This is a genomic window from Albimonas pacifica, from assembly GCF_900113695.1.
Classification (GTDB): Bacteria; Pseudomonadota; Alphaproteobacteria; order Rhodobacterales; family Rhodobacteraceae; genus Albimonas; species Albimonas pacifica.
On sequence record NZ_FOQH01000007.1, the window covers coordinates 112,155 to 169,825 of the forward strand.

At 75.3% G+C, this 57,671-nt stretch carries 42 protein-coding genes (1 of these 42 only partly in view); 28 read left to right on the forward strand and 14 right to left on the reverse strand.

Translation table 11 applies throughout. The features are described from left to right. Positions 1-334 precede the first annotated feature (334 nt). The gene (locus BM064_RS15925; protein ID WP_092861061.1) at positions 335-2,140 is read left to right on the forward strand and encodes an ABC transporter ATP-binding protein; all 1,806 of its coding nucleotides are present in this window, start codon (positions 335-337) and stop codon (positions 2,138-2,140) included. Between the two features lie 16 nt (positions 2,141-2,156). Here the strand turns inward: BM064_RS15925 and BM064_RS15930 are convergent, their stop codons facing one another. Together BM064_RS15930 and BM064_RS15935 are read right to left on the reverse strand one after the other, a co-directional pair. Then, entirely contained in the window at positions 2,157-5,075 is a 2,919-nt protein-coding gene (locus BM064_RS15930) for a hypothetical protein (RefSeq protein WP_092861063.1), read from the reverse strand. A gap of 78 nt (positions 5,076-5,153) precedes the next feature. Next, complete coding sequence (locus BM064_RS15935) at positions 5,154-6,758, reverse strand: hypothetical protein (RefSeq protein ID WP_092861065.1); 1,605 nt, start codon at positions 6,756-6,758, stop codon at positions 5,154-5,156. Between the two features lie 342 nt (positions 6,759-7,100). Between BM064_RS15935 and BM064_RS15940 the strand changes: the two genes are divergently transcribed. Then, a complete protein-coding gene (locus BM064_RS15940; RefSeq protein WP_092861067.1) occupies positions 7,101-7,877 on the forward strand; it encodes a sulfotransferase family 2 domain-containing protein in 777 nt (258 codons plus the stop codon). On the opposite strand, the gene BM064_RS15945 is transcribed toward BM064_RS15940, so the two are convergent. The 4 genes from BM064_RS15945 to BM064_RS15960 all read right to left on the reverse strand — a co-directional run bounded on the left by BM064_RS15945 (position 7,867) and on the right by BM064_RS15960 (position 13,733). After that, entirely contained in the window at positions 7,867-9,903 is a 2,037-nt protein-coding gene (locus tag BM064_RS15945; RefSeq protein WP_092861069.1) for a GDSL-type esterase/lipase family protein, read from the reverse strand. The genes BM064_RS15940 and BM064_RS15945 overlap by 11 nt on opposite strands. 385 nt (positions 9,904-10,288) lie before the next feature. Next, positions 10,289-11,539, reverse strand: a complete 1,251-nt coding sequence (locus tag BM064_RS15950) for a glycosyltransferase (protein ID WP_092861071.1) — start codon at positions 11,537-11,539, stop codon at positions 10,289-10,291. After that, the gene (locus BM064_RS15955) at positions 11,536-12,573 is read right to left on the reverse strand and encodes an NAD-dependent epimerase/dehydratase family protein (protein WP_092861073.1); all 1,038 of its coding nucleotides are present in this window, start codon (positions 12,571-12,573) and stop codon (positions 11,536-11,538) included. The genes BM064_RS15950 and BM064_RS15955 overlap by 4 nt, the downstream gene beginning before the upstream one ends. Next, positions 12,570-13,733, reverse strand: coding sequence for a Gfo/Idh/MocA family protein (locus BM064_RS15960; protein WP_092861075.1), 1,164 nt, complete (start codon positions 13,731-13,733; stop codon positions 12,570-12,572). The genes BM064_RS15955 and BM064_RS15960 overlap by 4 nt, the downstream gene beginning before the upstream one ends. Before the next feature lie 211 nt (positions 13,734-13,944). Here BM064_RS15960 and BM064_RS15965 point away from each other — a divergent pair, with 211 nt between their 5' ends. Next, entirely contained in the window at positions 13,945-14,922 is a 978-nt protein-coding gene (locus BM064_RS15965; protein WP_092861077.1) for a sulfotransferase domain-containing protein, read from the forward strand. An 8-nt stretch (positions 14,923-14,930) separates the two neighbouring features. On the opposite strand, the gene BM064_RS15970 is transcribed toward BM064_RS15965, so the two are convergent. The 3 genes from BM064_RS15970 to BM064_RS15980 all read right to left on the reverse strand — a co-directional run bounded on the left by BM064_RS15970 (position 14,931) and on the right by BM064_RS15980 (position 18,019). Next, positions 14,931-16,127, reverse strand: a complete 1,197-nt coding sequence (locus tag BM064_RS15970) for a glycosyltransferase family 4 protein (protein ID WP_092861079.1) — start codon at positions 16,125-16,127, stop codon at positions 14,931-14,933. Positions 16,128-16,203: 76 nt separating this feature from the next. Beyond that, on the reverse strand, positions 16,204-17,244 hold the full coding sequence (locus BM064_RS15975; protein ID WP_092861081.1) for a glycosyltransferase family 2 protein: 1,041 nt from the start codon (positions 17,242-17,244) through the stop codon (positions 16,204-16,206). Between the two features lies 1 nt (position 17,245). Next, the gene (locus BM064_RS15980; RefSeq protein WP_092861083.1) at positions 17,246-18,019 is read right to left on the reverse strand and encodes a WecB/TagA/CpsF family glycosyltransferase; all 774 of its coding nucleotides are present in this window, start codon (positions 18,017-18,019) and stop codon (positions 17,246-17,248) included. Positions 18,020-18,219: 200 nt separating this feature from the next. Between BM064_RS15980 and BM064_RS15985 the strand changes: the two genes are divergently transcribed. Next, positions 18,220-18,960 carry a hypothetical protein gene (locus BM064_RS15985; protein ID WP_177236284.1) on the forward strand — a complete coding sequence of 247 codons (741 nt, stop codon included), beginning with the start codon at positions 18,220-18,222 and terminating at the stop codon, positions 18,958-18,960. Positions 18,961-19,209: 249 nt separating this feature from the next. On the opposite strand, the gene BM064_RS15990 is transcribed toward BM064_RS15985, so the two are convergent. Next, positions 19,210-19,797 (reverse strand): PA14 domain-containing protein, encoded by a 588-nt coding sequence (locus tag BM064_RS15990; RefSeq protein ID WP_177236285.1) that lies wholly within the window; start codon positions 19,795-19,797, stop codon positions 19,210-19,212. A 129-nt stretch (positions 19,798-19,926) separates the two neighbouring features. Here BM064_RS15990 and parA point away from each other — a divergent pair, with 129 nt between their 5' ends. The 4 genes from parA (at position 19,927) to BM064_RS16010 (ending at position 22,429) form a co-directional block, all read left to right on the forward strand. Then, positions 19,927-20,544 (forward strand): ParA family partition ATPase, encoded by a 618-nt coding sequence (gene parA, locus BM064_RS15995; RefSeq protein ID WP_092861085.1) that lies wholly within the window; start codon positions 19,927-19,929, stop codon positions 20,542-20,544. Continuing rightward, the gene (locus tag BM064_RS16000; protein ID WP_092861087.1) at positions 20,541-21,143 is read left to right on the forward strand and encodes a GNAT family N-acetyltransferase; all 603 of its coding nucleotides are present in this window, start codon (positions 20,541-20,543) and stop codon (positions 21,141-21,143) included. The genes parA and BM064_RS16000 overlap by 4 nt, the downstream gene beginning before the upstream one ends. Continuing rightward, a complete protein-coding gene (locus tag BM064_RS16005) occupies positions 21,140-21,775 on the forward strand; it encodes a GntR family transcriptional regulator (RefSeq protein ID WP_092861089.1) in 636 nt (211 codons plus the stop codon). Before BM064_RS16000 ends, BM064_RS16005 begins: the two co-directional genes overlap by 4 nt. 186 nt (positions 21,776-21,961) lie before the next feature. Further along, a complete protein-coding gene (locus BM064_RS16010) occupies positions 21,962-22,429 on the forward strand; it encodes a hypothetical protein (RefSeq protein WP_092861091.1) in 468 nt (155 codons plus the stop codon). A 30-nt stretch (positions 22,430-22,459) separates the two neighbouring features. Here BM064_RS16010 and BM064_RS16015 read toward each other — a convergent pair whose 3' ends face one another. Continuing rightward, positions 22,460-23,533: a nucleotidyltransferase family protein gene (locus BM064_RS16015; protein WP_092861093.1), complete on the reverse strand. Its 1,074-nt coding sequence runs from the start codon at positions 23,531-23,533 to the stop codon at positions 22,460-22,462. Between the two features lie 204 nt (positions 23,534-23,737). Here BM064_RS16015 and BM064_RS16020 point away from each other — a divergent pair, with 204 nt between their 5' ends. From BM064_RS16020 to BM064_RS16070, 12 genes are all read left to right on the forward strand, one after another. After that, positions 23,738-24,673 (forward strand): histone deacetylase family protein, encoded by a 936-nt coding sequence (locus tag BM064_RS16020; RefSeq protein ID WP_177236286.1) that lies wholly within the window; start codon positions 23,738-23,740, stop codon positions 24,671-24,673. Further along, positions 24,670-24,912, forward strand: coding sequence for an exodeoxyribonuclease VII small subunit (locus BM064_RS27515; RefSeq protein WP_177236287.1), 243 nt, complete (start codon positions 24,670-24,672; stop codon positions 24,910-24,912). Before BM064_RS16020 ends, BM064_RS27515 begins: the two co-directional genes overlap by 4 nt. A 2-nt stretch (positions 24,913-24,914) precedes the next feature. Next, entirely contained in the window at positions 24,915-25,841 is a 927-nt protein-coding gene (locus BM064_RS16025) for a polyprenyl synthetase family protein (RefSeq protein ID WP_092861095.1), read from the forward strand. Further along, positions 25,838-26,269, forward strand: coding sequence for an NUDIX hydrolase (locus BM064_RS16030; RefSeq protein ID WP_092861097.1), 432 nt, complete (start codon positions 25,838-25,840; stop codon positions 26,267-26,269). Before BM064_RS16025 ends, BM064_RS16030 begins: the two co-directional genes overlap by 4 nt. Before the next feature lie 168 nt (positions 26,270-26,437). Then, complete coding sequence (dxs, locus tag BM064_RS16035; RefSeq protein ID WP_092861099.1) at positions 26,438-28,378, forward strand: 1-deoxy-D-xylulose-5-phosphate synthase; 1,941 nt, start codon at positions 26,438-26,440, stop codon at positions 28,376-28,378. A gap of 228 nt (positions 28,379-28,606) precedes the next feature. Beyond that, a complete protein-coding gene (locus BM064_RS16040) occupies positions 28,607-29,692 on the forward strand; it encodes a DUF2332 domain-containing protein (RefSeq protein ID WP_092861101.1) in 1,086 nt (361 codons plus the stop codon). Positions 29,693-29,789: 97 nt separating this feature from the next. Then, positions 29,790-31,076 (forward strand): YfiM family lipoprotein, encoded by a 1,287-nt coding sequence (locus BM064_RS16045; RefSeq protein ID WP_092861103.1) that lies wholly within the window; start codon positions 29,790-29,792, stop codon positions 31,074-31,076. Between the two features lie 503 nt (positions 31,077-31,579). Then, positions 31,580-33,409, forward strand: a complete 1,830-nt coding sequence (gene typA, locus BM064_RS16050; protein WP_092861105.1) for a translational GTPase TypA — start codon at positions 31,580-31,582, stop codon at positions 33,407-33,409. 227 nt (positions 33,410-33,636) lie between these two features. Continuing rightward, on the forward strand, positions 33,637-34,017 hold the full coding sequence (locus BM064_RS16055; RefSeq protein WP_092861107.1) for a helix-turn-helix domain-containing protein: 381 nt from the start codon (positions 33,637-33,639) through the stop codon (positions 34,015-34,017). Positions 34,018-34,464: 447 nt separating this feature from the next. Next, entirely contained in the window at positions 34,465-35,283 is an 819-nt protein-coding gene (gene hisN, locus BM064_RS16060) for a histidinol-phosphatase (RefSeq protein WP_092861109.1), read from the forward strand. A 103-nt stretch (positions 35,284-35,386) separates the two neighbouring features. Further along, a complete protein-coding gene (locus BM064_RS16065; RefSeq protein ID WP_092861111.1) occupies positions 35,387-36,145 on the forward strand; it encodes a TlyA family RNA methyltransferase in 759 nt (252 codons plus the stop codon). Then, positions 36,142-37,401 carry a class I SAM-dependent RNA methyltransferase gene (locus BM064_RS16070; protein WP_092861113.1) on the forward strand — a complete coding sequence of 420 codons (1,260 nt, stop codon included), beginning with the start codon at positions 36,142-36,144 and terminating at the stop codon, positions 37,399-37,401. Before BM064_RS16065 ends, BM064_RS16070 begins: the two co-directional genes overlap by 4 nt. Positions 37,402-37,565: 164 nt before the next feature. Here BM064_RS16070 and BM064_RS16075 read toward each other — a convergent pair whose 3' ends face one another. Further along, on the reverse strand, positions 37,566-38,267 hold the full coding sequence (locus BM064_RS16075; protein WP_092861115.1) for a haloacid dehalogenase type II: 702 nt from the start codon (positions 38,265-38,267) through the stop codon (positions 37,566-37,568). A 306-nt stretch (positions 38,268-38,573) separates the two neighbouring features. On the opposite strand from BM064_RS16075, the gene leuB reads away from it, so the two are divergent. Beyond that, the gene (leuB, locus tag BM064_RS16080; RefSeq protein ID WP_092861117.1) at positions 38,574-39,677 is read left to right on the forward strand and encodes a 3-isopropylmalate dehydrogenase; all 1,104 of its coding nucleotides are present in this window, start codon (positions 38,574-38,576) and stop codon (positions 39,675-39,677) included. A 371-nt stretch (positions 39,678-40,048) separates the two neighbouring features. Here the strand turns inward: leuB and BM064_RS16085 are convergent, their stop codons facing one another. Beyond that, positions 40,049-40,543 (reverse strand): DUF1203 domain-containing protein, encoded by a 495-nt coding sequence (locus tag BM064_RS16085; RefSeq protein ID WP_092861119.1) that lies wholly within the window; start codon positions 40,541-40,543, stop codon positions 40,049-40,051. Positions 40,544-40,787: 244 nt separating this feature from the next. On the opposite strand from BM064_RS16085, the gene purD reads away from it, so the two are divergent. Beyond that, a complete protein-coding gene (gene purD / locus BM064_RS16090; RefSeq protein WP_092861121.1) occupies positions 40,788-42,065 on the forward strand; it encodes a phosphoribosylamine--glycine ligase in 1,278 nt (425 codons plus the stop codon). Positions 42,066-42,118: 53 nt separating this feature from the next. Here the strand turns inward: purD and BM064_RS16095 are convergent, their stop codons facing one another. Then, positions 42,119-42,991, reverse strand: a complete 873-nt coding sequence (locus BM064_RS16095; RefSeq protein ID WP_342741373.1) for a branched-chain amino acid aminotransferase — start codon at positions 42,989-42,991, stop codon at positions 42,119-42,121. Between the two features lie 324 nt (positions 42,992-43,315). On the opposite strand from BM064_RS16095, the gene accD reads away from it, so the two are divergent. The 6 genes from accD to BM064_RS16125 form a co-directional block, all read left to right on the forward strand. After that, a complete protein-coding gene (gene accD, locus BM064_RS16100) occupies positions 43,316-44,275 on the forward strand; it encodes an acetyl-CoA carboxylase, carboxyltransferase subunit beta (RefSeq protein ID WP_092861123.1) in 960 nt (319 codons plus the stop codon). Positions 44,276-44,409: 134 nt separating this feature from the next. Beyond that, complete coding sequence (locus BM064_RS16105) at positions 44,410-45,687, forward strand: bifunctional folylpolyglutamate synthase/dihydrofolate synthase (protein ID WP_092861530.1); 1,278 nt, start codon at positions 44,410-44,412, stop codon at positions 45,685-45,687. 265 nt (positions 45,688-45,952) lie between these two features. Beyond that, a complete protein-coding gene (locus BM064_RS16110) occupies positions 45,953-53,431 on the forward strand; it encodes a type I polyketide synthase (protein ID WP_092861125.1) in 7,479 nt (2,492 codons plus the stop codon). Positions 53,432-53,584: 153 nt separating this feature from the next. Then, positions 53,585-54,952: an aminotransferase class I/II-fold pyridoxal phosphate-dependent enzyme gene (locus tag BM064_RS16115; protein WP_092861127.1), complete on the forward strand. Its 1,368-nt coding sequence runs from the start codon at positions 53,585-53,587 to the stop codon at positions 54,950-54,952. Between the two features lie 17 nt (positions 54,953-54,969). Beyond that, positions 54,970-56,754, forward strand: coding sequence for a capsular polysaccharide export protein, LipB/KpsS family (locus BM064_RS16120; RefSeq protein ID WP_092861129.1), 1,785 nt, complete (start codon positions 54,970-54,972; stop codon positions 56,752-56,754). Between the two features lie 189 nt (positions 56,755-56,943). Beyond that, positions 56,944-57,671, forward strand: the 5' end (the start) of a protein-coding gene (locus tag BM064_RS16125) for a YjbH domain-containing protein (protein ID WP_092861131.1). 1,738 nt of this gene lie beyond the right edge of the window; only the first 728 of its 2,466 coding nucleotides appear in the window; it begins with the start codon at positions 56,944-56,946; the stop codon falls past the right edge of the window.

Consider the following 57,671-nt stretch of genomic DNA (forward strand, 5'->3'; position numbering starts at 1 on the left):
ACATGCCGTTGGGTCAAGGCCACGGGCGCAGGCGTCGCCCGCGGGGCGTCCGCGCAAGATCCGACGACCACCGCAAGGCGAACCGGGGTCCTTGACCCGCCATTTACACCGACACGGGCCGCCAATATTCTGTTAACCAACTGAAAATACGGTGTCGCGGGCCGCGTTCGTCGAATGTGTCGCGTTGAACGGAGAGTCGGCCCCTCTCCACTATGCCGCGCGCATTCGGACGTTCCGAGTCGATCCGCCGTTTCACAGCCGCTCCTTGCGGGAGGCCTCCGCCGTCGGCTCCGACGGTCCTGCGCCGCCCGCCCAACGCCTCGATTGGACGCTCATGCTCAAGGCCTGGCGCAAGACCATGGACATGTTCGACGCGCAGGAGCGTCGGAACTTCTGGCGGCTGATCGCGCAGGTCGTCGCGATGAGCTTCGCGAACATGGTCGGGATCGCGATGATCATCCCGTTCCTGCACGTGCTCGCCGACACCGAGGCGACCAGCGGCGACGGGATCATCGGCCGGATCTACCGCTTCGGCGGGTTCGAGACGGTGATCGGCTTCCAGATGGCGCTGGGGGCCGTGGCGCTGATCGTCTACCTGGGCTCGGTCAGCGTGCGCGCCCTGACCGCCTGGAGCCTCAGCCGCTTCACCTCGATGCGGGTGTTCTCGATCTCGCACCGGATCCTGCGGGGCTACCTGGGCCAGCCATACGTGTGGTTCCTGGGCCGCCACAGCTCCGACCTGGTCAAGACGGTGATGAACGAGACGATCATGCTCGTGCAGGGGACCGTGCGGCCGATGCTCGACGTGATCTCCAACGGCGCGGTGGCGCTGGCGATGATCGTGCTGCTGGTCCTCGCCGACCCGCTGTCGGCGCTGATCATGGCTGCGATCATGGGCGGCTCCTACGGACTGCTCTACACCTGGGTCCGCGCGAAGCAGGTCGCCGCCGGCCGCATCCGCTTCAAGGCGACCGCCGAGTGCTACCGCATCGTGCAGGAGGCGATGATCGGCGCGAAGGAGATCAAGGTGCTGGGGCTCGAGCAGCAGATGCTCGCCCGCTTCCGCCATCCCGCGCTGGCCAAGGCCCGCGCCGAGGCGACCTTCCGCGTGCTCTCGCAGGTGCCCCGCCATTTCCTCGAGGGCGCGGCCTTCGGCGGGATGATCGTGGTCCTGCTGGTGATCCTGCGGGTGAACGACGGCGACATGGCCCGGGCGCTGCCCATCGCCGGCGTCTACGCGCTGGCCGGCGCGCGGCTGATGCCGGCGCTGCAGGGGGTCTACGGCGGCCTCTCCTCGATCCGCTACCAGGCGCCGACGCTCGAGAACCTGCATGCCGAGCTGCGCGACGCCGCGGCCGTGGGCGACCGGCTGCCCGAAGCCGACGGCGAGCCGCTGCGCCTCCAGCGGCGGCTGGAGCTGCGCGACCTCGTCTACGCCTATCCCTCCGCCGACCGGCCCGCGCTGCGCGGCGTCTCGCTCGAGGTCGAGGCGCGCACCACCGTGGGCATCGTCGGCGGCACCGGGGCGGGCAAGTCCACCGCCATGGACATCCTGCTTGGCCTGCTCGAGCCGGAGGGCGGCCAAATGCTGGTCGACGACAAGCCCATCGAGAGCCGCGCCGACCGCCGCGCCTGGCGGCGCTCGATCGGCTACGTGCCCCAGCACATCTTCCTCGCCGACGACACGGTGGCGGCCAACATCGCCTTCGGCCTGCCGCCGGAGAAGATCGACATGGAGGCGGTCGAGCGCGCCGCCCGCATGGCCGAGCTGCACGACTTCGTGACCGAGCAGCTCCCCGACGGCTACCAGACCCTGGTCGGCGACCGCGGCGCCCGGCTCTCGGGCGGGCAGCGCCAGCGCGTGGGCATCGCCCGCGCCCTCTACCACGACCCCGACGTGCTGATCCTCGACGAGGCGACCTCGGCGCTGGACAACGTCACCGAGCGGGCGGTGATGGACGCGCTCGACCGCATCGGCGGCGCCAAGACCGTGATCATGGTCGCCCACCGCCTGTCGACGGTGCGCAACTGCGACCGGATCTTCCTGTTCCGCAACGGCGTGGTCGAGGCCTCGGGCCCCTACGACCAGCTGTTCGAGACCTCCGACGCCTTCCGCGCCATGGTCCAGGCGGCCGAGTGAGCGGCGGCCCCGCCGCTCAGTCCACGATCCCCTCGAAGACGTAGAGATAGGCCGAGGCCGGGGGCAGCCCGCAGGCGGGCGCCCCGGTCGCGGGCCCGAGCCGGAAGCGCGTGGGATCGGCCGGCGGGGCCAGCGCCTCGCGCGCGATCCGCACCCGGTCGGCGTCGACGTCGTGGGCGTCGTAGGGCCCGTCCATCCGGTGCACGACGAGCGACGCGGCCGAGGCGAAGGGCAGCGCGACCTCCACCGGCGTGCAGCCGGGCGCGGCCTCCCCCGGCGCCGGGGCGGGAAGGTCGGGCAGGCGGCGCGAGATCAGGACCAGCGCCAGCCGGTCGCCGCGGCGCGTGGCGTAGGCGGCGACCTGGGGCGCGTCGGGGACCGCCTCGCGGCGCTTCGCGGCGGCGAGGTCCAGGGTCGGGACCGCCCGCGTCTCCACCGCCAGCATGTCGCCCAGCGCCTCGCGGTTCAGAAGTTCGAGCAGCTCCCAGGCCGGATAGGCGTGTCCGCCCCGGTCCCAGCGCGCATGGCTGCGCCACCAGCGGCCCTCGCCGTAGGCGAAGAAGCTCTGCATCCGGTAGCCCAGCGCCGACAGCGCGAGGAAGCCGTCGAGCGTGGCGACCCCGGCCGCCTGGCTCTTCATCACCCGCTCCTGGACCTCGACGTCCTCGCGTCCCAGGCCCTCCATGACATAGCCCGGGCCCGCCTCGTAGGTCCCCACCTCCAGCGGCACGCCGCGGGCGCGCGCGGCCTGCGCGGCGCGGGCGATGTGCATCCGGCCCAGCGGCTCGGTGTTCTGCGCGGTCCAGTTCAGCAGGGTCGCGAAATTCTCCGGCGTGCCCGTCGGGGCCGGCTGGTCCGCGTCCCAGCCGCCGAGGTAGGGGCCCAGGCCCACGAAGCCCGAGCCCGGCGAGGTCCTCGCCGCCTGCTCGCCGTAGTCGAGCACGTTGAAGCCCCCCAGCGCGAAGACCGCCCGCCGGTCGAGATCCGCGGCCCGCCACCTGGGGCTGGCGCGCAGGCGGTCGATGGTCTGCTGCTGGAACAGGCCGTAGACCTCGCCAGGGGCGTAGCGCCGGCCGGTCTGCGCGTCGACCATCGCCGGGAAGGTCCAGGGACGGAACAGGCGGTTCCAGGTCTCGTTGCCGATCTCGAACCAGATCCGGCCGAAGGCCTCGGTCCAGGGGGCCGCGCGCCCCTGCGCCGCGCGCTTGTCGGCCCAGGGGCCGGAGCCGGCGGGGGCGGCGAGATATTCCAGCAGCCCGTCCCATTCCTCCGGCGCCAGATGCGGCTCGATCTGCAGCCAGGGGTCGGCGCCGGCCCCCTGCGCCATGCGCAGCATCTGCGGCAGGCTCGAGCCGCCGGCCGTGCCGCTCGCCAGCCCCGGCGGGTCGGTGAGCTGGGCGAGGTCGTAGGTCCAGCGCCCGGTCTTGATCAGCGGATGCGTGCGCAGGAGCGAGACCTGCGCCGCCCGCAGCCGCGCGTAGTCCCGCGCGTCGAGGTCCAGCCAGGGCGTGCCGGCGCGGCGGATGCGGAAGTTGTCGACGCCGAAGCGCCCCGCCCCCTCCAGCGTCAGGGCGAAGCGGCCCCGGGCGCGGCGGGCCGCCTCGTCGCCGACGAACTCGGCCGCGATCCGCCGCCACTCGGGCCCGGTCTCGAAGCTCGCGGCGGGCTGGCGGGCGCCCCAGGCGCCGCCGCCCAGCACCTCCAGCCGGGCGCGGCCGGGGGCGTCGCTGCGCACCCAGGCCTCGACCCGGTAGGGCTCGGGGCGCAGCACCTCGTACCAGTGCTGGGCGTCGTCGGCGAAGCGCGCGCCGGAGAGCTGCACGGGCCGACCCGCCTGCAGCTCCAGCTCCAGGTAGCTGCGCCCGGCCTCCTCCACCGGGGCGTCCGGCGCGTGCGGGCGCAGGCGCCAGGGGGCGCCGCCGGGCTCCTCGGCCCAGCGCGAGAGCGGCCCCGGGCGCAGGCGGCGGGCGGCCCGGCCGTCCCAGGCGCGGTCGGCGATCAGCGCCTCGCGCGAGGGGTCGGGGAAGCTGCGGCTCAGGATCACCAGGTCGCCCGCCTCGACGCCCGGGGCCCCCGCCCCGCCCTCCAGCGCGAGGTAGCTGCCGCGCCGCGAGCCGGGGGGCGCGTCGGTGCGCTCGATCACGTAGCCCCGCGCGCCGGGGACCGGGTCCCAGGCGAGCCGCGGGGCGCCGGGCTCGCCGGGCTCGAGGCGCAGGGCGGCGGGGCCGGGCTGCGGCCCCTCGCGCAGGCCGCGCTCCACCGGCAGGGCGAGGGCGACGAGGGCCTTGAAAGCGCCGCGCTTCGCCGCGGCCTCGCGCGCCGGCCCCTCGGGAGCCGGCGCCATGACCTCCGCCGAGGGCGCGGAGAGGGTTCCGTCCCCGGCCACGGCCCGGACCCGGAACCAGGTCGGCGCGCCGGGGCGGTGCTCGGGCTCCCAGGCGAGCGGCAGGCCCAGGGTCGCGGCCGGCAGGGCCGCGTCGTCGCCGGTCAGGCGCCGCCAGCTCTCCAGCACATGGCCGCCGGGGGGCACGCGGTCCCGGCGCACCAGCTCCAGCGCGCCGCCGCGGATGCGGTAGATCCGCGCCTCCGCCCCGTCCAGCGCGCCGCTGCGCAGGCCGCCGGCCGAGAGCTCGGCCGGGTCGGCCAGGATCCGGTCCGGCGCGGCCGCGCCGGCCGTGAACATGGTGCGGTAGACCAGCGGCTCGAACCCGTCGCCGCCGAGCCGGAGGCCATTGCCCGACGGCTCGAGCGTGACCGAGACCGCGGGGAGGTCGGGGTTGATGACCCGCCCGGAGACCGTGAAGCGCGCGCCCGGCGCCGCGCCGCCGCCCAGGCCCAGGCTCGCCGCGGCGGCGGCCGCGAGGAGCGCGAGCGCGGCCGCCGCGCCCCTCCGGCGCAGCCGCAGGCGGGCCGTCCCGCGGCGGCGGGCGCTCATCGCGCGGGTCCGGCCGTCGCCCGGGGCGCAGGGGGCGACGGGGGCGGCCCCCGCGCGCCCGGTCCGCGCCCGGACGGTTCACCCCCGCCGCGGGGGCGTCGCCCCCCGGCGTCCGGCCATGCCGCCCAGGCCCGGGCGCACGGCGCCGCGGCGGACGGCGGCCTCGGGCTCGGCCTCGGCCGGCGGTCCACGCCGCCGGAGCGGCGCGGGCCCCGCCGGCGCCGGCGCCGGCGCGTCGGGGTCGGGGCGAGGCGGCGGCTGGCCCCGTCGGCGCGGCGTCATCCGCCGCGCGGCCGCGGCCGCAGCCGGCGCGGCGGCGCGCAGGGTCTCGGCCTGGCCGGTCAGCACGCCCACGATCAGCCAGGTCAGGGGCCACTGGCTCGAGTTCGGCAGCAGGTCGACCAGGTTGATCGCCAGCACCAGCGCCAGCCCCGTGGTCTGCGCCCCCAGGTCCGGGCGATTGCGCAGCCGCCAGAGCATGAACAGCGGCGCCACCAGCAGCCCGAAGCGCGAGATGAAGCCCACGATGCCGCCGACGCCCAGGCTGATGATCCAGGTCCCGTCGGTGACGCTCATGTCCCGCCCGGTCTCGGGGTGGAACACCCGGTTCCGCGCCCAGCCGCCCCAGCCGAAGATCGGCTTCTCGATCGCCTTGTCGAGCAGGATGTCCTCGTTCCGGAAGCGGTAGTCGAGCGAGGCCGCCCGCTGCCCGCCGATGGCCGAGACGATCTGCTGGGTCGGAAACAGGTCGTAGGCGCGCGACAGGGGATAGAGCAGCACCATCGCCGCCAGCGCCGCCGCCACCGTCGCCTGCAACGGGCGCCTGGCGAAGCCGGCGAAGGGCGCCGCCGCCGCCGCGAGGAACACCGCGCCCAGCGAGTTCATCAGCAGCAGCACCAGCGTCAGCCAGACCGCCTTCGCCCAGGCCAGCCCCTTCTTGAGCGGCGCGGCGACGCTCGCCAGCGACGCGGCCGCCACGATCGCCAGCGCCATCAGGGTCGCCAGCGCCAGCCCGTGGTTCATCAGCACCAGCGGGCGATAGCCTCCGCCCCGCAGCGCCTGGATGAAGTCCGAGGGTCTGAAGCCGTAGACCATGAAGTGGATCTGCGGGCTCATCCGGACCTCGTAGAGGATCGGGATGGTGTAGATCAGCAGCGCCCCGACCATGAAGCGCATCAGCATGTCGACATCCTCGGGACGCGACAGGTACCGCCGCCCCAGCAGCATCGGCACGAGGGCGATGGCCGTCTCGAGCGTCACCGCGGCCGCGTCGTAGAGGCTCAGCCCCGGCAACACCTTCTGGCCGTAGACCACCGCCTCGCCGTTGGTCGCCGCGGTGGCGACGGGCTGGAGCAGCATCACCGCGATCAGGACCCGCTGGAGGGGCGAGTCCGGCAGCCAGCCGGGCCGGTGCAGCGGCGCCGCCGGCGCCGCGCCTCCCCGGCCCGAGGTCTTCGCCATCCCCACCGCCAGCACGCAGCACAGCAGCGCCGAGAGCACCGGGGCCGTAAACCGGTCCAGCGGCGGCAGCAGCGGCAGGTCGAAGCCGCCGCGCGTCGGCAGCACCATCAGCCCCAGCAGGATCGTCGCCACGATCGCCTTCGACGCCGGCAGGCGCAGGAACAGGAGCACGGTCAGCGCCGGCCAGGCGAGCAGAACGATTTGTGCGACCAGATTAGGCATGTCGTCTCCTGGCCCGCGCGGCCTGCGCGGCGGTCTTCTCGCGGCCGCGTCCGGCCAGGGCCCGGCCCCCGCGGGCACGGCGGCGACGCCGCCGGCGACGCCGCCGGCGAGCATGCGGAACGCTCCGCGCCGCGTCCATCCCCGGCGGCAAGACGCCTCGCCGCAGGAGCCCCCGCCGGGCCTTCCCCTGCGCCCGGCCTCGCCCAGCCTCTAGCCGAGGCGGCCGCGCCTGTCGATGCGAAGGGCCGTGGCGCGGGCTTCGTTTACCATTTGGAAACCCTGTTTTCCGCACCCTCGCCCCGGCCGCCCCGCGCGTCCCGCACCTCGCAAGGACCGTTCCGCTTGAGCCCGATCGCCGCCCGCCGCCTCGCCGCCCTCCTCGCCGCCGCCCCGCGCCCGCTGCGCCGGTTCGCGGCCCGGCGCATGGATCCCGCGGCGGCGCGCTGGCTGCAGGGTCTGGAGGGGGCGGACCGCCCCTATTCGCTCGACGGCATGCGCAGGCGCGGCTGCCTCTTCGTGCACGTGCCCAAATGCGCCGGCCTCGCCATGGCCGAGACGCTGTTCGGCGACAAGGCCGGGGCCCATGCCTCGCTGGAGGATTACCTCTACCACTTCGGCGCCCGCTGGACCGACCGCGCCTTCAAGTTCGCCTTCGTGCGCGACCCCGTCTCCCGCACGGTCTCGGCCTTCGAGTTCCTGCGCGCCGGCGGCCTGCACCGCTGGGACGCCGCCTTCGCCGAGCGCCACCTCGCCCGCTTCGCCGACGTCGAGGCCTTCGCCCGCGACGGCCTGAGCGACCCCGCCATCCTGCGCTATCCGCATTTCCGCGAGCAGGTCTCGTTCCTGACCGATCCGCGCACCGGGCGCGTCGGGGTCGACTTCGTCGGCCGCTACGAGCGCATCGGCGAGGACTTCGCCCGGGTCTGCGCCCGCCTCGGCGTCGAGGCGCCGCTGGCCGAGCGCAACCGCAGGCCCATGGCGAAGGCCGCGCCGGATCTCTCCGACGCGGCCGCGGCGCGCATCCGCCAGGTCTATCGACGCGACTGCGAGGCCTTCGGCTACGCCCCCGCCCCGCCGCGCCCGCAGACGCAGGCGGAGCGGGCGGCGCTCACGACGTGACCGCCGCGGTGGCCTGGCCGGCGAAGATCGCCGCCTCGCTCACCATGGTGTTGAGCCCGTCGCCCTCCGCCGACCAGCCGGCGGGGTTGGAGGGGATCTCGTCCCAGACCTGCGCCAGGCCGCCGTTGCGGTTGCCGGTCAGGTAGGCCGCGGCCACCGAGTCGACCCCCGCCAGCGTCCCGTCGATGTAGAGCGCCGCCTTCTGCCCGCCGAGGCAGTCGCCGGAGATCACCACCTCGAACGTGCCCGTCGGCGCCGGCGTCGAGATCACCGCGAGGTCGGCGGCGGAGACGTGGCTGCCGTTGCTGTAGCCCATCACCAGCGTCAGCCGGTCCACGCCGCCGTCGTCGTGGATCACGCAGCAGGCCCCGTAGGCGCTGCCGCCCGCCTCCCACAGCACCCCGTGATCGCCGGCCGCGCGGGTCGCCGTGAAGCGCACCGTCAGCGCCGTCTGCGTCGGGCGCAGGTTGGAGAAGGCGGCGCCGGCGGTCCAGGTCGTGGTCTGGGTCATGCCCGCGGTGGGGTCCGAGGAGGTGACCGCGATCGCGCCGACCTCCCATCGCCCGCCGTCGGACCAGACCACGAGGTGCGAGCCCGCGGGCATCGCGTTCGCGCCCTCGACCAGCGCGGTCTCGGTCGTGCCGTCGGCCGCGACCAGGTAGGCGGCGCCGCCCGGGGGCACGGTGATGGTCTCGTCCCCGCCCACCGGCGCCGCGGTCGAGACCGCCAGCGCCGGCCGCTTGGGCGCGCCGAAGGCCGCGACCAGCGCCGCCTGCGCGGCGGCGGTGGGGTGGATGTCGTCCACCGTCGTCGCCGGGTAGCCGATCTCGTAGGCGTCGACCAGCTTCACCCCGAACTCCGCCGCCACCGTGCGGCAGGCCTCGACATAGCCCTCGAACCAGGCCCGGGTGCGGCCGGCGAAGGCGGGGTCGTAGGCGGTGACGAGGCCGGTGTCGGAGATCCAGAACGGCGTCGCCAGCCAGATGTTCTCCCGCCCGTAGCGCACCAGCCAGCGCCGCAGGGCCGAGCGCAGGTCGCGCGCGTAGGCCTGGGCGTTGAACGTCGCCTCGGCGAGCGTGTAGCGGGCGTCGTTGAAGCCGTAGGCGCACACGATCGCCTCGGCCCCCGCGGGCAGGGAGCGGGAGACGAAGACGCTCATCAGGTTGCTCGGGAGCGGCGCGCCCCCGTCCGCGAGGCTGCCCTGCAGCACCGAGCCCCCGGCGCCGTTGTTGTCGGCCGTGGCGCCCCACTGGGCGACGAGCACGTCGTCGACCCAGCTCGTCACCCCGCCGCTGCCGCCCGCGGTGATGCTGTCGCCCACCGCCACCGCCGCGCCGTAGCTCCACCCCGCCACCAGGTCGACGCTCAAGCTAAGGTCGTGGATCGTCTCCCCCGTCGCCCGGATCACGAACGGGGCCGAAAGCGCGCCCGAGGCCGGCATCATCGCGCTCAGCCGCCCCGTGGCCGCGTCGAGCGAGACGCCCGTCGCCTCCGCCGGCGCCGAGACCAGCGTGTAGGAGAAGGCGCCCGCCGGCAGGTATCCCGCCGCCGAGGCGACCAGGGTCGCGCCGTGGACCGCCTCCATCGGGGTCATCGCGACGGGGATCGCCGCGGCGGCCGAGACGTTGACCGTGAAGGCGTCCTGCGCCCAGCCGGCGGCGTTGGCGGCGCGCACGACGATCTCCACCGTCTGCTCGCCCGCCGGCGTCCAGCTCAGCGTGCCGCCCGAGACCGAGGCGCCCGCCGGCCCCGAGACCACCGAGAACGCCAGGTTGGTGCCCGAGAAGGCCGCCGCGAGGTCGACGCTCATCGGCGCGCCGGGGGCGACGCCGAGGTCGGCGAGGGGCTCGACGAGCGACGGGGCGGAGTCGGCGGTGATGAAGGCCGGGCGCGAGGGCCCGACGCTGACCACCTCGACCGCCGCGCCGACGCCGGGCGCGAAGCTCCCGTCCGGATCGGCCAGCCAGGCGTCGTCGGCCGCGCCCGCGGGGCGCCAGTAATAGGTGATGGGGGGAAGCGTCGCCATGATGGTACCTCCCGCGGGCGGAGTTCCGCCTGCGTCGTCGATGAAACCGAAGGATGGAGAGAGACGGGGGGCGTCGACCGCATGCTCGCGATGCGCGGCCGTCCGGCGCCCGCGCGCAGGCGGGCCCCGGCGTCGATGCACGGCCGCCCCCGGTCTACCAGAGCAGGGTTAACCCGATGTTTCCGAAACGGCGGAATGCCCGCGCAAGGGGCGCTCCGCGCCCGCCGGCGGCCTGCGCCCGGGGGCCGCTCGCGCCCCGCCTCCCGCGCCCCGCCTCCCTCGCCCCGCCTCCCGGCCAGGCGGGCGGCGACGGCCAGAGGCGCACCGGGCCTGACCCGGGGTCTCCCAGGCCTCGCCGCGCTCGCGGCGTCTCCGGCCGGGCGCCTCAGCCCCCGGGGCGCAATCCCTCGGGCAGCCGCCCCTCCCGTCCGCCGCGGATCAGGGCGGCGAGCCAGGCGGTCTCCCGGGCCACGTCGAACTCGGCGACGACGCGGGCCCGTCCCGCCTCGCCCATCCGCGCCCGCAGCGCCGGGTCGCCCAGCAGGCGGTCCATCGCCTCGGCGAGCCCCGCCGCGTCCCCCGGCGCCACGGTCAGGCCGCAGACGCCGGGCTCCACCAGCTCCTCGACCGCAGCGATGCGGGTGGCGACGGCGGGGATGCCGGTCGCCAGCGCCTCCATCAGCACCACCGGCAGACCCTCGGCGAAGCTGGGCAGGACCAGCAGGTCGGCGCGCGAGAGCTCGGCCGCCACCGCCTCCGGCGGCAGGAAGCCCAGGATCTCCACCGCCCCGCCGACGCCGCCGCGGGCGATCTGCGCCTCGATCTCCGGGCGCGAGGGGCCGTCGCCGATCAGCGCCAGCTCCGCCTCGGCATGGCGCGCGCGCACCGAAGCGAAGGCCTCGAGCAGCACCGGCAGCCCCTTCTCCGGCGCGAGCCGCCCCACGAAGACCATCCGCTTGCCCGGCGGCCGGCCCGGCTGGGGCGCATAGGCCGCGGGCTCGACCCCGCAGTGGACGATGCGCAGCTTCCCCCAGTCCCCGCGGTCCGAGAACAGCATGCACTGCGCGCGCGCGAAATGACTGATGCAGGCCACGAAGCGCGCGCGGGCGATCTTCACGTCCAGCCGCCATTTCTCGGGGGCGTAGAACTCCGCCGGCCCGTGCAGCGTGAAGCTGCGCGGCAGGCCGGCGATCTCGGCCGCCAGCAGGGCCACCGAGCCGGAGGAATCCGCGAAATGATGGTGCAGCCACCCCGCCCCGGAGGCGCGCAGACGTTCGGCCAGCACGCCGGCCTCGAGGAAGTAGAACAGCTGCCACAGCCCGCCCCGCAGCCCCGGCGGCGCCGTGCGCGCCGCGAGCCCGAGCGCCCGCAGCCAGCGCCCCGGCGCCCGGGCGATCCAGCCCAGATGCGCCCGGGCCAGCCGCAGCGGGGACTTCGCCGCCTCGAGCACATGAAAGGTCGCCGCCGCCTCGGCCCGCTGGAGGTCCGAGACATGCTGGCCCGGATCGGTGCGCCGGATCGAGCAGGTCAGCACCGTCAGGCCCTGCGCCCGCAGCCCCGCCACCTCGCGCTGGATGAAGGTGTCGGTGGCGCGGGGGTATTCGCCGGTGAGGAAGGCGACGGGCGGTTCGCTCATCGCTCCGCCTCCATCGCCGCGACCGCCTCGAAGCGATGGCGCGGGGTCCAGCCGAAGGCTGCCCGCAGTCGCGCGTCGGAGACCGGGACGCCCTGGAACCGCGCCGCGTGGACCGGCCCCCGCAGGAACCCCGGCGCGCGCGCGCCCAGCAGCCCGGCCGCCGCCCGCGCCGCCGCGCCCGGAACCGGCAGGGTCAGCCACGCGCCCGAGCCCGCCGGCATCGCCGCCCGCCAGCGGCCGCGGTCCGGGGCGTCGGCGTCGACCACGTTGAAGACCTCCGGCGAAGCCGGGGGCGGGGCGAGGGCCGCGAGCGCCAGCGCTTCGGCGCAGGCGGCCACGGGGATCGCGGCGACGGGACCGTCGCCCATCGCCAGCTCCACCCGCCCCTTGCGCACGCCCAGATGCGCGCAGTCGAGCCGCCCCGGCCCGTAGACATAGGCCGGCCGCAGGATCCGCACCGGCAGGCCGCGGGCGCCGGCGGCGCGCACGATCGCCTCCTGCCCGAGCTTCGCGCGGGTATAGGCGTCGCGGGCCTCGGGCGCGGCCTCCAGCGCCGCGTCCTCGTCCAGCACGCCGCCCGCGGCGCGCGCCGCCGCGATGTCGTAGACCGAAAAGGACGAGACCAGGACCAGCAGCGCCGAGGGCGCCCGCGCCTCCATCGCCGCGACCAGCGCCCGCGTCGGGCCCAGCGTGTCGCGCGCCTGCTCGACGTCGCCGCCCGCGAGCCGGGCCGCGGCATGGACCACGGCCGAGACGCCCTCGACCAGCGCCTCCAGCCGCTCGCCGGCCGCGGGGAAGGAGAGGTCGCAGGCCAAAGGCTGGATCCCGCCGCCGGGCGCGCCGCCCTCGCCGCCGGTCCAGGCCTGCATGGCGGCGCGCGCCCGGTCCCAGTCCGAGGCCGGCCGCGGGGTGCGCGAGACCGCCAGAACCTGCGCCCCGCGCCGCGCCAGCTCCGCCGCCGCATGGGCCCCGATGAAGCCCGAGGCGCCGGTGACCAGCACGCGCGGCGCCGTCGTCGTCTGCTCTTCGCTCATGCCAGCCGCGCCCAGGGCATCGGCGCCATCGGCGCGCAGGTGGTGGTCATCGCGTGGGGGGCGGTGCGCTCGCCCGCCGCCTGCAGGGCCAGCGTCGCCTCGTTGAGATGCAGGGAGAAGTCGGCCGAGATCCGGCAGGGCCGCCCCTCGTCGCGCGCGTCCAGCATCTCGACGGGGCCGAGCGCGAAATTCATCGCCGCCGCGCCGGTGCGCTTCACCTTCGGGTGGCTCCCGCCCGCGAGCTTCAGGCGGCGGGGGAACGGATGCTCCACCAGCCGCCTGCGCACCCGGAACCGCCTGCGGAAGCGCACCGGGGCGGCGTTGTCCCAGGCCGCGTCCAGCTCCAGCGCGCCGCCGTCGCAGATCACCCGGATGCGGTGGTCGTGGGGCGCGATGATCGAGCAGGTCAGCCGCGCCACCGGGCCGCTGTCGAAGAACAGCGTGCCGGTCGAGAAGTCCGGCGCCGCGCGCCCCCCGTCGGGCAGCTTGCCCGGGATCAGCTCGGCCGAGGCCGCGGCCACCGTGCGGATCGGCCCGAACATCGCGATCAGCCAGGTGAGGTAATAGCCCGCATGCTCCAGCGTGCAGCCGGTGCGGAACTCGTCCTCCCGCGGCCAGGGGGCGCCGGAGGCGGAGACCCAGGCCTCGGTCGGCGCCTGGGGGATGAAACCGTCGTCGAGCTCGGCGTAGATCAGCCGCGGCGAGCCCGCGATCCCCTCGCGCACCGCCGCCCACAGGGTCTGCGCCGCCTCGCCGAGCACCGAGCAGGGCGCCGAGGCCAGCATCAGCCCCCGCTCCGCGGCCAGCGCGTGCAGGGCGCGGGCATGCTCCATGGTGGTGGCGAGCGGCTTCTCGGACCACACGTGCACCCCCGCCTCCAGAAGGGCGCGCGAGACCTCGTAATGCGCCTCGGGGTTGGTGAGGTTCAGGACCACGTCGCCGGGCAGCAGCGCGGCGAGGAAGCCCGCCATGCCGTCCGCCACCGTCAGGCCCGCGCCCAGCGCGCCGTGGCCCTGGCCGCGCCAGTGATCGACGAAGCGGCGCCGCCGCTCGGGGTCGCGGTCGTGGACCGCCGAGATCGCCACGTCCGGATGCGCCGAGAGCGACCCCATGTAGAGGTCCGCCACGAAGCCCAGCCCGATGATCGCGATCCGCCGCACGCGCGCCCCCCTTGCCGCCGGCGCGCCGCCGCGGGCGTCCCCGTCGAGCCCGCCGCGCGCCGCGCTCCAGACCCATGACCCGACGCCCGACGGCTTGCAACCTCTTGCGTCGTCTCGCGCGCTCGCGCCGCGCGTCGGGGGCGCCTATGATCCGCCGCAGCCGCACGGCCGGCCCCGAGCAGACCTGACCCGACCCAGCTTCCGAGGCGCCATGCCCCCGTCCCGCCCCTATGTCGTGATCGCCGGTTCCGGCCGCTCGGGCACCAACCGCCTGCTGGACGCGTTCGACCTGCATCCGCAGACGGTCTGCCGCTCGGAGACCGAGGAGATGACCGGGGGCGACTTCGCGGAACTGCCCGGCGCCACCCGCTTCGAGGAGCCGCTGGGCGAGGGGTTCGAGGGCCGCTGGACCCGCGCCGTCGCCCGCGCCCGCCGCCGGCAGAGCGCTCGCGACCGCATCGACGCGATGGACAAGACCTACTACGCCGGCCGCCCCATGGCCCGCCCGGTGCAGCGGCTGCTCGCCAGCCGCACGATCCGGCGCAAGGTGCTGGGCCGCGTGGCGCCCCGCCTGCGGGAGCGCGAGTGGGACCGGCCGATGTTCTGCACCGACGCCGCCGCGCTCGACGCGGCGCTGCTGGTGCTCAAGATCCGCCCGCCCGCCTGGCTGCTGCGCACCCATGCCGGCGACCCCGACCAGCTCGTCCTCCACCAGATCCGCGAGCCGCGCGCCTACCTCAACTCCTGGTACAACCGCTGGGTGGTGCAGGGCTCGGGCGGCGAGCAGGTGTTCCGCGAGTCGATGGTGCTGGTGCCCCACCTGCTGGCCGATTTCGGCGAGGACCCCGCGCGATTCGCCGAGTACAGCGAAGAGCGCCTGGTCGAGAGCCAGATGTGGATCTGGCGCCACCTCAACGAGACGCTGCACCTCGGCCTGCGGGACTCGCCCCGCTACCGGGTGGTGAACTACGACGCCTTCGACCGCGCGCCCGTTGAGGAGATGGAGGCGCTGCTGGGCTTCTGCGGCCTGCCTGCGCCGGCGCCGGTGCTCGAGAAGGTGGGCGCGATGCGCAACACCCTGTTCGGCGCGCACAAGGGCGGCAGGCTCGACCCCGAGCTGTGCGAGCGGGTGATCGCGCGCGTCCTCGACGGCAGCCCCCTGCCCGACCTGCTGGCCCGCACCGCCTGAGCGCGGACCTATCCGCGGCCCCGCTTCCGGGCCGCGATCGCCTGCTCGAAAAAGGCCAGCATCTCCCGCGCCACCGGGACGGGGGCGAAGTCCGCGACGATGCGCGCGCGCGCGGCCGCGCCCAGCCGGGCGGCGAGCGCCGGGTCGTCGAGCAGCCGCGCGCAGGCCGCGGCCAGCGCCGCGGGATCCTCGGGCGGGACCAGCAGGCCGGTCTCGCCGTGGCGCACCAGCTCCGCCGGGCCGCCGACCGCGGTGCACACCGTCGCCGCCCCCGCCGCCAGCGTCTCGAGCAGGGTGTAGTTGAGGTTCTCGTAGCGCGAGGCGATCGCAGCCACGGGCCGGCGCAGGCGCAGGCGGGCGACCTCGGCGCGGGGAAGCTGGCCGCGCACGTCGATGCGCGCCCGCGCCGCCTCGGGCAGCGCCGCCAGCGCCTGGGGCAGGCGCAGCGGACCCTCCGGCCCCTCCACGCCCCGGTCCGGTCCCACGAAGGTCAGCCGCGCGTCGACCCCGCCGGCCACCAGCCGGGCGAAGGCGTCGAGCATCACGTCCCCGCCCTTGTGCCGGTCGAAGCGGCCGACGAAGAGCAGGCTGCGCGCCTCCTCGGCGTCCAGCGCCGCGCGGTCGAGGGCCGGGCCGGGGGGGATCGGGTTGGGGATGCAGGCGGCGGGGCGGCCGGCGGGAAAGCCGTGGAAGGCGCGCGCCCGCTCCAGCACGTCGCGCGAGGGCGCGGTGATCCCGGCGCAGGCCGCCAGCCCCCGCCCCTCCCGCGCCACCCGGCGCGCGTCGGCCCGGTCCGGCGCCCGGCCCTTCAGCGCCCGGTGCAGGAACCAGGGCCCGTGCAGCGTCACCACCACCGGGATCGACACGGCGGCCTGCACCTGCGCGGCCCAGCCGTGGGTCTCGGGCATCGCCAGCAGCTCGACGCCCTCGGCCTCGGCCTGTCGCGCGGCGGCGGCGAGCCGCGCCCCGATCGCCTCGATCCAGGGATCCGAGAGCCCGAGCCGACCCGCCAGCCGCGACCGCAGGGGCGGCCGCGAGGCGGGCGGCGGCGGGATCGTGTCCGGCCCCCGCGCGCCGTCGAGCGGGATGACGCGCACCCCGCAGCCGATCTCGCGCAAGCCCGCGGCCAGGTGGCGGACCGCGGCCACGGCGCCGTTGGGACTGTCCTCGCCGGGCCAGGAGGCGGCGACGAAGGCGATCTGCATCCCCCAGGCCCTCCCCCGGCCGCTTCGACGCCGCCCCAGAGTGGGGCCGCGGCGTGGCGAGGTCAACGCGCGAAACTCAACTCCCGGTCGAACGCGCGGGTCCCTTGTATTCGATGATCCGCCCCCGTTCGCCCCTGGCTTTCGCACGGCGGTAGCGCCAGGCGCCCAGCGCCTCGAACGGTTTTCCCGCCATCGCCAGCCCGCCGTAGAGCAGCGCGTGCGGCCAGGGATCGCCGAATCCGCGCCGCCAGCGGGCCGCGCGCAGGACCACCAGACCGGCCAGCCCCAGCGCGCCCAGCGCGAGGAGGGCGGCGAGCGCCCCCGCGCCCAGCGCCGCCAGCGCAAGCGAGACCAGAAGCGCCCCCGGCAGGCCCAGCCCCCAGGCGAGGCTGCGCCGCGCCTCGCGGCGGTTGTAGCCCTCTGGGCCGTCGCCGTAGCGGTCGGCGCCCTCGGCGAAGGCCCAGCCGGTGCGCTCGGCCCGCCGGCGCCATTGCGACCAGCGGTGCATGTCGGCGTCGTGCAGGGTCATCTCGGCGTCCAGCCGCTCGATCCCCCAGCCGGCGCGGGCGAGGCGCAGGCACAGCTCCGGCTCCTCGCCGCAGATGAAGGCGGGATCGAAGCCGCCCACCGCCTCGAACGCCTCGCGGCGATAGAGGGCGTCGCCCCCCACGGCGGCGGCGCGGCCGACGGGGGTGTTCCACTCCATGTCGCAGAGCCGGTTGAAGATCGAGGCGCCCGGCGCCCGCTCCCGCCGGCGCCCCGCCACGACGGCGAGCCCGGGCTCGGCGCGCAGCCGGGCCTGGGCCGTCTCCAGCCAGCCCGCGACCAGCTCGCAGTCGCCGTCGACGAACTGGATGAACTCGGGCGCCGCCCCGGCCAGCGCCGCGGCGCCCAGGTTGCGGGCCCGCGCGGCGGTGAAGCCCTCCGCCGGGGCGATCTCGACGATCCGCGCGCCGGCCTCGGCCGCGATCGCGAGGCTCGCGTCGGTCGAACCGCTGTCCACGTAGACCAGCGGCGCGCCGGGCCCCAGCAGCGCGCGGGCCGAAGCCAGGCAGCGGCGAAGGCGCTCGCCCTCGTTGCGGCCGATGGCGACCAGGCCCAGGGCGGGCGAGGTCATCTCAGGCCTGTTCCTCGCCGCGCAGCATCAGGGCGTCGCGGGCCAGCGTCGGCAGGATCGCGAAGCAGGAGAGGTAGCGGCGGAACAGCCGGCGCGGCTCGCGCGCCATGCGCCAGGCCCATTCCATCGCCAGGCGCTGCACCCAGACCGGAGCGCGGGTCTGCACGCCGGCCACGAACTCGACCCCCGCCCCGACCGAGACGAAGCCCACCCCCGGCGCGACCTGCTTGCCGCGCACCGCCAGCATCTCCTGCTTGGGCGCGCCCAGCGCCAGCAGGCACAGCTTCGCGCCCGAGGCGGCGAGCTGCTGCAGGCACTCGGCCGCGACCGGACCCTCGGGGTCGAGGCCGTAGGGGGGCGCGATGCGCGCGACGACGCGCAGGCCGGGATGCTCCGCCTCGAGCCGCGCCGCGGCCGCGTCCAGCGTGCGCTGGTCGGCGCCCAGCAGGCCCATCGGCAGGTCCAGCCGCGCGGCCATCGCCGCCAGCGGGCGCACCAGTTCCGAGCCGGGGATCAGCTCCACCGGCCGGCCGGCGAGCCGCGACAGCCACACCACCGGGTTGCCGTCGGCGCAGACCAGGTCCTGGGCGGCGTAGGCGCGCCGGAACGGCGCGGACATCCGCAGCTTGACCAGGTGGTCGAGGTTGATCGTGGCCACCGCGAAGCCCGCTCCCGCGCGCAGCCGCCGCTCGATCTCGCCCAGCAGACCCTCGCGCGTCGGCGCGTTCACGCCCACGGCTTCCGGCCCCTGGTCCGCCGGCAGTCGGAATCTCATGGTGCGGTTCAGCGTCTGGTCTCCGGTGCGAACCATCTTCGTCGAATTGACTCGGGCGCGGAGACTACCACCGCCCCCGCTCCGAGCACAGGCGCAACAGCCTTTCCGGCGGGCGCAGGACCGCCCCGCGCCGGGGCGGACCATTAACCCTGGGGCAACCATTCTCGCGAAACCTGACCGCTTCGTCGAGGAGCCGCGCCATGGGCAACATGCCGATTCACGTTCTGGGCGACAGTCACGCGGTCTATCTCAAGGCCGCGGCGGAGGGGAGGCTGCTCGGGCGGCGTCGCGCCAGCTTCTGCATCGTGCCCGGGGCGACGGCGGCGGGGATGCGCAATCCCCGCTCGCTGACCGACGCGCTGGGCCGGTTCCGCGCCTCGCTGGCCTGGACCGGGCCGCGCACGCTGCACGTGATCCAGCTCGGCGAAGTCGACTGCGGCTTCGTGATCTGGGTGCGCGCGCGCCGGCTGGGCGAATCGATCCGCGCGCAGCTCGACGCCTCGCTCGACGCCTACGCCGGCTTCGTGCGGGAGGCGCAGCGGATGGGCCGCCGGCGCATCGTGATCACCGCGGCCACCCTGCCCACGATCCGCGACGACGCCCCCCCGGGCGCGGTCGCCCATGCCCGGCGGGAGGCGACGGCGAGCCTGGCCGAGCGCACCGCCCTGACCTTCGACTACAACGACCGGCTGGAGGCGATGGCGGCGGCGCTGGGCGTCGACTGGGCGGACGCGACGCCGGACCTGCTCGACCCCGTCTCCGGCTGCGTGGCCGCGCGGTTCCGCAACCCCGACCCCGCCGACCACCACCTCGCCCTCGCGCCCGCGGCCGAGGTCTGGGCCGACCGCCTGCGCCCCGCGCTCGCCCGCCACGACGCCTGGCTGCCCGAGGAGCTCGCCCGCGCCGGCCTGCGCCGCCTGCGCGCCCTGCGCGCCGCCTGACCACGCGGCCTCGGCAGCCGGGGCCCGCGCCGGCCGGCTCAAGTCGCCCGCGGCCCGGCCGCCGGAGCCGCGGGACGGCAGCGTGGCGGCGTCCGGCCCGGCGCGCGCGGTCGCCGGCCCGCTGGACCGCCTGCCGGACCCGCGCTCCGCCCCCGGAGAGCGGGCCGCCCCAAGCAAGCGGACCGCCGCGGGACAGCGGGCGGCCCCCGAAAAGCGGAGGGCGGACCGTCGCCGGTCCGCCCTCCGGGGTCAGTTGTAGCCGGTCGCCTCGTTGGGCGTCCATTCCCAGGCCCCGCCGGGGGGCTGCCACTCCATCATCAGGCAGGAGGTGTTCAGGCGCTGGAACCACACCGCCTCGACCTCGTACCAGCCCGGCTCCTCGACCAGGTAGTCGTCCTGCCATCCGATCGTGTCGCAGGCGTGCCGGCCGTCGTGACGGTAGACCTCCTCGCCGCCCACGATCACCTCCAGCCCGTCGTTGGAATGCCAGCGCATCCGCCAGATCCCCGCCTGGTCGAAATGCAGGTAGCCGTCGATGATCGCCACCACCCGCTCGGCCCGCTTCGAGGTCAGCGCGTTCTCGCCGGGCGCATTGTCCATGTAGTCGAAGCCCACCAGCGGCGGCCCCGTCTCGGCGCCCGAGCGGTAGTCCTTGGCGATCTTCAGCTCCCGCACCTCGGCGGGGTAGCCGTATTTCACCGCCAGCCCCTGCTTGAGCCCCTCGGGCTGCGGATCGGCGCGCTTCAGCTTCACCGGATCGGCCAGCGCGCCCCCTGCGGCCAGCGCCAGAGCGCTGGCGGCGGCCCCGATGCGCGCCGCGAATCCCAGTCGTGCCATCATCCCCATGATCTCCTCACGTTCACGTCCGGGCATCCTCGCCGCAGCGGCGCCTCCGCGCAACCGCTTGCCATCCGGGCGCGAACCGGCTTCGCTGCACACCGCGCAGATCCTGCCCCGGAGAGCCCGATGACCCGCACCCTCGTCTTCGCCCAGCAGAAGGGCGGCGCCGGCAAGACCACGCTGCTGGTGCAGACGGCGGCGGCGCTGGCGGCGGCGGGGCGCCCGCCCTCGCTGGTCGACCTCGACCCCCAGCGCAGCCTGACCCGCTGGAACGAACTGCGCGGCGCCGACGCCCTGCCGATCGAGAGCGCCTCGGAATGGCAGGCCTCCACCGCCCTGCGCCGGGCGGCGAAGGCGGGCGAGATCGTGCTCGCCGACTGTCCCGGCAACGCCGACGTGCTGCTGCGCGCCGCGGTGCGCGCCGCCGACCTGGTGGCGATCCCCTGCCAGCCGAGCCCCATGGACGCCTGGGCCACCCAGCCGATCCTGGAGATGGCCGCGCGCGAGAAGACGCCCGCCGTGGTGATCCTCAACCGCGTCCCCCCGCGCGGCGGCGCCGGCCCCGCCGTCGAGGCCGCGCTGGCCGAGTTCGGGGCCGAGATCCTGCCGGTGACGCTGGGCAACCGCGTCGCCTTCTCCACCGCCTTCCTCGAGGGGCGCGCCGCCTCCGAGATCTCCCCCCGCTCCACCGCCGCGCGCGAGGCGCTGGCGCTGGCCGAGGCGCTGCTCGCCCGCCTCGCATGACCCCGCTGCCGCCCCTCGAGACGGCGCGGCTGATCCTGCGCCCGTTCCGCGACGCCGACCTCGCCCCCTTCGCGCGGCTGAACGGCGACGCCGGGCTGATGCGCCATTTCCCCGCCGCGCTGACCCTGGCCGAGACCGAGGCGCTGGTCGCGCGCATCGAGGCGACCCGCGCCCGCAACGGCTTCTGCTTCGAGGCGGTGGAGGAGAAGGCGACCGGCGCCTTCCTCGGCATGGTCGGCCTCAACGCCCCCGAGTTCGAGGCGCATTTCACCCCTTGCGTCGAGCTCGGCTGGCGCCTGCTGCCCGAGGCCCACGGCAAGGGCTACGCGACCGAGGCCGCCCGCGCCCGGCTCGCCACCGCCTTCGCGGCCGCGCCTCACGGCCTCGACCGCGCGGAGGTCGTGGCCTTCGCGGCGCAGGGCAACGCCCCCTCCCGCGCGGTGATGGCGCGGCTGGGCATGACCCGCGACCCCGCGGACGATTTCGATCACCCCGCCCTGCCGCTAGGCTCCCCCCTGCGCCGCATGGTGCTCTACCGCATTCGCCGGGCGCCCCCGGCCCCTGCCCCTGGAGGCCAGCCATTCGGAGGCCCGAGATGACGCGCGACGGCGCGCCCGACGCCTACGCCCTGATCCTCGACGCGATCGACCGGGGCAAGTACCCCCCCGGCGCCCGCCTGGTGGAGACCGAGCTCGCCGAGCGGTTCGGCGTCTCGCGCACCCCGATCCGCGAGGCGCTGGGCCGGCTGGAGACGCAGGGCGTCGTCGCCCACGACGGCCGCCGCGGGCTGGTGGTGGCGTCCCTCGACCACAACCAGCTCGGCGAGCTCTACGAGGTCCGCGCGGTGGTCGAGGGCCTCGCCGCCCGGCTCGCCGCCCGCCATGCCGCCCCCGAGGAGCAGGCGCTGCTGCGTCGCCTCGTGGAGGACAGCCGCCGCATGACCCACGACGCCGAGGCGCTGCGCGACAACAACCGCCGCTTCCACCGGCAGCTCCACCTCGCCTCGCACAACCGCTATCTCAACACGATGCTCGACGGCATCCGCCGCTCGATGGCGCTGCTGACGCTGACCTCGCTGGCCGACCCGACCCGCGGGGCCGAGACGGTGGAGGAGCACGACGCCATCGCCCGCGCCGTCGAGACCCGCGACGAGGACGCCGCCGACGCCGCCGCCCGCCTGCACATCTCCCGCGCCTACGAAACCCGCCTGAAGATGGAGGCCGAGCGATAAGGGCGCCCCGCCGCCCGCGCGAGCGCCCGGCCGCCCCCCACCCCGCGGCGCCGGGCGCCGACGGGCGGGATTCTCCGGCCGCCGGCGTCCCCGGGGAGGCGGTTAACGCTGATTTGCGCGCCGGCGGGCGGTTTCCGCCCCTCGGGCGCCTTCAACGACTCGTTAGGGAAAGTTAAGTCTCGACCCATGAGATCGTTCCGCACCGCCTCCCGCCTCGCCTGCGCCCTGCCCGCCGTGCTGGCCGCCGCGTTCGCCCTCCCCGCCCTCGCGGGGGCGGAGGACGCGCCCACCCGCGAGCAGCTCGCCGCCGAGGGCCAGGACCTGAGCCCGGAGGAGTGGCAGGCCCTCGTGGGCGGCCGCACCGTTTGGTACCGCATCTCCGGCGAGGTCTGGGGGCGCGAGAGCTACCGCGCCGAACCCGGCCGCGTCACCTTCCAGTTCCCCGACGGGGAGTGCCTGGAGGCGAGCTGGACCTATTCCGAGCCCTGGTTCTGCTTCGACTTCGGCGCGGCGCTGGGCGGCGGCCCGCCGCACTGCTTCCGCCACATCCGCTACCAGGACCAGCTCTGGGCGCTGTCGCGTCTGGGCGAGCCGCAGTCGATCGACCGCATCGACGCGACCCCGCTGACCTGCGGCGTCGACCCCACGAGCTGACCGGAGCCTCGGGACCGGGGCGCGACCCCCTCAGATCCGGCGCAGGAAACGGCGCAGGCGGGAGGGGTTGAGGCTGCCCAGCGCCAGGTGCTCCAGCGTGTCGAGAGAGGTCAGCGTGTCCCAGACCTGGCCGCGCCGGTCCGCCTCCCGCCAGCGCTCGGCGAGGGCGGGGTCGGCGAGCGCGGCCAGCACCTCCTCGACCCAGGCGGCGTGGCGCGCCTCCCAGCCCGCGGGGGCCGGCGTTTCCCAGACGCGGGCCATCAGCGCCGCGAAGCTCTGGAACGCCTTGCGCGGCCGGCCGGAGGGGAAGCGCGCCGCCGCCGCCTCGACGTCGGCGGGCCCGCCGGGCGCGGCCTCCGGCCCGTCGCGGGTCAGCAGCCGCCAGTCCAGCGCGTCGCGCAGCCGAAGCGAGCGGCGCTGCCGCCGGCGGTCGGCGACCTGGGCGTGGTGGACGAGATGCACCAGCCGGTCCTCGGCGGTGGGGATGCGCAGTCCTGGCACGCCCGTGGCGAGCGAGCGCGCGCGGATCTCGCGCAGCGGCCCGCCGCGCGACCAGCCGGTGCGGGTGTGCAGCTCCACGGTCGCGGCGCCGCCGGGCGGGGGGTAGAGGGCGGGGAAGTGGTAGTCGGTGGCCACGTAGGCCTCTGCGTCGCCGGTGTAGCCGGCGCCGCGCAGGGCGTCGACGGCGCCCGGCAGGTCGTCGGGCGCCACCAGCAGGTCGAGGTCGAGCATCTCGCGCCAGGGCGCAGGCTCGCCGCCCGCCTGGGCGATGGCCGCGGCGCCCTTCAGGGCCACCGCCTCGATCCCCGCGGCCGCCAGCAGCCCCGCCAGATCGCGCACCTGCGCGGCGAGCCGCGCGGCCGCGGCCTCGCGCCCCTCGATCGCGGGGCGCAGCAGCAGGCCGGCGACGGGGGCGGGCAGCGCGCGCGACAGCGCCTGGCAGACCGGCCAGGCCACGCCCTGCACCGCGGCGAAGCCCGCCAGGTCGAGCGTGCGCGCCCGGGGCGCCGGCGGCGTCGCCCCCGACTCCCAGGCCCGCAGCAGGCCCAGCGTCTCGGCCACCACCAGCGGGCCGGGGGCGGAGGCCGCCTCGGCCGCGCTCATCGGGCGCGCCCTGTCGAACGGAGATCGCGGGGCGGGGTCAAGATCGTCGTCGGCTCCTTGCTCTGCGGCCCGGTTTGGCCCATCCCCGGGCCGACGTCCAGCGCTGCGGGGACGCGGGGTTGGCGCCGGCCCCGCGCCCGGTCAAGGTGGCGCCCGCCGGCGCGGAGCGCTACACGCCCCGAGACATGCCGACCGGGAGACTGCATGACCCTCGCCCTGATCCACCACGAATCGAGCCTCGGCCACGTCGAGCCGCCGGGCCACCCCGAGCGCGTCGACCGCATCAAGGCCGTGGCCGCGGCGCTGGAGGACGAGCGGTTCGCCCATCTGCGCCGGCTCGAGGCCGTGCCGGCCGACGAGGCGCTGCTCCGCCTCGCCCATCCGCAGCGCCACATCGACCGGATCCGTGCGGCGATCCCGGCCGAGGGCCACGCGATGCTGGACGCCGACACCTGGGTCTCCCCCGGCTCGCTCGACGCCGCCCTGCACGGCGCGGGCGCGGCGGCGCAGGCGGTGGACCTGGTGCTCGACGGCGAGGCCAACGCCGCCTTCGTCGCCATGCGCCCCCCCGGCCACCATGCCGAGCCCGAGAAGCCGATGGGCTTCTGCCTCTTCGCCAACGCCGCCATCGCCGCGCTGCACGCGCTGGAGACCCGCGGCCTGAGCCGCGTCGCCGTCGTCGACTTCGACGTGCACCACGGCAACGGCACCCAGGCGGTGCTGTGGGACGAGGGGCGGGCGACCTTCTGCTCGTCGCACCAGTGGCCCCTCTACCCCGGCACGGGGGCCGAGTCCGAGACCGGCGCCCATGGCAACGTCCACAACGCCGGCCTGCGCCCCGGCGCCGGCGGCCCCCAGTTCCGGGCGGTCTGGGAGAACCGGCTGCTGCCGGCGGTCGCCGCCGCGGCGCCCGAACTGATCATCGTCTCGGCCGGCTTCGACGCCCACCACCGCGATCCGCTGGCCGAGCTCAACCTGGTCGAGGCGGATTTCGCCTGGATCACCCACCGCATCTGCGACCTCGCCGAGACCTGCGCGGAAGGCCGCGTCGTCTCGGTGCTGGAAGGCGGCTACGACCTGGTGGGGCTGGCGGTCTCGGCCGCGGCCCACGTCCAGGCGCTGATGGAGCGGAGCCTATGAGCGAACCGAAACCCGTCGAGGAGCTCTCCTTCGAGGAGGCCATGCGCGAGCTCGAGCAGGTGGTCGACCGGCTGGAGAGCGGGGACGCCCCGCTCGACGCCTCGATCGCCCTCTACGAGCGGGGCGCGAAGCTGAAGGCCCATTGCGAGGCGAAGCTGAAGGCCGCCGAGCTGAAGGTCGCCCAGATCGCCGAGGCGCCGGACGGGACCGTCTCGGCGCGGCCTTCGCAGGTCGACTGACCATGGCCGTCGCGGAGGCGCCCGACTGGGCCCCCGAGTTCGCCGAGCGTCTGGCCACCGACGTCGCCATCGTCGAGGGGGCGCTCGAGTCGCTGCTGCCCGCGGCGAACCTGCTGGGCGAGCGTCCGGGTCTCGCGCCCGCCATGCGCTACGCCTCGCTGGGCGGCGGCAAGCGCCTGCGCGCCTACCTGGCGCTGGAAGCCGCCGAGCTGTTCGGCGCGCCTTCGGAGGGCGCCGAGCGGGCGGCGGCGGCCGTCGAGTGCCTGCACGCCTATTCCCTCGTCCACGACGACATGCCCTGCATGGACGACGACGACCTGCGCCGCGGCCGCCCCACGGTGCACCGGCGCTGGGACGAGGCGACGGCGGTGCTGACCGGCGACGCCCTGCAGACGCTCGCCTTCGAGATCCTCGCCGATCCCCGCACCCATGCGGACGGCGCCGTGCGCGCCGAGCTCTGCCTCGGCCTCGCCCGGGCCGCGGGGGCCGCGGGCATGGTCGGGGGCCAGGCGCTCGACATCGCCGCCGAAACCGCGGCCCAGCCCCTGAAGCTCGCCGAGATCGAGCGGCTGCAGGCCCTCAAGACCGGCGCGCTGATCGTCTTCGCCGCCGAGGCGGGGGCGATCCTGGGCCGCGCCGACCCCGCCGCGCGCGCCGCGATCCGCGGCTATGCCGAGGCGCTGGGCCGGGCCTTCCAGATCCAGGACGACGTCCTCGACGTCTCCGGCGACGCCGAGGCCGCGGGCAAGGCCCTGCGCAAGGACGCGGCCGCCGGCAAGGCCACCTTCGTCTCCCTCCTGGGGCTCGAGGGCGCCCGCGCCCGCGCCGCCGAGCTCGCGGCCGAGGCCGAGGCGACGCTCGCCCCGTTCGGCGCCCGCGCCCGCCCGCTGGCGCTGGCCGCCCGCTTCACGGTGGCGCGCCGGACGTGAGCGGCGAGGCGCCCCCGCGCCCGGTCCCCGCGGTGCTGGCGGTGACGCCCCATCGCGGCCGGGTGCTGCTGGTGCGCCGGCGCAATCCCCCCGACGCCGGCCTCTGGGGCTTTCCCGGCGGGCGCATCGAGGCGGGCGAGACGCTGCCCGCCGCCGCCGAGCGCGAGCTGCGCGAGGAGACCGGCGTCGAGGCCGACGCCCGGACCGCCTTCGAGGCGCTGGACGCGCTCGATCGCGGGCCCGACGGCGGCCTGCGGTTCCACTACGTGCTGATCGCGGTGCTCTGCCGCTGGCGGTCGGGAACCCCCGCCGCGGCCGACGATGCGATGGAGGCGCGCTGGTGGGACCTCGACGAGATGGCGGCCTCGGACGCGCTCAGCCGCGACGTGCTGGGGGTGGCGCGGCGGGCGGCGACGCTCGCCGGCTGAGGCGCGCCCGGGGACGGGCGCCGGCGAAGGCGCGCCCGGGGACGGGCGACGGGGCCCCGTCGCCTGCGGGCGACGGCTGCGGCCCGCGCGCGCTCCTGCATTGCCCCATGGCCCTGCTTCCCCTAAGTGTCGCCGAACGCCGACCCCGCCGCCGAGCCAGGGACCCGCATGACCGATCAGCCCCAGCCTCCCGACCGCCCGCGCACCCCGCTGCTGGACCGCGTGTCGAGCCCGGCTGACATGCGCGGCTTCTCGGACTCCGAGCTGGAGCGGCTGGCCCACGAGCTGCGCGCCGAGACCATCTCGGCCGTCTCCGAGACCGGCGGCCACCTCGGCGCGGGCCTGGGCGTGGTCGAGCTGACCGTCGCCATCCACGCCGTCTTCGACACGCCGCGCGACAAGCTGATCTGGGACGTCGGCCACCAGGCCTATCCGCACAAGATCCTCACCGGCCGGCGCGACCGGATCCGCACCCTGCGCCAGGGCGGCGGGCTCTCGGGCTTCACCAAGCGCTCGGAAAGCCCCTACGACCCGTTCGGGGCGGCGCACAGCTCGACCTCGATCTCGGCGGCGCTGGGCTTCGCGGCGGCCCGCGACCTCGGCTTCGGCGAGGGCGGGCACGCCATCGCGGTGATCGGCGACGGGGCGATGTCGGCGGGCATGGCCTACGAGGCGATGAACAACGCCGGCGCGCTGGGCTCGAAGCTGGTGGTGATCCTCAACGACAACGAGATGTCGATCGCCCCGCCCGTGGGCGCCATGTCGCGCTACCTCACCAGCCTCTGGGCCGGCGAGCCCTTCCAGGACTTCGCCGCCGTCGCCAAGGGCGCCGCCAGCCTGCTGCCGGGACCGTTCCGCGAGGGCGCGCGCCGCGCCAAGCACCTGCTGAAGGAACTCGCCGTCGGCGGCACCCTGTTCGAGGCGCTGGGCTTCTCCTACGTCGGCCCCATCGACGGGCATGACATGAGCCAGATCCTCCCCGTCCTGCGCACCGTCAAGGCGCGGGCCGACGGGCCGGTGCTGATCCACGCCATCACCCAGAAGGGCAAGGGCTACCGTCCCGCCGAGCAGAGCGCCGACCGCTACCACGGCGTCGCCAAGTTCGACGTGGCGACGGGGGCGCAGAAGAAGGCGCCCTCCAACGCCCCCTCCTACACCAAGGTCTTCGCCCAGAGCCTGGTGCGCGAGGCCGAGCGCGACGAGCGCATCGTCGGCATCACCGCCGCCATGCCCGACGGCACCGGGATGGACGTCTTCGGCAAGCGTTTCCCCAACCGCATGTTCGACGTCGGCATCGCCGAGCAGCACGCGGTGACCTTCGCCGCCGGCCTCGCAGCCGCGGGCATGAAGCCGTTCTGCGCGATCTACTCGACCTTCCTGCAGCGCGCCTACGACCAGGTGGTCCACGACGTCGCCCTCCAGGGTCTGCCGGTGCGCTTCGCCATCGACCGCGCGGGACTGGTCGGCGCCGACGGCGCGACCCACGCCGGCGCCTTCGACGTGGGCTACCTCGCCAACCTGCCCGGCATGACCGTGATGGCCGCGTCGGACGAGGCCGAGCTCGCCCGCATGGTCGCCACGGCGGTGGCCCACGACTCCGGCCCCATCGCCTTCCGCTATCCCCGCGGCGAGGGCGTCGGCGTCGAGATCCCCGAGCGGCCCGAGCCGCTCGAGATCGGCCGCGGCCGCATCGTCCGCGAGGGCACCTCCGTCGCCCTCCTCTCCTTCGGCGCCCGCCTCTCCGAGGCGATGAAGGCCGCCGAGGATCTGGAGGCGAAGGGCGTCTCGGCCACCGTCGCCGACGCCCGTTTCGCCAAGCCCCTGGACCGCGAGCTGATCCTGCGCCTGGCGCGCGGGCACGCGGCCCTGATCACGCTCGAGGAAGGCGCCTCGGGCGGCTTCGGCGCCCAGGTCCTGCACCTGCTGGCGACCGAGGGCGCGCTGGACCGCGGCCTCGCGGTGCGGCCGATGACGCTGCCCGACGTGTTCCAGGACCACGACTCGCCCGCGGCGATGTACGTGCAGGCCGGGTTGGACGCCGAACACATCGTGGCGACCGCCCTCTCCGCCCTGGGCGTGGCCCAGATCGGCAAGGCCGGGCGCGGCTGAGGCCCGGGCCGGGCCCTTTCCAGGGGTCAGCGCCGCGGCGCTTGACCTCGGCGGAGACGCGGGGCGAGATCGCCGCGCCGATCCTCGCCCGAGCGGAGCGCCCATGCCCCACGCCGTCCCCGACCTCTCCGCTCTCCCGCCGGCCGCGCCCGCCGCGCCGTGCGCCCGGGCGCGCGGCGGCGACGTCGCGGCCGTCGCCCCGGCGGGCCGGGCCGGGAGCCCCGCACGATGACCGCGTCCCGGGACCGGGCGGACCTGATCCGCGCCCATTTCCGCACCCAGGCCGCCGCCTGCGAACGGCTCGGCTCCCCCTTCACCGCCGCCCTGCTGGCCGGGCTGGCCGAGCGCATGGAGCCCGCGGGCGCGCTCGAGGCTCGGGTGCTCTCCTGGCCCGGCGACCCGGGCGACGACGCGCTGGCGCTGCGCGTGGCGGGCGCGCTGCACGCGCTCGCCCGCGCGGGCCGGGACCCGGAGGTCGCCGCCGCCTGGCCGCCCCGCGCCGAGGGCGACGCGGTCGCCGTCGCCCGCGCCGCATTCGTGCGGCAGGCCGAGTGGCTCGCCCCCTGGCTCGACGGCCCGCCGCAGACCAACGAGACCGGCCGCTCCGGCGCCCTGCTGGGCGGGCTGCTGGCCCTGGCCGATCTGACCGGCGGAATGCCGGTGGAGCTGCTGGAGATCGGCGCCTCGGCCGGGCTCAACCAGAACCTCGACGCCTTCCGCTACGACTTCGGCGACGGGCGCGCATGGGGGCCGCCCGACTCCCCCGTCCTCGTGCGGCACGCGTGGCGCGGCGCGCCCCCGCCCCTCGACGCGCGGCTCGAAATCGCGGCGCGCGCGGGCTGCGACCTCAACCCGCTCGACGCCGCCGACCCCGCGGCGCGGGCGCGGCTGCTGGCCTATATCTGGCCCGACCAGGCCGAGCGCCTGGCCCGCGCCGAGGCCGCCGTCGCGCTGGCCGTCGCCCGCCCCCGCCCGATCGAGACGGCCGACGCCGCCGCCTGGCTGGAGACCCGCCTCGCCGCCCCGCAGCCCGAGGGGCGGGCCCGCGTCGTGATGCACTCGATCATGTGGCAGTACATGCCCGCCGCGGTGCAGGCGCGCATCGCCGCCGCCCTGACCGCGGCCGCCGCACGCGCCACGGCCGCGCGCCCCTTCGCCTGGCTGCGCATGGAGCCGGACGGAGAGACGGGCTCGGCCGCCGTGACCCTGACGCTCGCGCCCGAGGGGGGCGAGCGGCTGCTGGCGCGCACCGACTTCCACGGCCGCTGGACCGACTGGGCGGGGCGAGCCCCCGCGCCCGATACGGAAAAATGAGCGCGTTTCGCCCCGCGCCGACGCCGCCCGCGCCTTGCGCCGCGGGCGGCGCGCCGCGATACCGGGACGGACCCGCCGACCCTCGCCCGAGGTGCCGATGCCGCGCTTCCTGTTCCCGACGCTGATCCTGGCGCTGCTGGCCGCGCCGGCGGCGCTGCTGGTCGCGACGGTGGAGCGCGAGCCGGCAGTGGCCGCCGCCCCGGTCCCCGACCCCGCCACCGCGCGCGCCTCCAGGGCGCTGGCGCTGCGCCTCTACGGCGCGGCCAACGGGGACGCGCCGGTCGAGGTCGAGATGACGGCGCAGGAGATCGACGGCCTCTTCGCCACGGCCGCCCGCGCCTTCCCCGGCCTGCGCGGCCGGGCCGAGATCGACGCGCGGGCGCTGGACCTGCGCGTCTCGCTCGCCCCGCCGGCGCTCGCGGGGATCGGCTGGCTGAACCTCGCGGCGGAGGTCGCGCCCTCGGACCGGGGCCTGGAGCTGCGCCGCCTGCGCCTGGGCCGGCTGGAGCTGCCGCCGCAGACCACGCTGGGCGCCGCGCGCCGCCTCGCGGACCTGCTTTCGGAGCAGCCGGTGGGCAGCCTGCTGACCGCGATGGTGGGCCGGGTGGCGACGGCGCCGGGCGCGCTCTCGATCACGCTCGACCCCACGCTCGGCCGGGCGGAGGACGGGACCCCGGGCGCCGCCGACTCCCTGCGCCGGCTGGCGGGGGCGGATCTCGACCGCGTCGCCGCCCATTACGACGCGATGATCGAGGCGGCCTACCGCGGCGACCTGCCCCGCGACGGCTCCACCGCCGCCTGGATGGGCTTCGCGCTGGAGAGCGCCGCCGCCGCCGCGGCCGAGGGGCGCGACCCACTGCTCGAGACCCGCGCCGCGATCCTGGCGCTCGCCGCCCATTGCGGGGAGCGCTGGGCGGTCGAGGCCGCGGTGGGCGAGATCCCGGCCCCGGTGCGCGGCGGCCCCTGCAACCGCACCCGGCTGGCCGAGCGCAGCGACCTCAAGAAGCACTTCGTGCTGTCAGCGGCCTTCGAGACGGCGGGCGCCGCGGCCTTCTCCTTCGGCCTGGGCGAGGTGAAGGAACTGGTGGACGCCTCGGACGAGGGGACCGGCTTCAGCTTCGACGACATGGCCGCCGACCGCGCCGGCATCCGCTGGGCCGAAGCCGCCCAGGCCGCCGCCGCCGAGGGGCCCGAGGCCCTGGTCCGCGCCGCGCGCCTGTCGATGCAGGAGGCCGCGGTGATGCCCGCCATCGACGACCTGCCCTCGTTCCTGCCCGAATCCGCCTTCCGCGACCGCTTCGGCGCGCTCGACAGCCCCGCCTACGTGGCGCAGGTCGAGGCGATCGACCGGCGCATCGACCGCCTCCCCCTCCACGCCCGCTGAGCCGCCCCCGCCCCGCAGGCGCCGCGCCGCGCGCGCGCCTCGTGGCCCGCGTCCCGCCCGCGGCGCATCCCCGCCGGGCGCCGCGCGGCGAGCGCCGTCCGCCCGCGGCCTCAGGCGCTCCGGCGCCCCGCCCCGCCCGGCCCGCCGCGGCCCGCGCCCCTGCCCGCCCGCGCGCCGCCTCTCCCGCGCCGCGGGCGGACCCTCCCCACCGGCGCGCGGCCCGGCGCGGCGCCCTGGCGCCGGCCGGGCCCCGGGGCCCCTCGCCGCCCGCGCGCCGCCCGCCTCGCGCCGCGGGCGGACCCTCCCCGCCGGCGCGCGGCCCGACGCGGCGCCCCCCCGACCGTCGCCCAATCGCCGCAGGTTTACCCAAACGGCGCCCCCTGCGCCGCATCGCCGTCTTGCGGCGCCGCGTCATTTCGGTCATGGAGCGCGCAACCACGGCGCCCGCGCATTCGTAGCGGGGGGGCGCCCGCCCCCCGATTCCGAACCGACGGACCCAAACGATGCAGCTTCGCAACATCGCCATCATCGCCCATGTCGACCACGGCAAGACCACGCTGGTCGACGCGCTCCTGCGCCAGTCCGGCGCCTTCCGCGAGAACCAGGCCGTCGCCGAGCGCGCCATGGACTCCAACGACCTCGAGCGCGAGCGCGGCATCACCATCCTCGCCAAGGCCACCTCGGTCGAGTTCGAGGGCGCGCGCGTGAACATCGTCGACACCCCCGGCCACGCCGACTTCGGCGGCGAGGTCGAGCGCATCTTGTCGATGGTCGACGGCGCCATCCTGCTGGTCGACGCGGCCGAGGGCCCGATGCCCCAGACCAAGTTCGTCACCTCCAAGGCCCTGCGCCTCGGCCTGCGCCCGATCGTGGTGCTCAACAAGGTCGACAAGCCCGACGCCGATCCCGACCGCGCGCTGGACGAGGTCTTCGACATGTTCGCGGCCCTGGACGCGGACGAGGACCAGCTCGACTTCCCCGTGCTCTACGCCTCGGGCCGCGCCGGCTGGGCCGACGACGAGCTCGACGGCCCGCGTCAGGACCTCTCCGCCCTGTTCCGCAAGGTGATGGAGCACGTCCCCGAGCCGAAGCAGGTCGTGAACGCCGACAAGCCCTTCTCGATGCTGGCCACCACGCTCGAGGCCGATCCCTTCCTCGGCCGCCTGCTGACCGGGCGCATCGAGACCGGCAAGATCACCGCCGGCGCCACCATCAAGGCCCTGCGCCCCGGCACCGGCGAGATCGAGCGCTTCCGCGTCTCCAAGATCCTCGCCTTCCGCGGCCTGGCGCGCCAGGCCGTCGACAGCGCCGAGGCGGGCGACATCATCGCGCTGGCGGGCCTGTCGAAGGCCACCGTCGCCGACACGCTGTGCGATCTCTCGGTCAACGACCCGCTCTCGGCCCAGCCGATCGACCCGCCGACCATCGCGGTGACCTTCTCGATCAACGACAGCCCGCTTGCGGGCCGCGACGGCGACAAGGTCCAGTCCCGCGTGATCCGCGACCGCCTGATGCGCGAGGCCGAGGGCAACGTCGCCATCCGCATCACCGACACCGCCGAGAAGGACGCCTTCGAGGTCGCCGGCCGCGGCGAGCTGCAGATCGGCGTGCTGATCGAGAACATGCGCCGCGAGGGCTTCGAGCTCTCGGTCTCCCGCCCCCGCGTGATGATGCGCGACGAGGGCGGCAAGCGCCTGGAGCCGATCGAGGAGGTCACCGTCGACGTCGACGAGGAATTCTCCGGCGCGGTGGTCGACAAGCTCTCCCAGCGCAAGGCCGAGATGACCGAGATGCGCCCCTCGGGCGGCGGCAAGACCCGCATCGTGTTCCTCGCGCCCGCCCGCGGCCTGATCGGCTACCATGGCGAGTTCCTCACCGACACCCGCGGCACCGGCATCATGAACCGCGTGTTCCACTCCTGGGCCGAGTGGAAGGGCCCGATCCCGGGCCGTCGCCACGGCGTGCTGATCTCGATGGAGCAGGGCGACTCGGTCGCCTACGCGCTGTTCAACCTCGAGGAGAGGGGCCGCCTGATCATCGGGTCCGGCGAGCCGGTCTACCAGGGCATGATCATCGGCGAGAACGCGCGTCCCGGCGACCTCGACGTGAACCCGCTGAAGGGCAAGAAGCTGACCAACGTCCGCGCCTCGGGCAAGGACGACGCGGTGACGCTGACCCCGCCGCGCCGCTTCGGTCTGGAGGAGGCGATCGCCTTTATCGAGCCCGACGAACTGGTTGAGGTCACCCCCGGCGCGATTCGCCTGCGCAAGCGCTTCCTCGACCCGCACGAGCGCAAGCGGGAGGCGAGGGCGTCGCAGGCCGGGGCCGCTTGACGCTGCTTCCGCTTGTCCTGAATCCGGACGAATTCACGGTTTCGCGCCCACTTGGTGTGGAACCCTGAGTTGTGTGCGCGCCCTAGTTGTGCGTAGAATTCGACGTGGCGTGACCGTGTCCGGGCGGGCCGCGTTATTTCTGGCTGGTGCGAGCGCGAGTTGGTGCGATCGCCTCATATGCTCGGACCCAGAGTGAGAGTTCGAGTGTAGTCAGGAGCAAAAAACCAATGAAGCATCCCGTAGACGCGCACGTCGGGAAACGTGTGCGCCACCGTCGCTGGATGATGGGCATGACCCAGCAGCAGCTCGGCGACATGGTGGGCATCAAGTTTCAGCAAATCCAGAAATATGAGACCGGCATGAACCGCATAAGCGCCTCGCGCCTGTGGGACATCGCCAAGGCTCTGGACGTTCCGATCAATTATTTCTTCGAAGGTCTGGAGTCGGAGTCGCTGGCCGACGCGGCCGAGACCGAGCCCGCCGCGGCCCGCGGCGACCTGCTGGCGGACAAGGAGGCGCTGGAACTGGTGCGCTCCTACTACGCCATCCCCGAGAACCAGCGCCGTCGTCTGTTCGACCTGGCGCGGGTGCTGTCCGAGGCGGCCTGACGCCGCTCCGCCGCGTCGGAAAGCAGACGGCCGCCGCGACGCGACGCCGGGGAGGGACCCGGTGGAGCGCGGGGACGCGGCGCCTTGAGAGCCATCCGGCAGGCGTTCGAAACAGGGAGCCGGGAGCGTAGGGGTGCGCTCCCGGCTCTTTCGTTTCAGCCCCCCGCCACGCGCCCCCCACGCCCGCAGCCGCCGGCCCCGCGCCGCTCGCCCAGCGCGCGAACCCGCCTCGCGCCGTCCCCCTCCGAAAAGCCCTCCGAAATGCCCTCTGCGCGTCGCCTCCCAGCCGCGTCCGAGAGCCCTGACCAGGCCCCCCGGGGCCCGCCGGTCGCCAAGCCCGCGCCGCAGAGGCCCCGGGGCGGGACGCGCCGGGCGAAGCGTGCTATGCGCCGGGTTCCGCCCCGGCGATCCCGCCGCCCCTCCCCTTCGCCCGGACCCTCGCCGCCGATGACCGACGCCGCCTCGCCCTCGCTCCGCCTCCAGGTCGCCGACGCGCTCGCCGCCGCCCGCCGCGCCGCCGACGCCGCCCGCCCCGCCGCGCTGGCGCATTTCCGGGCCGAGGGGCTCTCGGCCGAGAACAAGGACGCCGCCGGCGGCTTCGACCCGGTCACCGCCGCCGACCGCGGGGTCGAGGCCGCGATCCGCGAGGTCCTGGCCCAGGAGCGCCCCGCGGACGGCGTGCTGGGCGAGGAGCAGGCCGCCCGCCCCTCGACCTCGGGCCTGACCTGGGTCGTCGACCCGATCGACGGCACCCGCGCCTTCCTGATCGGCGCCCCCACCTGGGGCGTGCTGATCGGCCTCAACGACGGCGCCCGCCCGGTGATGGGCCTGATGGACCAGCCCCATGTCGGCGAGCGCTTCTGGGGCGACGGCGACAGCGCCTGGTGGGCGAAGGACGGCGAGGCCCCCCGACGGCTGCGCGCCCGCCAGGGCGTGCCCCTCGCCGAGGCCCGCCTCTGCTCGACCTTCCCCGAGGTGGGGACCACGGACGAGCGCCTCGCCTTCGAGCGCGTGCGCGACCGCGCCCGCCTGACCCGCTACGGCCTCGACTGCACCGGCTACGCGCTGGTCGCCGCCGGCGGCGTCGACCTGGTGGTCGAGGCGGGCCTGCACGCCTACGACGTGCAGGCCCTGATCCCCATCGTCGAGGGCGCGGGCGGCGTGATCACCACCTGGGACGGCGGCGACCCGCAGGACGGGGGCCGCGTGCTGGCCGCCGGATCGCGGGCGCTGCACGCCGAGGCGATGGCGCTGCTGGCCCTCTGAGGCCCCGCGGAGGGACCGCGCCGCGCCCGGCGCGGCGGCGAGCCGGCAGGCGGATCGCCCGGCGTGCATTGACTGCACCGGGGCGCCGCGTCAGGAAGCGCGGATGTCCGCCCCCGACTTCACCTCCGCCGCCGAGCGGCTGCGACTCGACCAGGCCATGGTCGCGCGCGGTCTCGCCGACAGCCGTGCGCGCGCCCAGGCGCTGATCGCGGCCGGCGCGGTGACGGTCGACGGCGCGCCCGCCGCGCGCGCCTCCGCCAAGGTCGGGCCGGGCGCCCGGATCGCGCTGGTCGCCGATCCCCTGCCCTGGGTCTCGCGCGCCGCGCTGAAGCTGGAACATGCGCTCGACGCCTTCGGCCTGGCGCCGGCGGGCGAGGCGCTGGACCTCGGCGCCTCCACCGGCGGCTTCACGCAGGTGCTGCTGGCCCGCGGCGCCGCCCGCGTCCATGCCGTCGACGCCGGCCGCGACCAGCTTCACGCCACGCTGCGCGCCGATCCCCGCGTGGTCAGCCTCGAGAGCCTCAACGCCCGCGACCTCGCCCCCGGCATGGTCCCGGCGCCCGACTGGATCGTCGCCGACCTCTCCTTCATCGGCCTCGCCAAGGCCCTGCCGCCGGCGATGTCGCTGGCCAGGCCCGGCGCCCGGCTGGTGGCCCTGATCAAGCCGCAGTTCGAGGCTGGCCCCGCCGACGTCGGCCGCGGCGGCCTGGTGCGCGACCCGGCCGTGCACGCCCGCGTGCGCGCCGAGGTCCGCGCCTTCCTCGAATCTTCCGGCTGGAGCGTCACGCACGAGGGCGAAAGCCCGATCGAGGGCGGCGACGGCAACCGGGAATTCCTCATCGCAGCGGAGAAGCCACGATGACCGACGCCGCCTCCGATCGTTCCGCGACCGAGCTCGAGATCGAGATCGCCCGCCTCGGCCGCCACGGCGACGGCGTCGACGCGGCGGGAGAGGTCTTCGCCCCGCTGACCCTGCCCGGCGAGACCGTGCGCGGCGCCGTCGTCGCCGGCCGCATGGAGACGCCCGAGATCCGCGTCGCCTCGCCCGAGCGCGCGACGCCCCCCTGCCCCCATTTCGGGACCTGCGGCGGCTGCGCCCTGCAGCACGCCTCCGACGCCTTCGTCGCCGACTGGAAGCGCGAGCGGGTGATCGAGGCGCTGGCCGCCCGCGGCCTCTCGGCAGAGGTGCGCCCGACCGCCACCTCCCCCGCCGGGACCCGCCGCCGCGCCACCTTCTCGGCCCGGCGCACCCGGAGCTCGGCGATCATCGGCTTTCACGAGCGGCGCGAGGCGCGGCTCGCCGAGGTGCCCGGCTGCCTGCTGCTCGCCCCCGAGATCCTCGCCGGCATCGAGGGCCTGCGCGCCCTGGTCGTCGCCGGGGCGGGGCGTCGGGGCGAGATGAAGCTCGCCGTCACCGCGACCGAGGCCGGGCTCGACGTCGACGTCCGCGGCGGGCGCAAGCTCGACGCAGGCCTCAGGGTGGACCTCGCCGCCGCGGCGGGCCAGGCCGGCCTCGCGCGCCTGTCGTGGGAGGGCGAGCCGGTGGCCGCCCCGCATCCGCCGGTGGTGAGCATGGGCCTCGCGCGGCCGGTGCTGCCCCCCGCCTCCTTCCTGCAGGCGACGCCCGAGGGCGAGGCGGCGCTGGCCGCCGCGGTGGACGAGGCGGTGGGCCGCAAGGCGAACCGGGCGGCGGACCTGTTCTGCGGCGTCGGCGCCTTCGCCCTGCGCCTCGCCGAGCGGATGGAGGTCCGCGCCTGGGACAGCGACCGCGCGATGGTCGCCTCGCTGACCGCCGCCTGGCGCGGCGCCGGCGGCCGCCTGCGCCGGATCGACGCCGAGGCGCGCGACCTGTTCCGCCGGCCCCTGCTGGGCCCCGAGCTCAAGGGCCTCGACGCCGTGGTCATCGACCCGCCGCGGGCGGGCGCCAGGGCGCAGTCCGAGTCGCTCGCCGGCTCCGCGATCCCGCGCATCGCCGCGGTCTCCTGCAATCCCGAGACCTTCGCCCGCGACGCGCGGATCCTGGTCGACGGGGGCTATTCGCTCGACTGGGTGCTGCCGGTCGACCAGTTCCGCTGGTCCGCCCATACCGAGCTCGCGGCCGCCTTCTCCAGGCGCTGAGGCCTCCAGGCGCCCCGACCCTCCGGCGCCGGGCGCTCCGCCCGCCCCCAGGGGCGCCCCGGGCCTGACCCGGGGCCTCTCGCGGCCAGCCTCCCGCACCGGCCTCGCCAAGCGCAGAGCGGGCCCTCGGCCGGTCAGCCGACCGACCGGCCGAGGGCCCCGCGTCAGGCCCCCAGCCGTTCCGCCAGCGCGCCGAAATCCTCGGCGATCACGTCCCACTCCTGCGTGATCGTCTCGGGCTCGCCGGTCCCGAACTCGTCCGGCCTCGGGATGAAGGCGGTCTGCAGCCCGGCGGCGCGGGCGGCGGCGAGGTCGCCGTCGTGGGCGGCGACCATCATCACCTCGCCCGGCGCCAGGCGCAGCGCGGCGGCCGAGGCGAGGTAGACCCCCGCCTTGGGTTTGTAGTCCCGCGCCACGTCGGCGCCCAGGATGCAGTCCCAGCGCAGCCCCGCGAAGCGCGCCAGCCGCACCATCAGCGAGGTCGAGCCGTTGGAGCAGGGCGCGAGCAGGAACCGCGCCCGCAGCCGCGCCATCCCCGGGAGCACGTCCGCCCAGGGGGGCAGCGCCTCCCACGCCGGGTTCAGCGCGTCCCGGGCGGCGGCGTCGAAGGCGTCGGCGATGCCCAGCCTCTCCAGCGCGCGGTCCAGGTTCTCCCGGTGCAGGTCGTCGAGGGGGACGTAGCCCCGCCCGCCGTCGCGGATGCGCTGCATGGCGGGCTGGTACTCGTCCCGCCAGGCGTCGGCGAGCGCCTCCGGGGCCAGGTCGAGCCCCCGCTCGGCCAGCGCCGGCGCCGTGTAGGCCGCGACGCCCCCGCGCCAGTCGACCACGGTGCCGAACACGTCGAAGATCAATGCCTTGGGCTGCATGACGCGGCCTCCTCGCAAGTCGCTCTGGTCGCTGCGGAAGATCGCAGCGCCGCCCAGAATTGTCGAGCGCCCCGCGCGCCCCGGGCCCCGCCCTCGCCCGCGGAGCCGCGTCCGCCGGTCGTCCCCACGCCCGCCGCAGGAAACGGCGCCCGGGCGCGCCTCCGCCGGCCCCGCGCCGCGGGCGCGGCCTCCGCCGCCGGGGCCGCGCCTGCCGCGGCGCCGCCTGCGGCTTGACCCCATGCGCGGCCGGGGCTACGCCGCTTCGCGGCCGCGATCGGCCCACGATCCATGAGGAGCGCCCGCGACATGCCCGACAAACTCCTGATCCTCCCCGGCGACGGCATCGGCCCCGAGGTGATGACCGAGGTCCGCAAGGTCATCGACTGGTTCGCCGCCGAGAAGGGCCTCGCCTTCGAGGTCGAGGAGGACCTGGTCGGCGGCGCCGCCTACGACGTCCACGGCAAGCCGCTGGCCGACGAGACCATGGAGAAGGCGCAGGCCGCCGACGCCGTGCTGCTCGGCGCCGTGGGCGGGCCGAAATACGACAAGCTCGACTTCTCGGTGAAGCCCGAGCGCGGGCTGCTGCGGCTGCGCAAGGAGATGGACCTCTTCGCCAACCTGCGCCCCGCGGTGTGCTTCGACGCGCTGGCCGACTTCTCGTCCCTGAAGAAGGACGTGATCGGCGGGCTCGACATCATGATCGTGCGCGAGCTGACCTCGGGCGTCTATTTCGGCGAGCCCCGCGGGATCTTCAAGGAAGGCAACGAGCGGGTGGGCATCAACACCCAGCGCTACACCGAGGGCGAGATCGCCCGCGTCGCCCGCTCGGCCTTCGAGCTGGCCCGCGCCCGCAACAACAAGGTCTGCTCCATGGAGAAGGCCAACGTGATGGAGAGCGGCATCCTGTGGCGCGACGTCGTCCAGGAGGTCCATGACGCCGAGTACCCCGACGTCGAGCTGACCCACATGTACGCCGACGCCGGCGGCATGCAGCTGGTGCGCTGGCCCAAGCAGTTCGACGTGATCGTCACGGACAACCTGTTCGGCGACATGCTCTCGGACGTGGCCGCGATGCTGACCGGCTCGCTGGGGATGCTGCCGTCCGCCTCGCTGGGGCTGCCGATGGCGAACGGGCGGCCCAAGGCGCTCTACGAGCCGGTGCACGGCTCGGCGCCCGACATCGCGGGCACGGGCAAGGCCAACCCCATCGCCTGCATCCTGAGCTTCGGCATGGCGCTGCGCTACTCCTTCGGCAAGCTCGACGAGGCGGCGCTGCTGGAGCGGGCCATCGACGCGGTGCTGGCGGATGGCAAGCGCACGGCGGACCTGATGCAGGCGGGCGACAAGCAGCCGGTCTCGACCTCCGAGATGGGCGACGCGATCGTGGCGAAGCTGGGCGAACTGGCCTAAGGGTCTTCGATCTCGGACTGAGGGAAGGGGCGGCTTGCGGGCCGCCCTTTTCGTTTGTCGAGGCAGCGGTCTACAGGCGCCCTGCGGGCGGGCTTGGCATGCGCGCGCGTCGCGCGCGGCGGGCTGGCGCCCGCAGGGGCGCTTCTGGAGCTCACCCAAGAACAAGCCGCGCCTGTTCTCCGCAGCCGCCCGTCGCTGAAGATGCCTGAGCGACTCGCCGGAAGCGGTCAAGGACAAGCCGCCTTCGGCGGTCGCTTCGCGATCCTTGACCGCTTCCGGCGAGTCGCTCTGATCGGCATCAGCGACGGACGGCTCCGGAGAACAGGCGCTCCCGGCAGGGCCTGGGGCAGGCCGGGGCCTCGGGGCGGGCGTCAGGCCCGGTCGATGCGGAACTGGTAGGAGTTGTTGGTGGCGGAGCGGACGTGGAGATAGGCCGTGCGCGGGTCGGAGAGGAGCTCGGCGGCGGTCCCGGGCAGGTCGTCGGGGTGCACGATCCGGCCCGTGCCGTAGTGGATGCGGTCGTTCGAGAGGTAGCCCTTCACCAGCATCTTGTTGACCCGGCAGATCCCGGTGGCGGGGACCTGCGGGTCGTGGGGCGCGCAGTCGTCGGCGCACAGGAAGATCGGGCCGGTCTCGGCGTAGGGGTCGAGGGCCGGGAACGGGCGCCAGGCGAGGACCAGCATCTCGCGGCCCTGGGGGATGTCGCGCAGGCAGCAGCGGCAGGGGGCGGGGCCGCCGTCGGCGGCCAGGCGCTCGGCCGGGCGGCCGTAGGCGTCGGGGGCGCCGGCGCGGATCGCCCGGGCCTGCGCGGCGGTCAGGGAGACGTAGGCCAGGGTCGCGGGGCGGGAGAGGGTCTGCGTGGTCATCGGGGGCTCCAGCGGTGGGGGTGAAGGGAGCCTGCGCCCGCCGCCCCGGATGCGCGACCCGGATCCTGCGCCCGGATCTTGCGGCCCGCACCTGCGGCCGCGGCCTGGCGGCGGGACCTGCGCCCGGGGCCCTCGCCGCGATCGGGGGCCGGGCGCCCGGGCGGACCGCGCCGCTCCGCCGTCTGGACCCGGGCCCCGGCTTTCCGTAAGAGGCCCGCGGCGGCGGCATGGCGGGAGAGCGCGCATGAACATCCTGATCCTCGGCGGCGGCGGGCGGGAGCACGCGCTCGCCTGGAAGATCGCGCAGAGCCCCCTCTGCGAGCGGCTGTTCTGCGCCCCCGGCAACGCCGGCATCGCCGAGCTCGCCGAATGCGTCGCCCTGAACCCCGAGAACGGGCGCGAGGTCGCCGCCTGGGCCGAGGCCAACGGCATCGGCCTGGTGGTGGTGGGCCCCGAGGCGCCGCTCGCCGCCGGCACGGCCGACGCGGTGCGCGCGGCCGGGATCCCGTGCTTCGGCCCCTCGAAGGAGGCCGCGCGGCTGGAGGCCTCGAAAGCCTTCACCAAGGAGATCGCGGACGCGGTGGGCGCGCCGACCGCCGCCTGGGGACGGTTCGCCGACGCCGAGGCCGCCAAGGCCTATGTCCGCGCGCAGGGCGCGCCGATCGTGATCAAGGCCGACGGGCTCGCCGCCGGCAAGGGCGTGGTCGTGGCCATGAGCCTCGACGAAGCGCTGGCCGCCATCGACGACATGTTCGGCGGGGCCTTCGGCGCGGCCGGGGCCGAGGTGGTGGTCGAGGAGTTCATGGAGGGGGAGGAGGCGAGCCTCTTCGTCCTCTCGGACGGGGAGGCCGCCGTGGCGCTGGCCCCCGCCCAGGACCACAAGCGCGCCTTCGACGGCGACGAGGGGCCCAACACCGGCGGCATGGGCGCCTACTCCCCCGCCCCGGCGCTGACGCCGGAGCTGCAGGAGCGGGCGATGGCCGAGATCTGCCGCCCGGTGATCGCCGAGATGGCGCGGCGGGGGATGCCGTTCCGCGGCGTGCTCTACGCCGGCCTGATGCTGACGAAGACCGGGCCGCGGCTGGTCGAGTTCAACGTCCGCTTCGGCGACCCCGAGTGCCAGGTGGTGATGCTGCGCATGGAGAGCGACCTGGTCCCCGCCCTGCTCGCCTGCGCGAAGGGCGAGGGGCTGGCCGAGGTCCCGATGACCTGGCACGACGACGCCGCCGCCACCGTGGTGATCGCCGCCCGGGGCTATCCCGGCGACTATGCGAAGGGCGAGGAGATCCGCGGCATCGCGGCGGCCGAAGCGACCGACCCGCAGGCGGTGGTGTTCCACGCGGGCACCCGCTCGGTCGGCGGGCGGATCCTGTCGAACGGGGGGCGGGTGCTGAACGTCACCGCCCGCGGCGACACGCTGGAGGAGGCGGTGGCCCGCGCCTACCGCGCCGTGGCCCGGATCGACTGGCCGGGGGGCTTCAACCGCTCGGACATCGGCGCGCGGGCGCTGAAGAAGGGCTGAGACGAGACGGGCCCGCCGATCCGGCGGGCCCCTGGCGTTCCATGCCCCGCCGGTCAGGCGTGGGCGAAGTCCCAGTAGAGCTCGCGGGCGCGCTTCGCCACGGGGCCGGGGCCGTACTCCACCTCCTCGAACTTCCACACCGGCACCACCTTGGAGGCGTTGCCGGTCGAGAAGACCTCGTCCGCCGCGCGGAAGTCGTCCAGCGTCAGGGTGGTCTCGACCACCTCCATGCCCGCCTCGCGCAGCAGCTTGATGACCCGCTGGCGGGTGATGCCGTTGAGGAAGGTGCCGTTGGGGATCGGCGTCGCCACCACCCCGTCCTTGACCATGAAGACGTTGGAGGTCGAGAGCTCCGCCACGTTGCCCGCCAGGTCCTGGACGAGGGCGTTGTCGAAGCCCTTCGACTTCGCCTCGCGCATCATCCGGGCGTTGTTGGGGTAGAGGCAGCCGGCCTTGGCGTCCATCACCGCCACCGCCTGGATCGGCCGGCGGAACTGGGTGGTGGTCAGCGACATGCCGCCGTTGGGCATCGCGGAGGGGTCGGCCATCGGCAGCGCCTCGAGGCTCAGCGCGAAGGCCGTGCTCTCGGGGTCGGCGCAGATCAGCGAGGCGTCGCCCGCGCGCGACCAGTACATCGGGCGGATGTAGACCGGCACGTCGGAGATGAACTTGCCCAGGCCCTCGGTCGCCAATTCCACCATCTGGCCCGCCGGCATCGTCGGCTCCAGCCCCATGGCGAGCGCCGAGGCGTTCACCCGCGCGCAGTGCAGGTCGAGGTCGGGGGCCACGCCCTCGAATCCCCGGGCGCCGTCGAAGACCGAGGCGCCCTGCCACAGCCCGTGGTCGGCCGCGCCCGCCACCCGCACGTCGCCCTGATGCCAGGAGCCCTCGCTCCAGGTCCAGATCTCGCCTGCGCCCATCGGCATCCGCCGGCCCTCCGCTCGTTCCGCTCTCCGCCAGCATGAGCCGCCGCAGCGCAGCATTCAACCCGCCGCAACGCGGAATGCGACGTCGCAGGTCGCGATCGGGACATCGCCGGGCGATTTATCCGCGCCGCGCCCCGCGGGCGGGCGCGCAGCCGGGGCGCCGCAGGCGCACGGCACGGTTTCCCGGCGCAACCGAAACCGCCCCCCGGCCCCGAGCCGCTTGCAAATCGCGCCCCGCGTCGCTACCTCGGCGCCGACCGGCCGGCGCCTTGCGCCCGGCCTCGCACGCGACGCAGGACTTCGGGCAGGGAACGGGATCGGGCCATGAACTGGATCAACGACTACGTCCGCCCGCGGATCAACTCGCTCAACACGCTGTTCACCTCGACCAAGCGCGAGATGCCGGACAACCTCTGGCGCAAGTGCGACGAGTGCGGGACCATGCTGTTCCACCGCGAGCTGGCCGAGGCGCTGAACGTCTGCCCGTCCTGTCAGCACCACATGCACATCTCGCCCCGCGACCGCTTCACGGCGCTGTTCGACGGCGGCACCTATCATGAGCTGCCGGTGCCGGAGCCGATCGCCGACCCGCTGCAGTTCCGCGACGAGAAGCGCTACCCCGACCGCATCCGCGACGCCCGCCGCAAGACCGGCGAGCATGAGGCGACGCTGCTGGCCGAGGGCGAGCTGGGCCGCCTGCCGGTGGTCGCGCTGGCGCAGGACTTCTCCTTCATGGGCGGCTCGATGGGCATGGCCGTGGGCAACGCGATGATCGCGGGGGCCGAGCGCGCCGTGAAGCGCCGCGCGCCCTTCGTGGTGTTTTCCGCCGCCGGCGGCGCGCGCATGCAGGAGGGGATCCTGTCCCTGATGCAGATGCCGCGCACCACCGTCGCGGTGCAGATGGTGAAGGAGGCCGGCCTGCCCTACGTGGTGGTCCTGACCAACCCCACCACCGGCGGCGTGACGGCGTCCTACGCGATGCTGGGCGACGTCCAGATCGCCGAGCCCAACGCCCTGATCTGCTTCGCCGGCCCCCGCGTCATCGAGCAGACCATCCGCGAGACCCTGCCCGAGGGCTTCCAGCGGGCGGAATACCTTCTGGACCACGGGATGCTCGACCGGGTGATCCACCGCCGCGAGATGCGCGACGAGCTCGCCCGCCTGCTGCGCCTGCTGATGAACGAGACCCCGCGGGTCCACGGCGACCTGCCCGCCCCCTCGCCCGTCGCCCAGGACGTGGCCGAGGTCGTCGAGGCCGCCAAGTCCGGAGCCACCGAGGCTTGAGCCCGCTTCCGCTCGAGACCGACGGTCCCGTCCCCCCGGGCGCGCCGGTCGCCCCGGGCGTGGGCGGCGTCACCGCGGATTCGATCCGCGGGCAGGCCGGGAACGCGCCCTCGGACGCGATCCTGGAGCGTCTGATGACGCTCCACCCCAAGATCATCGACCTGACGCTGGACCGCATGCACCGCCTGCTGGCGGAGCTGGGCCACCCCGAGCGCGAGATGCCCGGCGTGGTCCACATCGCGGGGACCAACGGCAAGGGCTCGACGCTGGCGATGATCCGCGCGGGGCTCGAGGCGGCGGGCAAGACGACGAACGTCTACACCTCCCCCCACCTGGCGCGCTTCCACGAGCGCATCCGCCTGCACGGCGAGCTGATCTCGGAGCCCGATTTCGCCGCCCTGCTGGACGAGTGCGAGCGGGTGAACGGCGGGACCTCGATCACCTTCTTCGAGATCACCACCTGCGCGGCGATGCTGGCCTTCGCGCGTCGCAAGGCGGATTACACGCTGCTCGAGACCGGGCTCGGCGGGCGGCTCGACGCGACCAACGTCGTGGACCGCCCGGCGCTGACGGTGATCACGCCGATCTCCATCGACCACCAGCAGTATCTGGGCGAGACCATCGCCGAGATCGCGCGCGAGAAGGCCGGGATCCTGAAGCCCGGCGTGCCCTGCGTGGTCGGCCCCCAGCCCGACGACGCGCTGGCGGCGATCGAGGCGCGGGCGCAGGCGCTGGGCTGCGAACTGATCGTCGCGAACCGCGACTGGCAGGCCTGGTCCGAGCGCGGGCGGCTGGCGTTCCAGGACGGGGACGGGCTGCTCGACCTCGACCTGCCGGCGCTGCCCGGCGCCCACCAGGTGGAAAATGCAGGCGCCGCGCTGGCCGCCCTGCGGCGCCTCGGCGCCTCCGACGCCGCCTGCGCCGCGGCGCTGACGCAGGTGCAGTGGCCGGCGCGGCTGCAGCGGCTCGACGCCGCCCTCCTGCCCGGGCTGCCGCCCGAGTCGGAGGTCTGGCTCGACGGCGGCCACAACGTCGCCGCGGGCGAGGTGCTGGCCGCCCACATGGCCGCCCTGAACGAGCGTCGCCCCGCCCCGCTGCGGCTGGTGGTGGGGATGCTGGAGACCAAGGATCCCACCGGCTTCCTCGCGCATTTCCGGGGCCTCGCCGCCTCGGTCGAGACGCTGGCGATCCCGGACGCCGGCGCCTCGCTTCCGGCGCAGGCGCTGGCGGACGCGGGCCGCGCCGCGGGCCTTGACGCAGCGCCGGCCGAGGGGTTCGAGGCCGCGCTCTCCCGGGTCGCCGCCCGCTCCGACTCCCGCGGGCCGGCCGAGGGCGCGCCGCCGCGGGTGCTGATCTGCGGATCGCTCTATCTGGCGGGCTGGGTTCTTCGCCGGATCGCGCCGCCACGTTAACCATCGCCTGCAACATTCCGTTGCAAAGCGTTGTTTCGACACGACCGGAAAGTTGTGCTTAACCGGTTGTTAATCGAAGCCGACGTTCTCCAGCCGTTAGGGGACGGTGCGGCCGCAGGGCCAAGTTGCCGCGGAACGAGAATTCCGCTAGGCCGAGACACGAGGCACGGTCCCGACGCGCAACGACGTGGGGGGAGAGGGACCGACAATCGAGAACGCCGGGCAATGGCACCCGGCGCGCCGCTGAGGTCGCAGAGGGCAGGCTGTGCTTAAATCCACCAAGCCGGGCGAGATCGCCATCGTCGGGTACGGCTGCCGGCTCCCCGGCGCTTCGGACGCGGACAGGTTCTGGTCGCTTCTCAAGGACGGACGCTGCTCGGTCGGACAGGTCGACCCCGCGCGCTGGGCCACCGACCGCTGGAAAACTCCGGCGGGCGGGCCCGGGCGCAGCTACACGTTCGCCGCCGGCCAGCTCGACGCCCCCTTCGACTTCGACGCGGGGTTCTTCGGCATCTCGCCGCGCGAGGCCGAGCAGATGGACCCCCAGCAGCGCCTGATCCTTCAGGTGACCTGGGAAGCGCTGGAGAAATCCGGCCTGCGCGCCTCGGATCTGCCGAAGGCGACGACGGGCGTGTTCGTGGGCGCCTCGTCCTCGGACTACGCCAACCGCTTCTACTACGACCCCGCGGGGATCGATTCCCAGTTCATGACCGGGAACACGCTGTCGCTGATCTCCAACCGGATCAGCTACATCCTCGACCTCAACGGGCCGAGCTACACCGTCGACACCGCCTGTTCCTCGGGCCTCTACGCCCTGCACGAGGCGTTCGTCGCCATGCAGGCGGGGCTGGTGGACACCGCCATCGTCGGCGCGGTGAACATGCTGCTGTCGCCGTTCCCCTTCGTGGGCTTCTCGGCGGCCACGATGCTCTCCAAGGTCGGCCTCTGCCAGGCCTTCGACGCCAACGGCGACGGCTACGTCCGCTCCGAAGGGGCGGTGGTCTTCGTGCTGCGCACGCTGGAGAGCGCGATCGCCAACAACGACCGCGTGCTGGGCGTGATCTCGGGCGCGGGCATCAATTCCGACGGGCGCACCACCGGCGTCTCCCTGCCCTCGGGCGACCAGCAGCGCGCGCTGCTGGAGGACGTCTACCAGCGCTTCAACGTCAATCCCGCCAAGCTCGCCTTCATCGAGGCGCACGGCACCGGCACCCGCGCCGGCGACCCGATCGAGACCTGGGCGCTGGGCCAGGCGCTGGGCCGGCGGCGCGCCGACCCGCTGCCCATCGGCTCGGCCAAGACCAACGTCGGCCATCTCGAGGCCGGCTCGGGCCTCGTCGGCCTGCTGAAGGCGCAGCTGGCGCTGGAGCACGGGATGCTCCCCGCCTCGCTGCACTTCCGCGAGCCGAACCCCGACATCAAGTTCGACGACTGGAACCTGACGGTCGCGGCCTCCGCCACCCCGCTGGAGACGCAGGGCGCCCCCCTCTACGCCGGCGTCAACTCCTTCGGCTTCGGCGGCGCCAACGCCCATGTGGTCCTGCGCCAGCCCAAGGCCGAGGAAAAGCGCCCCGAGCCCGGCAAGATCGAGCCCGCGCCCCTGATCCTCTCGGCCCGCTCCGAGGAGTCGCTCTCGGCCCTCGCCCGCGCCTACCGCGCCCGGCTCGAGACCGCGTCGGCAGCCGAGGCCGCGCGCATCGCCAACGCCGCCGCCTACCAGCGCGAGCGTCTGCCTCATCGCCTGATCGCCCTTTCGGACGACCGCAAGGAGCAGCTCGCGGCGCTCGACGCCCATATCGCCGGCGACAAGTCGCCGATGCTCGCCACCGGCCGCGCCCAGTCGCGCGAGGGGCGCACCGCCTTCGTGTTCTCGGGCAACGGCGCCCAGCATGTCGGCATGGGCCGCGCCGCCTACGCCAACGACCCGATCTTCCGCGCCACCTTCGACGCGGTCTCGACCATCTTCGAGAAACTCGCAGACGTCTCCCTGGTCGAGGCGATGCATGCCGAGGATCTGGTCGAACGTCTGCCCTACACCTCGCTGGCCCAGCCGCTGATCTTCGCGACCCAGGTCGCCACCGTCGAGAGCCTGGCCGAGAAGGGCCTGAAGCCCGACGCCGTGCTCGGCCATTCGGTCGGCGAGGTCGCCGCGGCCTGGGCCGCCGGCGCCTTCGACCTGCCCGACGCGGTGCGCCTGATCCACGTGCGCTCCCGCAACCAGGAGAAGATCCGCGACCGCGGCACCATGGCCGCCGTGCTCGCCGGCGCGGACGCCGCCCACACGGCGCTCGAGGAGGGCGGCTTCGACCAGATCGCGGTGGCGGCCGACAACTCGCCCCGCTCGGTGACCATCTCCGGCCCCGCCGACCAGATCGCCGCCTTCTCCAAGTTCGCGCGCCGCAAGAAGATCGCCTGCAAGGCGCTGGGGCTGGACTACCCGTTCCACTCCCCGCTGGCCGAGGCGCTGAAGGACGATCTCCTCGCCGACCTCGACTGGCTGCGGCCGGCCGAGACGCGCTGCGAGTTCGTCTCCGCCACCTTCGGCGGGACCGCCGACGGCGAGGCGCTGGGCCCGCATTACTGGTGGACCAACATCCGCCAGCCGGTGCTGTTCCGCCAGGGGCTCGAGACCCTGCTGGAGGCCGACTGCGTGAACTTCGTCGAGATCGGGCCGCGCCCCGTGCTCTCGACCTACGTCCGCGACACCGCCGCCGAGCGCTCCCGCCCCGCCGCCGTCCTCCCCACGCTGGAGGAGAAGGACGAGCGCGCCGACATGCGCCGCGTGGTGGCGCTGGCCGTGGCGCAGGGCGCGCATGTGGTCGAGAACCGCTTCTTCGGCCGCGACGCCCGCCCCGACCAGGACCTGCCGCTCTACCCCTGGCGCCAGCAGACCTACGTGGTCCCCGCTTCGGACGAGGCGGTCCGCCAGCTCGACGCGATGGGCGGCGACCCGCTGCTGGGCACGGCGCTGCGCGCCGGCGGGCGCGACTGGCGCGCGACCGTCGACCCCGCCTCCCCCGCCTGGCTGGGCGACCACCGGGTCGAGGACGCGGTGGTGTTCCCCGCCGCCGGCTACGTGGACATGGCGCTCGCCGCCGGGCTGGAGGCGCTGGGCGCCGACGGGCCGATCGAGCTCGCCGACCTCGACATCCTCCGCCCGCTGGCGATGGAGGAGGGCACGGGCTATGAGCTGCGCACCACCCTGCAGGGCGACCGCCTGGTGGTGGACGTGGAAAGCCGCCGGCGCCTGTCGGGCGAAGACTTCGGCCTGCACGCCCGCGGCCGCCTGCGCCGCCCCGCCGGGCCGATCCCGGCCGCCAAGACCCCGCCCGCGCCGGACGCCGAGCGCACCATGGGCGCGGATCGCCTCTACGAGCTGACCCGCCGCTTCGGCCTGGGCTACGGCGAGGTGTTCCGCCGCGCCGTCTCCGCCCGGCTGGTCGACGCCCGCTCCTGCTTCGTGACGCTGGATGCGGCGCATCCCGCGCTCGACTGCGCGCGCCACGCGCTGCACCCGGCGCTGCTGGACGCGGCCTTCCACGGCCTCTTCGCCCTGATCGCCGAGCGGGCAGACGCCGCCGACGGCTCGATGTCCTACCTGCCGGTGCGGCTCGGCTCGCTGATCCTGCACGCGCCCCACGCCGCCCCCGTCGGGGCGTGGGTGGAGATCGACAAGGCCTCCGAGCGCAGCCTCGAGGCCACCTTCCGGCTGGTCGACGTCACCGGCGCGCCCATCGCGACCCTGATCGGCGCGCGCTTCAAGGGCGTGCGGATCTCGCGCGCGAAGCCGGCCTCGGAGCTGACCTACCGCAACGCGCTGGCCCGCCTCGCCCCCGCCGGCGGCGCGAAGACCGACCTCGGCGCGCTCGCCCCCGGGCTGCTGCGCGACCTCGGCGTCGACGAGGCGCCTGACCTCTCCGCCGGCGCGCTGCTGCTCGACACCACCGCGCGGCGCATCGCCCGCGACGCGCTGGCGACGCTGGCGACCGAATCCACCGTGCTCGACGCCGAGGCGCTGATCGCCGAGGGCCGCCTGGCCGAGACCGCCCGCCCCCTGTTCGAGCGCTTGCTGATCGCGCTGGAGGAGGACGAGGCCGTGGGCCGCGCCGAGGACGGGCGCGCCCTGCTCGACCCCAATCCGCCCTACCCGCCGCTCTCGGCCCTGACCGAGGCGCTGTTCGCCGAGGCGCCGCGCCGCATCGTCGAGATCGCGCGCCTGATGGCCCTGCCCGACGCGCTGCCGAAGCTGCTGGCCCGCGGCCCGCACGAGGGCGCCGACGGCCCCGTCACCGCCGCCCAGCTGCGCATGGCCGCCTCGGGTCCCGCCGGCGAGGCGCGCTGGTCCGCGCTCTCCGAGGCCGCCGCGATCACGGTCGCCAACGCCCGCGCCGACCGGCGGCTGGACGTGCTGGTGGTGGGGGCGGCGCCCGCGGCGCTGCTCGACCGCCTGCAGGCCTCGGCCGTGGTCTCGGCCTGCGTGGTCACCGACCCTGACCCGCGCCACGTCCGCTCGCTGAAGGTGGGCGATCCGGAGCGGGCCAAGATCGACTATCTCGCGCTCGACGAGATCCATGGCCGCAGCTTCGACCTGGTGCTGGCGGGCGACGCGCTGTGCCGCCTCGGCGCCCCGGCGCTCGCCGACCTCAAGGCCCTGATGGCCGAGGGCGCGGCGCTGGTCGCGGTCGAGGAGGCGCCCAGCCTGATCGCCGACCTGATCGAGGGCGACGAGGCCGACTGGTGGTCCGACACCCTCGACCCCGCCCTGCCCGTCGGCCGCCTGCGCGAGGCGCCGGAGTGGGCCGAGACGCTGTCGGCCGCGGGCTTCCTCGACGTCTCCGCCCGCCCGCTGGCGAGCGCCGAGGCGCAGGCCGCCCTGATCCTCGCCGCGGCCCCCGCCCGGATGCCGGCCGAGGGCGAGGCCGGCGACGGCCCGATCCTGGTGGTCCACGCCGCCGCCGAGACCGCGCTGGCCGAGGCCCTGGCCGCGCGCCTCGCCGAAGCCGGGCGCGAGACCGCCGCGGTGACCGAGGCGAAGCTCGGCGCCGCGCTGGAGGCCTCGGAGGCCGCCGAGATCGTGCTGCTGGCCCATCTCGCCCAGGACGGCCCGGCCCTGGCCGCGGCCCACGCCCGGATGCTGTCGGCGAAGACCGCGCTGGCCCTGCCCGGCCGGGTCGCGCGCCTGTGGGTCGTCACCCGCGGCGGCGTCGCCGCGGGCCCGCTGCGGCCGCTGCACCCGTCCGAGGCCGCCGCCTGGGGTCTCGCCCGCGTGCTGGCGAACGAGTTCCCGGACATCGACGTGCGCCTCGCCGACTTCGCGCCCGAGATCCCCGACCTCGCCCCCCGTCTCGCCGCCGAGATCCTCTCGCCGGCCGAGGATCGCGAGACGGTCCACGACCTCGCCGGCCGTGCGGGCGTGCGGGCGGAGCGCGTCTCCGACCTCGCCGACCGCGCCCGGGCGGCGCAGCTTGCGGACCCGAGCATGGGCGTGCGCCGCCTGGCGCTGGGCCAGCAGGGCTCGATCGACAGCCTGGAGTGGCGGGTCGAGGATCGCGGTGCCCCCGGCGACGGCGAGATCGAGATCGAGGTCGTCGCCGCCGGCCTGAACTTCCGCGACATCATGTGGGCGCAGGGTCTGCTGCCCGAGGAAGCGCTCGAGGACGGTTTCGCCGGCCCCACGCTGGGCATGGAATGCTCCGGCGTGGTGGTGCGCACCGGCCCCGGCTGCGCCCGGTTCCGGGAGGGCGACCGCGTGATCGCCTTCGCGCCGTCCTGCTTCGCGACCCATGTCTGCGTGCACGAGAACGCCGTCGCCCCCCTCCCCGAGGGCGTGGACCTGACCGCCGCCGCGACCATCCCCACCACCTTCCTGACCGCCTGGTATGGCCTTGTGGAACTGGCCCACCTCGCCCGCGGCGAGACGGTGCTGATCCATGGCGGCGCCGGGGGCGTGGGCCTCGCGGCCCTGCAGATCGCCGCCGCCCGCGGCGCGCAGGTCATCGCCACCGCCGGCTCTCCGGCCAAGCGCGAGCTGCTCCGCCAGCTGGGCGCCGCGCATGTCTTCGACAGCCGCTCGCTGACTTTCGCCGACGACGTGATGCAGGTGACCGACGGCCGCGGGGTCGACGTGGTCCTGAACTCCCTGTTCGGGGAGGCGATGGAGCGCTCGATCGAGTGCCTCAAGCCCTTCGGCCGCTTCGTGGAGCTGGGCAAGCGCGACTACTACGCCAACTCCCAGATCGGCCTGCGCCCGTTCCGGCGCAACCTGACCTATTTCGGCGTCGATGCGGACCAGCTGCTGGTCTACCGCCCCGAGCTCGCCGTGCGCGTCTTCGAGCAGCTCGGCGACGGGTTCGAGCGGGGTGACCTGATCCCGCTGCCGCACATCGTCTTCGACAGCGCCGAGGTGGTCGACGCCTTCCGCCTGATGCAGAAGTCCGGCCATATCGGCAAGATCCTGGTGAAGGCCCCGCCGAAGGTGGAGGCGCCGAAGACCCGCGCCCCGAAGATCACCGCCAAGGGCGCTTACCTCGTGGTCGGGGGCCTCGGCGGCTTCGGCGCCGAGACCGCCGCCTGGCTGGTCGAGCGCGGCGCGCGCCACATCTGGCTCACCTCCCGCTCCGGCCGGGTCACGGAAGCGGCGAAAACCGCCATCCGCCGGATGGAGGCGATGGGCGCCAAGGTCGTCACCCGCGCCTGCGACGCCGCCGACGAGACCGCGCAGAAGGAGCTGATCGACGAGATCGAGGCCGGCCCCGCCCGCCTGCGCGGCGTGCTGCACACGGCGATGACGCTCGATGACGCGCTCTTCGCCAACCTCGACGGCGACCGCATCCGCACGGTGCTGCGCCCCAAGATCGCGGGCGCCGAGACGCTGGACCGCCTGACGCGGGACCTGAAGCTCGACCTCTTCGTGGTCTACTCCTCGGCCACCACGCTGGTCGGCAACCCCGGCCAGACCGCCTACGTCGCCGCCAACTGCTACCTCGAGGCGCTGATGGCCGAGCGCAGGCGCGCCGGCCTGCCGGGGCTGGCGGTGGCCTGGGGCGCGATCTCGGACGCCGGCTACCTGACCCGCGACGCCAGGACCGGGGCGATCCTCTCGGACCGGCTGGGGTCTTCGGCGATCACGGCGCGCGAGGCGTTCCAGGGGCTGGAGATGGCGCTGGCCGCCGCCGATCCGCAGGACGCCTCGGCGGTGAACTACGCCCAGATCGACTGGGCCTCGGCGGCCCGCGAGCTGGCGGTGACCCGCACGCCCCTCTTCGCCCGGATGGAGATGCCCGACGCCGCCGCGGCGGGCGAGGCCGCGCTGGACCTCGCCGCCCTCGTGGCCGGCATGTCCGAGGCGGAGGCGCTGAAGAAGATCTCCGAGCTGCTGGCCGGCGAGACCTCCCGCATCCTGCGCCTGCCGGCGGAGGAGATCGACCCCCGCCAGCCGCTGACCGAGCTCGGCTTCGACAGCCTGATGGCCGTCGACCTGCGCATGGCGGCGGAGGAGAAGCTCGGGATCGACATCCCCTTGATGAGCCTCGCCGGCGGCGCCACCCTGATGGACATCGCCGCCCGCGTGCTCAAGCGCCTCGATCCGGCCGAGGCCGGCGCGGCGCCCGAGGGCGCCGACACCGGCGACGCCGTGCTCGACGGGCTGGTGGAGCGCCATGTCGGGGCCGGCGACGAGATCGACCAGGAGGCCCTGGCCGAGCTGAAGCGCCGCGCAGGCGGCCCCGCCGGCGCGCTGAACTGACCCCCGCCGGCCGCCGGCCGCCGAACGCGCGCGGCCGGCCGCCGGCCGCGACCCGCGCGCGGGCGTCCGCAGGCTGCAGACCGACCGCGGCCGACGCCGGCCGCAGACCGAACGCCGGCGGCCCCGCGCCGCATACGAGAAGGAACGAGCCCCATGTCCGGCTCTGAACGCGAAGGCCGTTTCGGCGCGTCGCGCCGCTCCGCCTTGCTGGAGGAGCTGCGCCAGACCCGCTCGCGCCGCACCCCCTCCGACCGTCCCGCCGCCCGGCCCAGCCCGAAGCCGCAGCCCAAGGCCTTCGACTTCGGCTCGCTGCCCGGCCACAAGCAGATCCGCCTGCAGAAGTCGGCGGCCGAGATGCTGGGCATCGGCGTCCCCTACTTCCGCGAGCAGGAGGGCTACGCCGGCCCCACCTGCCGGATCGAGGGGCGGGAGGTGCTGAACTTCTCCTCCTACAACTACCTCGGCCTGAACGGGCACCCGAAGGTCCACGCCGCGGCGCGCGACGCGATCGAGCGCTACGGCGTCTCGGTCTCCGCGTCGCGCGTGGTGGCGGGCGAGCGGGACCTGCACGCGAAGCTCGAGAAGGGGCTGGCGGCGTTCTACGGGACCGAGGATTGCGTGACGATGGTCTCGGGCCACGCCACCAACATGACCACCATCGGCGCGCTGATGGGGCCCAAGGACGTGATCCTGACCGACACCTGGATCCACAACTCGATCACCGAGGGCGCGCGCCTGTCGGGCGCGGCCCGGGTGACCTTCCCGCACAACGACCTCGACTGGCTGGACGATTTCCTCTCGCGCAACCGCGGCCGCTACGAACGCGCGCTGATCGTGGTCGAGGGGCTCTATTCCATGGACGGCGACTGGCCCGACCTGCCGCGTCTGGTGGAGCTCAAGCACCGCCACGACGCCTGGCTGATGGTCGACGAGGCCCATGCCGTCGGCGTGCTGGGCGAGACCGGCCGCGGCATCGCCGAGATGCAGGGCGTCGACCCCGCCTCGGTCGAGATCTGGATGGGCACGCTGTCGAAGACCTTCTCGTCCTGCGGCGGCTACATCTGCGGCTCTGCGGCGCTGATCGAGTTCCTCAAGGCCAACGCCGCGGGCTTCGTGTTCTCGGTCGGCCTCGCGGCGCCGCTGGCCGCGGCCGCGCTGGCCTCCCTCGAAGTCCTCCAGGCCGAGCCGGATCGCGTCGCCCGCCTGCAGGCCAACGGCCGGCGGCTGCTGGACCGCGCCAGGGCCGCGGGGCTGGACACGGGCGAGGCCAAGGGCTCGGCCGTGATGCCGGTGATCGTGGGCGACAGCGCGCGCGCCGCGATGCTGTCGGACGAATGCTTCAAGGCCGGGCTCAACGCCCTGCCCATCACCTTCCCCGCGGTGCCCGAGAAGCAGGCCCGCCTGCGCTTCTTCCTGACCTCGGAGCATACCGACGCCCAGATCGACCGCGCGGTCGAGATCTGCGCCGAGGCGCTGGCCCGGGTCCGGTCCCGCAAGCTGCCCTTCGGGGCCGGCGCCTGAGCGCGAGCCGGCGCGCCATGGCCAGGACCCCCGCCTCCGGGCCCCGCCGCGCCGGGGGCGCCCATGCCGGGCATGACGACCATGGCGGCGGCGGCCCGCGGCAGGGCCCGTCCCGCGCCCGCCTGCGCCGGGCGCTGCGCACGCTGACCGGCGGGCGCGGCGCGACGCGCTTCGTGCACTGGGCCGACGCCCCCGCGCCCGGAACGGCGCTGCCCTGGCTGCTGCCCGCGGCCCTGCCCGGCCACCCGCCCGTGGCGCTCGGCCTCGGCGAGGCGCCGGCCCGCTCGCCCGAGGCCACGGCCGAGCTCGCCGCGCGCATCGCCGCCGACCTCACCTGGTGGCCGGCCGCGATCTCCACCGCCGCGCGCCCCGAGACGCTGGTCGACCTGCGCGACGCCGACGCCGCCGACGCCGAGAGCCTGCTCGCCATGGCCGAGGCGCGCGCGCCCGCGGCCGACACCGTGGTCCTCGCCCATGGCGGCGAGGGCGAGGCCGCCGCGCGGCGCCGCGGCCTGCCGGTGGTGCGCCGGGTGGCCGAGGTCTGCCCCTCGCGCCTCGACCGGGTGGTCGCCTCCCACGGGGCGCTGGCCCATCGCGCCGCCGTCGGCGGCCGGCTGGGCCTGACCCTGGCCGGCGAGGCGGACCCGGCGCCCTGGCTTTCCCGGGCGCGGTTCGTCGATCCCTGGCGCGGCCTCGCCGCCCCGGCGGCCGAGGCGCTGGACGCGCTCGCCCTGCTGCGCGCCGCCGCCCAGCGCAACGACCGGCGCACGGTCACGCTGGGCTTCTCGCGCTGGAAGCGGCGCAACGCCGACCCGTTCCTGACCGGGCCCGAGGGCCGCCCCGCCCATGTCGGCGGCCTGCGCAACGCGGTGCAGGTCGCGCTCGCCACCCGCGCGCGCCTCGCCGTCTGGGGGATGCGCGACGCCTCCGAGGCGGAGGCGGCGGGGGTGGAGGTGATCCGGCTCGAGGACGGGTTCGTGCGCTCGGTCGGGCTGGGCCTGCGCCATGCGCCGCCCTGCTCGCTGGCGGTCGATCGCCTCGGGCTCTATTTCGACGCCACCCGCCCCACCGACCTCGAGGCGCTGATGCGCGAGGCGGAGATCCCCGAGCCCCTGCTCGAGCGCGCCTCCGCCCTGCGCCGGCGGCTGATCGAGCTGGGGATCACCAAGTACAACCTCGCCCGCTCCGCCCCCCTGCCGCAGACCTCGCGCCGGAAGATCCTGGTGCCGGGCCAGGTGGAGGGCGACCAGTCCCTGCGCTTCGGCTCGCCCGAGGTGCAGCAGAACGCCGAGCTGCTGCGCCGGGTGCGCGCGCGCCACCCCGAGGCCTTCATCCTCTACAAGCCCCACCCCGACGTGCTGACCGGCCTGCGCCCCGGCGCGGTGGACGAGGCCACGCTCGCCGCCTGCGCCGACGCGGTGGCGACCGAGAGCGCCGCGGAGGCCTGCCTGGAATGGGCCGACCGGGTGGAGTGCATGACCTCGCTGATGGGGTTCGAGGCGCTGCTGCGCGACCTGCCCGTCACCACCTTCGGGCGGCCCTTCTACGCCGGCTGGGGCCTGACCGAGACGCCCTTCGACCCCGCCTTCTCCCGGGGCCGGACGCTGTCGATCGACGCGCTCGCCGCCTGCGCCCTGATCCTCTATCCGCGCTACGTCGACCCGGTCACCCGCCTGCCCGCGCCGCCCGAAAAGGTGCTCGAGTGGCTGCACGCCGAGCGGGACTACGTGAAGACCCCCCGGGGCCGCGCGCGGGAGGCGTGGCGCGGCCTCGCGTCGCGGGCGCTGAACCTCCTGCGCTGAACCCGCGTTCAGACTGACCCGAAACCCCCTGCGCCGCCGCGTCCGCATCCGTAGCGCGCGCACAACAACCGCCCCCCGCCCCGCCGGCGTCCGCGCGCGGGACGGTCGACAGCGGGCCGGACCCGTGCCAACAAGGTCTTGAAAAGGGGCGGACAAGCCTCCGACCGAGCCTCTGGAACGGGCGACAGGATGATCTCAGCGTCGGCTTCATGCCGCAGACGTATCGCGTTCTGCGTGGTGATCGCCGCGGCCGTTGCGCCCGCGGGGCGCACGCTGTCGCAGGAACCTCCTCCGCCGCGCCTCGAGACCCGCAACCTCTACGGCATGACCGGGCTGATCGACATGCCCAGCGCGCGGGTCCAGCCCGACGCCGAACTGGGCGTGACCACCAGCTATTTCGGCGGCTTCATGCGCAACACCCTGACCTTCCAGGTGCTGCCGCGCGTCGAGGCCGCGTTCCGCTACTCGATCATCGAGGACTTCTTCGTCGGCGACGACCTGTTCGACCGCAGCTTCGACATCAAGGTCCTGCTCTCGGACGAAACCCGCTACTTCCCCGCGGTCGCCATCGGCCTGCGCGACTTCCTCGGCACCGGCGTCTACTCGTCCGAATACATCGTCGGCACCAAGGAGGTGCTGCCCGGCCTCCAGATCACCGGCGGCCTCGGCTGGGGCCGGCTGGCGGGCACAGGCAACTTCGTGAACCCGCTGGGCTACTTCTCCAACCGGTTCAAGGACCGCGACACCCGCGACCTGGGCACCGGCAACGTCAACATCGGCCAGTTCTTCCGCGGCCCCGACATGGGCGGCTTCGCGGGCGTCGAGTGGCGGCCCCAGTTCCTCGACGGGCTGAGCCTGAAGGCCGAGTATTCCACCGACGCCTACCTCCAGGAGCAGGTGAACGGCGACTTCGATCC

Coding starts and splice junctions, on each gene's coding strand:
- BM064_RS16120 (WP_092861129.1), top strand. CDS start 54,970: ATGGCCAGGACCCCCGCCTCCGGGCCCCGCCGCGCCGGGGGCGCCCAT.
- BM064_RS15925 (WP_092861061.1), top strand. CDS start 335: ATGCTCAAGGCCTGGCGCAAGACCATGGACATGTTCGACGCGCAGGAG.
- BM064_RS15985 (WP_177236284.1), top strand. CDS start 18,220: ATGGGCAACATGCCGATTCACGTTCTGGGCGACAGTCACGCGGTCTAT.
- BM064_RS15945 (WP_092861069.1), bottom strand. CDS start 9,903: ATGGCGACGCTTCCCCCCATCACCTATTACTGGCGCCCCGCGGGCGCG.
- BM064_RS16020 (WP_177236286.1), top strand. CDS start 23,738: ATGACCCTCGCCCTGATCCACCACGAATCGAGCCTCGGCCACGTCGAG.
- BM064_RS15930 (WP_092861063.1), bottom strand. CDS start 5,075: ATGAGCGCCCGCCGCCGCGGGACGGCCCGCCTGCGGCTGCGCCGGAGG.
- BM064_RS16010 (WP_092861091.1), top strand. CDS start 21,962: ATGAGATCGTTCCGCACCGCCTCCCGCCTCGCCTGCGCCCTGCCCGCC.
- hisN (WP_092861109.1), top strand. CDS start 34,465: ATGACCGACGCCGCCTCGCCCTCGCTCCGCCTCCAGGTCGCCGACGCG.
- BM064_RS16040 (WP_092861101.1), top strand. CDS start 28,607: ATGACCGCGTCCCGGGACCGGGCGGACCTGATCCGCGCCCATTTCCGC.
- parA (WP_092861085.1), top strand. CDS start 19,927: ATGACCCGCACCCTCGTCTTCGCCCAGCAGAAGGGCGGCGCCGGCAAG.
- typA (WP_092861105.1), top strand. CDS start 31,580: ATGCAGCTTCGCAACATCGCCATCATCGCCCATGTCGACCACGGCAAG.
- BM064_RS16005 (WP_092861089.1), top strand. CDS start 21,140: ATGACGCGCGACGGCGCGCCCGACGCCTACGCCCTGATCCTCGACGCG.
- BM064_RS16075 (WP_092861115.1), bottom strand. CDS start 38,267: ATGCAGCCCAAGGCATTGATCTTCGACGTGTTCGGCACCGTGGTCGAC.
- BM064_RS16045 (WP_092861103.1), top strand. CDS start 29,790: ATGCCGCGCTTCCTGTTCCCGACGCTGATCCTGGCGCTGCTGGCCGCG.
- BM064_RS27515 (WP_177236287.1), top strand. CDS start 24,670: ATGAGCGAACCGAAACCCGTCGAGGAGCTCTCCTTCGAGGAGGCCATG.
- BM064_RS16095 (WP_342741373.1), bottom strand. CDS start 42,991: ATGCCGATGGGCGCAGGCGAGATCTGGACCTGGAGCGAGGGCTCCTGG.
- BM064_RS16015 (WP_092861093.1), bottom strand. CDS start 23,533: ATGAGCGCGGCCGAGGCGGCCTCCGCCCCCGGCCCGCTGGTGGTGGCC.
- dxs (WP_092861099.1), top strand. CDS start 26,438: ATGACCGATCAGCCCCAGCCTCCCGACCGCCCGCGCACCCCGCTGCTG.
- BM064_RS16105 (WP_092861530.1), top strand. CDS start 44,410: ATGACGCTCCACCCCAAGATCATCGACCTGACGCTGGACCGCATGCAC.
- BM064_RS16115 (WP_092861127.1), top strand. CDS start 53,585: ATGTCCGGCTCTGAACGCGAAGGCCGTTTCGGCGCGTCGCGCCGCTCC.
- BM064_RS15950 (WP_092861071.1), bottom strand. CDS start 11,539: ATGAGCGAACCGCCCGTCGCCTTCCTCACCGGCGAATACCCCCGCGCC.
- BM064_RS15970 (WP_092861079.1), bottom strand. CDS start 16,127: ATGCAGATCGCCTTCGTCGCCGCCTCCTGGCCCGGCGAGGACAGTCCC.
- BM064_RS15965 (WP_092861077.1), top strand. CDS start 13,945: ATGCCCCCGTCCCGCCCCTATGTCGTGATCGCCGGTTCCGGCCGCTCG.
- BM064_RS15975 (WP_092861081.1), bottom strand. CDS start 17,244: ATGACCTCGCCCGCCCTGGGCCTGGTCGCCATCGGCCGCAACGAGGGC.
- purD (WP_092861121.1), top strand. CDS start 40,788: ATGAACATCCTGATCCTCGGCGGCGGCGGGCGGGAGCACGCGCTCGCC.
- BM064_RS15935 (WP_092861065.1), bottom strand. CDS start 6,758: ATGCCTAATCTGGTCGCACAAATCGTTCTGCTCGCCTGGCCGGCGCTG.
- BM064_RS16025 (WP_092861095.1), top strand. CDS start 24,915: ATGGCCGTCGCGGAGGCGCCCGACTGGGCCCCCGAGTTCGCCGAGCGT.
- BM064_RS15980 (WP_092861083.1), bottom strand. CDS start 18,019: ATGAGATTCCGACTGCCGGCGGACCAGGGGCCGGAAGCCGTGGGCGTG.
- BM064_RS16000 (WP_092861087.1), top strand. CDS start 20,541: ATGACCCCGCTGCCGCCCCTCGAGACGGCGCGGCTGATCCTGCGCCCG.
- BM064_RS15955 (WP_092861073.1), bottom strand. CDS start 12,573: ATGAGCGAAGAGCAGACGACGACGGCGCCGCGCGTGCTGGTCACCGGC.
- BM064_RS15990 (WP_177236285.1), bottom strand. CDS start 19,797: ATGGCACGACTGGGATTCGCGGCGCGCATCGGGGCCGCCGCCAGCGCT.
- leuB (WP_092861117.1), top strand. CDS start 38,574: ATGCCCGACAAACTCCTGATCCTCCCCGGCGACGGCATCGGCCCCGAG.
- BM064_RS16055 (WP_092861107.1), top strand. CDS start 33,637: ATGAAGCATCCCGTAGACGCGCACGTCGGGAAACGTGTGCGCCACCGT.
- BM064_RS16070 (WP_092861113.1), top strand. CDS start 36,142: ATGACCGACGCCGCCTCCGATCGTTCCGCGACCGAGCTCGAGATCGAG.
- BM064_RS16065 (WP_092861111.1), top strand. CDS start 35,387: ATGTCCGCCCCCGACTTCACCTCCGCCGCCGAGCGGCTGCGACTCGAC.
- BM064_RS16085 (WP_092861119.1), bottom strand. CDS start 40,543: ATGACCACGCAGACCCTCTCCCGCCCCGCGACCCTGGCCTACGTCTCC.
- accD (WP_092861123.1), top strand. CDS start 43,316: ATGAACTGGATCAACGACTACGTCCGCCCGCGGATCAACTCGCTCAAC.